55 protein-coding genes, 1 tRNA gene and 1 riboswitch (2 of these 57 cut by a window edge) are annotated in these 57,671 nt (G+C 40.0%); of the genes, 49 read left to right on the top strand and 7 right to left on the bottom strand.

Annotated features, from left to right (window positions below; genetic code table 11):
* On the top strand, positions 1-266 hold the 3' portion of the coding sequence (rplT, locus tag CCK98_RS25760) for a 50S ribosomal protein L20 (protein ID WP_066258061.1). It extends 94 nt beyond the left edge of the window; 266 of the gene's 360 nt are visible here — the last part of the coding sequence; its start codon lies off the left edge, out of view; the stop codon is at positions 264-266.
* Positions 267-364: 98 nt separating this feature from the next.
* On the top strand, positions 365-625 hold the full coding sequence (locus CCK98_RS25755; protein WP_088089207.1) for a DUF1294 domain-containing protein: 261 nt from the start codon (positions 365-367) through the stop codon (positions 623-625).
* 18 nt (positions 626-643) lie between these two features.
* Here CCK98_RS25755 and CCK98_RS25750 read toward each other — a convergent pair whose 3' ends face one another.
* Positions 644-1,021 (bottom strand): sigma-w pathway protein ysdB, encoded by a 378-nt coding sequence (locus CCK98_RS25750; protein WP_088089206.1) that lies wholly within the window; start codon positions 1,019-1,021, stop codon positions 644-646.
* Positions 1,022-1,125: 104 nt separating this feature from the next.
* Here CCK98_RS25750 and CCK98_RS25745 point away from each other — a divergent pair, with 104 nt between their 5' ends.
* Together CCK98_RS25745 and CCK98_RS25740 are read left to right on the top strand one after the other, a co-directional pair.
* Positions 1,126-1,617 (top strand): dUTP diphosphatase, encoded by a 492-nt coding sequence (locus tag CCK98_RS25745; RefSeq protein WP_088089205.1) that lies wholly within the window; start codon positions 1,126-1,128, stop codon positions 1,615-1,617.
* Positions 1,618-1,688: 71 nt separating this feature from the next.
* Positions 1,689-2,774: a M42 family metallopeptidase gene (locus CCK98_RS25740; RefSeq protein WP_088089204.1), complete on the top strand. Its 1,086-nt coding sequence runs from the start codon at positions 1,689-1,691 to the stop codon at positions 2,772-2,774.
* Positions 2,775-3,111: 337 nt separating this feature from the next.
* Here CCK98_RS25740 and sspI read toward each other — a convergent pair whose 3' ends face one another.
* A complete protein-coding gene (sspI, locus tag CCK98_RS25735; protein WP_088089203.1) occupies positions 3,112-3,318 on the bottom strand; it encodes a small acid-soluble spore protein SspI in 207 nt (68 codons plus the stop codon).
* Between the two features lie 119 nt (positions 3,319-3,437).
* On the opposite strand from sspI, the gene CCK98_RS25730 reads away from it, so the two are divergent.
* The 4 genes from CCK98_RS25730 (at position 3,438) to CCK98_RS25715 (ending at position 9,455) form a co-directional block, all read left to right on the top strand.
* Positions 3,438-4,187 (top strand): RNA methyltransferase, encoded by a 750-nt coding sequence (locus CCK98_RS25730; protein WP_088089202.1) that lies wholly within the window; start codon positions 3,438-3,440, stop codon positions 4,185-4,187.
* 522 nt (positions 4,188-4,709) lie between these two features.
* Entirely contained in the window at positions 4,710-5,747 is a 1,038-nt protein-coding gene (pheS, locus tag CCK98_RS25725; RefSeq protein WP_088089201.1) for a phenylalanine--tRNA ligase subunit alpha, read from the top strand.
* 51 nt (positions 5,748-5,798) lie between these two features.
* A complete protein-coding gene (pheT, locus tag CCK98_RS25720; protein WP_088089200.1) occupies positions 5,799-8,213 on the top strand; it encodes a phenylalanine--tRNA ligase subunit beta in 2,415 nt (804 codons plus the stop codon).
* Between the two features lie 267 nt (positions 8,214-8,480).
* Positions 8,481-9,455, top strand: coding sequence for a nuclease-related domain-containing protein (locus CCK98_RS25715; protein WP_179195927.1), 975 nt, complete (start codon positions 8,481-8,483; stop codon positions 9,453-9,455).
* 215 nt (positions 9,456-9,670) lie between these two features.
* Here the strand turns inward: CCK98_RS25715 and CCK98_RS25710 are convergent, their stop codons facing one another.
* Together CCK98_RS25710 and rnhC are read right to left on the bottom strand one after the other, a co-directional pair.
* Positions 9,671-9,961, bottom strand: coding sequence for a 4a-hydroxytetrahydrobiopterin dehydratase (locus CCK98_RS25710; protein WP_088089198.1), 291 nt, complete (start codon positions 9,959-9,961; stop codon positions 9,671-9,673).
* A 107-nt stretch (positions 9,962-10,068) separates the two neighbouring features.
* The gene (gene rnhC / locus CCK98_RS25705; RefSeq protein WP_088089197.1) at positions 10,069-11,016 is read right to left on the bottom strand and encodes a ribonuclease HIII; all 948 of its coding nucleotides are present in this window, start codon (positions 11,014-11,016) and stop codon (positions 10,069-10,071) included.
* Between the two features lie 107 nt (positions 11,017-11,123).
* Here rnhC and zapA point away from each other — a divergent pair, with 107 nt between their 5' ends.
* From zapA to CCK98_RS25640, 13 genes are all read left to right on the top strand, one after another.
* Positions 11,124-11,384 carry a cell division protein ZapA gene (gene zapA / locus CCK98_RS25700; protein WP_088089196.1) on the top strand — a complete coding sequence of 87 codons (261 nt, stop codon included), beginning with the start codon at positions 11,124-11,126 and terminating at the stop codon, positions 11,382-11,384.
* Between the two features lie 5 nt (positions 11,385-11,389).
* Complete coding sequence (locus tag CCK98_RS25695) at positions 11,390-11,944, top strand: CvpA family protein (RefSeq protein WP_088089195.1); 555 nt, start codon at positions 11,390-11,392, stop codon at positions 11,942-11,944.
* A gap of 75 nt (positions 11,945-12,019) precedes the next feature.
* Positions 12,020-13,738: a DNA polymerase/3'-5' exonuclease PolX gene (polX, locus tag CCK98_RS25690; RefSeq protein ID WP_088089194.1), complete on the top strand. Its 1,719-nt coding sequence runs from the start codon at positions 12,020-12,022 to the stop codon at positions 13,736-13,738.
* 13 nt (positions 13,739-13,751) lie between these two features.
* Positions 13,752-16,109 carry an endonuclease MutS2 gene (locus CCK98_RS25685; protein ID WP_088089193.1) on the top strand — a complete coding sequence of 786 codons (2,358 nt, stop codon included), beginning with the start codon at positions 13,752-13,754 and terminating at the stop codon, positions 16,107-16,109.
* Positions 16,110-16,128: 19 nt separating this feature from the next.
* Positions 16,129-16,536, top strand: coding sequence for a DUF350 domain-containing protein (locus tag CCK98_RS25680; protein ID WP_088089192.1), 408 nt, complete (start codon positions 16,129-16,131; stop codon positions 16,534-16,536).
* Positions 16,537-16,801: 265 nt separating this feature from the next.
* Entirely contained in the window at positions 16,802-18,508 is a 1,707-nt protein-coding gene (locus tag CCK98_RS25675; RefSeq protein WP_088089191.1) for an AMP-binding protein, read from the top strand.
* A gap of 196 nt (positions 18,509-18,704) precedes the next feature.
* Complete coding sequence (locus CCK98_RS25670; protein ID WP_088089190.1) at positions 18,705-19,289, top strand: TetR/AcrR family transcriptional regulator; 585 nt, start codon at positions 18,705-18,707, stop codon at positions 19,287-19,289.
* Positions 19,290-19,314: 25 nt separating this feature from the next.
* Positions 19,315-20,088, top strand: coding sequence for an enoyl-CoA hydratase (locus tag CCK98_RS25665; protein ID WP_088089189.1), 774 nt, complete (start codon positions 19,315-19,317; stop codon positions 20,086-20,088).
* A gap of 103 nt (positions 20,089-20,191) precedes the next feature.
* Positions 20,192-20,965: an electron transfer flavoprotein subunit beta/FixA family protein gene (locus tag CCK98_RS25660; RefSeq protein ID WP_088089188.1), complete on the top strand. Its 774-nt coding sequence runs from the start codon at positions 20,192-20,194 to the stop codon at positions 20,963-20,965.
* Between the two features lie 38 nt (positions 20,966-21,003).
* The gene (locus tag CCK98_RS25655; protein WP_088089187.1) at positions 21,004-21,981 is read left to right on the top strand and encodes an electron transfer flavoprotein subunit alpha/FixB family protein; all 978 of its coding nucleotides are present in this window, start codon (positions 21,004-21,006) and stop codon (positions 21,979-21,981) included.
* Between the two features lie 283 nt (positions 21,982-22,264).
* On the top strand, positions 22,265-22,579 hold the full coding sequence (gene trxA / locus CCK98_RS25650) for a thioredoxin (protein ID WP_088089186.1): 315 nt from the start codon (positions 22,265-22,267) through the stop codon (positions 22,577-22,579).
* Between the two features lie 142 nt (positions 22,580-22,721).
* Positions 22,722-24,494 carry an excinuclease ABC subunit UvrC gene (gene uvrC, locus CCK98_RS25645; protein WP_088089185.1) on the top strand — a complete coding sequence of 591 codons (1,773 nt, stop codon included), beginning with the start codon at positions 22,722-22,724 and terminating at the stop codon, positions 24,492-24,494.
* Positions 24,495-24,564: 70 nt separating this feature from the next.
* Positions 24,565-24,742: riboswitch (Lysine riboswitch) on the top strand.
* A 111-nt stretch (positions 24,743-24,853) separates the two neighbouring features.
* Positions 24,854-26,071: an aspartate kinase gene (locus tag CCK98_RS25640; RefSeq protein ID WP_088089184.1), complete on the top strand. Its 1,218-nt coding sequence runs from the start codon at positions 24,854-24,856 to the stop codon at positions 26,069-26,071.
* A 49-nt stretch (positions 26,072-26,120) separates the two neighbouring features.
* Here CCK98_RS25640 and CCK98_RS25635 read toward each other — a convergent pair whose 3' ends face one another.
* Positions 26,121-26,564 (bottom strand): YslB family protein, encoded by a 444-nt coding sequence (locus CCK98_RS25635; protein ID WP_088089183.1) that lies wholly within the window; start codon positions 26,562-26,564, stop codon positions 26,121-26,123.
* 441 nt (positions 26,565-27,005) lie between these two features.
* Between CCK98_RS25635 and CCK98_RS25630 the strand changes: the two genes are divergently transcribed.
* From CCK98_RS25630 to CCK98_RS25600, 7 genes are all read left to right on the top strand, one after another.
* Complete coding sequence (locus CCK98_RS25630; protein ID WP_088089182.1) at positions 27,006-27,614, top strand: succinate dehydrogenase cytochrome b558 subunit; 609 nt, start codon at positions 27,006-27,008, stop codon at positions 27,612-27,614.
* A 57-nt stretch (positions 27,615-27,671) separates the two neighbouring features.
* Positions 27,672-29,420 carry a succinate dehydrogenase flavoprotein subunit gene (gene sdhA, locus CCK98_RS25625; RefSeq protein ID WP_088089181.1) on the top strand — a complete coding sequence of 583 codons (1,749 nt, stop codon included), beginning with the start codon at positions 27,672-27,674 and terminating at the stop codon, positions 29,418-29,420.
* 15 nt (positions 29,421-29,435) lie between these two features.
* On the top strand, positions 29,436-30,197 hold the full coding sequence (gene sdhB, locus CCK98_RS25620; RefSeq protein WP_088089180.1) for a succinate dehydrogenase iron-sulfur subunit: 762 nt from the start codon (positions 29,436-29,438) through the stop codon (positions 30,195-30,197).
* A 175-nt stretch (positions 30,198-30,372) separates the two neighbouring features.
* Positions 30,373-30,954: a class D sortase gene (locus tag CCK98_RS25615; RefSeq protein WP_088089179.1), complete on the top strand. Its 582-nt coding sequence runs from the start codon at positions 30,373-30,375 to the stop codon at positions 30,952-30,954.
* A 142-nt stretch (positions 30,955-31,096) separates the two neighbouring features.
* Complete coding sequence (gene gerE, locus CCK98_RS25610; RefSeq protein ID WP_026563391.1) at positions 31,097-31,321, top strand: spore germination transcription factor GerE; 225 nt, start codon at positions 31,097-31,099, stop codon at positions 31,319-31,321.
* 503 nt (positions 31,322-31,824) lie between these two features.
* Positions 31,825-32,526: a DUF2294 domain-containing protein gene (locus CCK98_RS25605; RefSeq protein ID WP_256942462.1), complete on the top strand. Its 702-nt coding sequence runs from the start codon at positions 31,825-31,827 to the stop codon at positions 32,524-32,526.
* A gap of 105 nt (positions 32,527-32,631) precedes the next feature.
* Positions 32,632-33,810: an ATP-binding protein gene (locus CCK98_RS25600; protein ID WP_088089178.1), complete on the top strand. Its 1,179-nt coding sequence runs from the start codon at positions 32,632-32,634 to the stop codon at positions 33,808-33,810.
* A gap of 46 nt (positions 33,811-33,856) precedes the next feature.
* Here CCK98_RS25600 and CCK98_RS25595 read toward each other — a convergent pair whose 3' ends face one another.
* Positions 33,857-34,159: a HesB/YadR/YfhF family protein gene (locus tag CCK98_RS25595; protein WP_088089177.1), complete on the bottom strand. Its 303-nt coding sequence runs from the start codon at positions 34,157-34,159 to the stop codon at positions 33,857-33,859.
* A gap of 208 nt (positions 34,160-34,367) precedes the next feature.
* Between CCK98_RS25595 and CCK98_RS25590 the strand changes: the two genes are divergently transcribed.
* The 13 genes from CCK98_RS25590 to yihA all read left to right on the top strand — a co-directional run bounded on the left by CCK98_RS25590 (position 34,368) and on the right by yihA (position 48,571).
* A complete protein-coding gene (locus CCK98_RS25590; protein WP_088089176.1) occupies positions 34,368-34,817 on the top strand; it encodes a MarR family winged helix-turn-helix transcriptional regulator in 450 nt (149 codons plus the stop codon).
* A 14-nt stretch (positions 34,818-34,831) separates the two neighbouring features.
* Complete coding sequence (gene racE, locus CCK98_RS25585) at positions 34,832-35,626, top strand: glutamate racemase (protein WP_088089175.1); 795 nt, start codon at positions 34,832-34,834, stop codon at positions 35,624-35,626.
* Between the two features lie 236 nt (positions 35,627-35,862).
* The gene (locus CCK98_RS25580) at positions 35,863-36,915 is read left to right on the top strand and encodes a GerMN domain-containing protein (protein WP_088089174.1); all 1,053 of its coding nucleotides are present in this window, start codon (positions 35,863-35,865) and stop codon (positions 36,913-36,915) included.
* A gap of 133 nt (positions 36,916-37,048) precedes the next feature.
* The gene (gene rph / locus CCK98_RS25575) at positions 37,049-37,804 is read left to right on the top strand and encodes a ribonuclease PH (protein WP_088089173.1); all 756 of its coding nucleotides are present in this window, start codon (positions 37,049-37,051) and stop codon (positions 37,802-37,804) included.
* A 13-nt stretch (positions 37,805-37,817) separates the two neighbouring features.
* The gene (locus CCK98_RS25570; protein WP_088089172.1) at positions 37,818-38,426 is read left to right on the top strand and encodes an XTP/dITP diphosphatase; all 609 of its coding nucleotides are present in this window, start codon (positions 37,818-37,820) and stop codon (positions 38,424-38,426) included.
* The gene (locus tag CCK98_RS25565; protein ID WP_088089171.1) at positions 38,426-38,941 is read left to right on the top strand and encodes a metallophosphoesterase family protein; all 516 of its coding nucleotides are present in this window, start codon (positions 38,426-38,428) and stop codon (positions 38,939-38,941) included. Before CCK98_RS25570 ends, CCK98_RS25565 begins: the two co-directional genes overlap by 1 nt.
* Before the next feature lie 110 nt (positions 38,942-39,051).
* Positions 39,052-39,125: transfer RNA gene (locus CCK98_RS25560), tRNA-Arg, on the top strand.
* A gap of 333 nt (positions 39,126-39,458) precedes the next feature.
* On the top strand, positions 39,459-40,508 hold the full coding sequence (locus CCK98_RS25555) for a tetratricopeptide repeat protein (protein ID WP_088089170.1): 1,050 nt from the start codon (positions 39,459-39,461) through the stop codon (positions 40,506-40,508).
* Between the two features lie 158 nt (positions 40,509-40,666).
* The gene (tig, locus tag CCK98_RS25550) at positions 40,667-41,944 is read left to right on the top strand and encodes a trigger factor (RefSeq protein ID WP_088089169.1); all 1,278 of its coding nucleotides are present in this window, start codon (positions 40,667-40,669) and stop codon (positions 41,942-41,944) included.
* Positions 41,945-42,341: 397 nt separating this feature from the next.
* Positions 42,342-43,601 (top strand): ATP-dependent protease ATP-binding subunit ClpX, encoded by a 1,260-nt coding sequence (gene clpX, locus CCK98_RS25545; RefSeq protein WP_088089168.1) that lies wholly within the window; start codon positions 42,342-42,344, stop codon positions 43,599-43,601.
* Positions 43,602-43,751: 150 nt separating this feature from the next.
* Positions 43,752-45,419 carry an ATP-dependent protease LonB gene (lonB, locus tag CCK98_RS25540; protein ID WP_088089167.1) on the top strand — a complete coding sequence of 556 codons (1,668 nt, stop codon included), beginning with the start codon at positions 43,752-43,754 and terminating at the stop codon, positions 45,417-45,419.
* A gap of 246 nt (positions 45,420-45,665) precedes the next feature.
* Positions 45,666-47,993 carry an endopeptidase La gene (gene lon, locus CCK98_RS25535; RefSeq protein ID WP_088089166.1) on the top strand — a complete coding sequence of 776 codons (2,328 nt, stop codon included), beginning with the start codon at positions 45,666-45,668 and terminating at the stop codon, positions 47,991-47,993.
* On the top strand, positions 47,990-48,571 hold the full coding sequence (yihA, locus tag CCK98_RS25530) for a ribosome biogenesis GTP-binding protein YihA/YsxC (RefSeq protein WP_088089165.1): 582 nt from the start codon (positions 47,990-47,992) through the stop codon (positions 48,569-48,571). Before lon ends, yihA begins: the two co-directional genes overlap by 4 nt.
* Before the next feature lie 31 nt (positions 48,572-48,602).
* Here yihA and CCK98_RS25525 read toward each other — a convergent pair whose 3' ends face one another.
* Positions 48,603-49,091, bottom strand: a complete 489-nt coding sequence (locus CCK98_RS25525) for a LiaI-LiaF-like domain-containing protein (protein WP_088089164.1) — start codon at positions 49,089-49,091, stop codon at positions 48,603-48,605.
* 276 nt (positions 49,092-49,367) lie between these two features.
* Here CCK98_RS25525 and hemA point away from each other — a divergent pair, with 276 nt between their 5' ends.
* The 8 genes from hemA to ysxE all read left to right on the top strand — a co-directional run.
* Positions 49,368-50,711 (top strand): glutamyl-tRNA reductase, encoded by a 1,344-nt coding sequence (gene hemA, locus CCK98_RS25520; RefSeq protein ID WP_088089163.1) that lies wholly within the window; start codon positions 49,368-49,370, stop codon positions 50,709-50,711.
* A 12-nt stretch (positions 50,712-50,723) separates the two neighbouring features.
* Positions 50,724-51,557 (top strand): inner membrane protein YpjD, encoded by an 834-nt coding sequence (locus CCK98_RS25515; protein ID WP_088089162.1) that lies wholly within the window; start codon positions 50,724-50,726, stop codon positions 51,555-51,557.
* Positions 51,558-51,582: 25 nt separating this feature from the next.
* Positions 51,583-52,518, top strand: a complete 936-nt coding sequence (gene hemC / locus CCK98_RS25510) for a hydroxymethylbilane synthase (RefSeq protein ID WP_088089161.1) — start codon at positions 51,583-51,585, stop codon at positions 52,516-52,518.
* Positions 52,515-53,297, top strand: a complete 783-nt coding sequence (locus tag CCK98_RS25505) for a uroporphyrinogen-III synthase (RefSeq protein ID WP_088089160.1) — start codon at positions 52,515-52,517, stop codon at positions 53,295-53,297. The genes hemC and CCK98_RS25505 overlap by 4 nt, the downstream gene beginning before the upstream one ends.
* A gap of 3 nt (positions 53,298-53,300) precedes the next feature.
* Positions 53,301-54,281, top strand: a complete 981-nt coding sequence (gene hemB, locus CCK98_RS25500) for a porphobilinogen synthase (RefSeq protein ID WP_088089159.1) — start codon at positions 53,301-53,303, stop codon at positions 54,279-54,281.
* A gap of 19 nt (positions 54,282-54,300) precedes the next feature.
* The gene (gene hemL, locus CCK98_RS25495) at positions 54,301-55,587 is read left to right on the top strand and encodes a glutamate-1-semialdehyde 2,1-aminomutase (protein WP_088089158.1); all 1,287 of its coding nucleotides are present in this window, start codon (positions 54,301-54,303) and stop codon (positions 55,585-55,587) included.
* A 429-nt stretch (positions 55,588-56,016) separates the two neighbouring features.
* On the top strand, positions 56,017-57,246 hold the full coding sequence (gene spoVID, locus CCK98_RS25485) for a stage VI sporulation protein D (RefSeq protein ID WP_256942461.1): 1,230 nt from the start codon (positions 56,017-56,019) through the stop codon (positions 57,244-57,246).
* A gap of 125 nt (positions 57,247-57,371) precedes the next feature.
* Positions 57,372-57,671, top strand: partial view of a spore coat protein YsxE gene (ysxE, locus tag CCK98_RS25480; RefSeq protein ID WP_088089155.1) — the beginning only. It continues 747 nt past the right edge of the window; 300 of the gene's 1,047 nt are visible here — the first part of the coding sequence; the start codon lies at positions 57,372-57,374; its stop codon lies beyond the right edge, outside the window.

Below are 57,671 nucleotides of genomic sequence, written 5' to 3'. Positions count from 1 at the left end.
ACAAAGTTGCTAACCAACAGGTTATGAAATCATTAATGTATGCTTTCCGCGATCGTCGTCAGAAAAAACGCGACTTCCGCAAATTATGGATTACTCGTATCAATGCAGCAGCTCGTATCAACGGTCTTTCTTACAGCCGTTTAATGCATGGCTTAAAGCTTGCTGGTATCGAAGTAAACCGCAAGATGCTTGCTGAATTAGCAGTAAGCGATGCAAACGCATTTGCTGAATTAGCAAACGTTGCAAAACAAAACATTAACAAGTAATTAGAAAAGCTAAAAGCGCCCTTAGGCGCTGGAGCTAGACATATGTAAAGGCCATTCTCTTTGATGAGGATGGCTTTTTCTATAAGGGGGTATTGGATATGAAAATATGGTTATTGGCCTATCTAATCATGAATATCGCAGGACTCGTGATTATGTGGGAGGATAAGAAGCGGGCAAAAAAACATGAGTACCGAATCCGAGAAAGGACCTTGTGGCTGGTGGCAGTATTTGGAGGCGCTGTCGGTACGACGGCAGGGATGCAACTTTACCGCCATAAAACGAAGCATCCATCGTTTAAAATTGGTTTTCCTGTCCTGGCAGTAATCGAACTCGTTCTTCTCATAAAGTTTCTGCTATAAAAAGAGCATGAAAAACGGCTAATCCTGCAAAAATTCCTTCACCGGACTTTTCCAATGGATTTCAGCATTCGGATAACACTCAAGGATTTTTTTATCCATATAAAAAAAGTCATCCTTAACTAGCCCTTTTAGCGAGCCTGCATTTTCAGGCCAGATGATGATCGAGACGACGTCAAAGGTGTTGTCAGCAGGACCCATGTATTTCTCACCAGCAAACATAGCACCTTTATAGGTAAGTAAGAAATTCTTTCGGACATCCTGATCATCAATTAATAAAAACCGTTTATGTTTACGGGCAGCTTCTAGTTTTCGTTTCGATGTAAAAAGGGATTTTAACACATAGCTAAATAAGAAGAATAGGAAAAACAACAATACGAAGCGCAGCAACCATATCATGGCTAAGCCTCCTGTATCTTTTTCCTAATTATACGAAACAGCCCGAAAAAAGTTTCAATCATTTCTCAGTTTGATATAATTTTTCCATAAGGAGTGATGGAAGTATGCAACTAGAAAAACTGTTTCACATGCAAAAAGCATTAGATACTCATATTGAAGAAAAACACAACTTGCAGGACGAAGATTTATTTGATAGAAAGGTACTGGCCTTACTCGTTGAAATTGGTGAGTTGGCAAATGAAACACGCAGCTTTAAGTTTTGGAGTGTTAAGCCGTCTTCATTGAAAGAAGTCATTTTAGAGGAATTTGTTGATGGGGTTCATTTTATTTTATCGCTCGGGATTGAATGTGGATTTGATGCGGTGAAAATTGATTTGAATGTTCAGGAGTCATCTGTGAATGTGACAGAACAATTTTTAAGTGTCTTTGACAGGATTAGTATTTTTCAAAAAAGCAAAGGTTTGGATGATTACATAAAGTTATTTAAATCTTACTTGCAATTAGCTTTGCTGCTTGGATTTACGAATCAAGATATTGAAAGAGCATATTTCCAAAAAAACGAAGTAAATTATCTAAGACAGCAGAATAACTATTAGCAGAAAAATTGCGGATTTATTGTTATTTTCTGTATAATGAAAGTCGAACAAACATTAAAGGGGGCTAATAAATGGTAAAACTAGATGAAACCTTGACGATGTTAAAAGAGTTAACCGATGCCAAGGGGATTCCCGGCAATGAGCGTGAAGTTCGTGAGGTCATGGAAAAATACATAGCTCCATTCGCTGATGAAATCACAACCGATGGACTTGGCAGTTTGATTGCACAAAAGGTAGGTAAAGAGGGCGGCCCGAAAATCATGGTGGCTGGTCACTTGGATGAAGTTGGGTTTATGATTACTCAAATCGATGACAAAGGTTTCCTTCGTTTTCAAACGGTTGGCGGCTGGTGGGGGCAGGTCATGCTTGCACAACGCGTAACGATTGTTACGCGAAAAGGAGATGTAACCGGAATTATCGGTTCTAAGCCTCCACATATTTTATCAGCGGAAGCTCGCAAAAAACCGGTTGAAATTAAAGACATGTTTATTGATATTGGTGCATCTAGCCGCGAGGAAGCCACTGAATGGGGCGTTCGTCCAGGGGATATGGTTGTACCATATTTTGAATTTACAGTGATGAACAATGAAAAAATGCTATTAGCCAAGGCTTGGGATAATCGGATTGGCTGTGCAATTGCCATTGATGTCCTGAAACAATTAAAGGGTGTAGATCATCCGAACGTTGTTTATGGGGTAGGTAATGTTCAAGAAGAGGTAGGTTTGCGTGGTGCCAAGACAGCCACTGCAAAAATCAAACCGGATATCGGCTTTGCTGTTGATGTCGGTATTGCTGGGGATACACCTGGGATTTCGGAACGAGAAGCAATGAGTAAGATGGGGAAGGGACCACAAGTTGTTATCTATGATGCCTCACTTGTAGCCCATAAAGGTTTACGCGATTTAGTGACCGATACAGCCGATGAATTGAACATCCCCTATCAATTCGAGTCCATTCCTGGCGGTGGTACGGATGCAGGGTCGATCCACTTGACACATCATGGAGTGCCGGCACTTCCGATTACGATTGCGACGCGCTATATTCATTCTCATGCAGCTATGCTCCATCGTGATGATTACGAAAACGCTGTGAAGTTGATTGTCGAAGTTATTAAGCGCTTAGACCGAGAGACTGTTGATAAAATTACGTTTGAATAAGAATGTTTGAAATCCCCGGTAGAACTTTGCCGGGGATTTTTCTGTTCTATTAACTTTTTAAAGGTGTTTTAGGATTCGCTCATTGAATGCCCGAATTCGCTCATAGAACCTCGAAATTCGCTCATTAAATGTCAAAATCCGCTCATTAAACTCAAAAATTCGCTCATTGAATGTCAGAAATCGCTGATAGACTTAATTTTTCTAATTAAAAATGCACAGTCTCACTGTTTGGCTTGGTTTTTCATTTACTATTGCATCTAATTTTGCTAAATATTTTATTTTAACAGAAAAAAAGCTGTCAATCTGCCCGATTGACAACTCTAACCCGTAAAATTTTTTACTTTAACCCACTCTCAAGGGTTGTAAGCATTTCTTTTTTCTCATCTTCGGATGAATTTTTCCAAATGATTTCAAATAAAACACCAAGACCTGGGAGCATTTTTTCTTCCCCATTTTGAATGGCATCAACAATGGTATCTTCTAATTGATCTTGTGTATTTCCCGAAACATTGTGAACAATGGCATTACGTAAATTTAAATTCATGTATATGCACTCCTTTTTATCCTGTATTTCTTAAATAGTTTTTCTACTTTTGGTTTTATTATGTATTTTTGTTAGGCTATAATTAAAAAATCATCGTTATTGTAAAAGGAGAGCGGGTTTTGAAATATATTGAATCGATAAATAACCCTAAAGTAAAACAGTGGAAAAAGCTTTTAACCAAAAAAGAACGGGATAAGTCAGGAACCTTTTTAGTTGAAGGTTTTCATTTAGTGGAGGAAGCGCTAAAACAAGGAGAGCAAATTGTAGAAATCATCGTTTCTGAAAAAGTGGATTTACCTTCCCGCTTCGATACTGGTTCGACACCAGTAATACAAGTCACCGAAGAGATATCGAATGCATTAACAGATACAGAGGCACCACAAGGAGTTTATGGGGTTTGCCGAATAGCAAATGCTGAAGTGCTAGATGCCAAAACCTTTCTATTTATCGATGCCGTTCAGGACCCAGGAAATCTCGGAACAATGATTCGCACAGCAGATGCAGCAGGGATCGACGCCGTTGTGGTAGGACGGGGAAGTGTGGATATTTACAACTCAAAGGTCCTTAGGTCGGCACAAGGAAGCCATTTTCACATTCCGATAATAACAGGCGACCTTCATGAATGGATGGACAAACTTCAGGAAAAAAATATTCCTGTATACGGTACAGCACTTGAAGGGGCATCTGCATATACTGAGATTTCCACAGGAGATTCTTTTGCTTTGATTGTCGGAAACGAAGGGAATGGCGTCGGGAAAGACATACTCTCAAGCACCACAGCCAATCTGTATATCCCGATTTACGGCAAAAGTGAATCGTTAAATGTTGCTGTAGCAACAGGGATTCTGCTTTATTATTTGAAAAAATAGGCGGAAACTAGTTTGACCTTTACAGGGAAATTATTATATAATAATGAACAATATTGAATATTAAAGAACGATGACGGAGAAAAGTACCTTATTTAGTGACCATTTAGGGAGAAAGTGCCGCGACTGAAAGCACTTTTATGGAAAGGATAAGCGAAGTTCACCTCCTGAGTTGGCATCGGGACCACAATAAATAGCAATAGCTTGAGAGTAGATTACTGTCCAGCTACAGCGCCCAGCCCCTCGAGGTCATAAGCCAATCACTACGGAAGGCAAAATGCACGCCTTCCGAAGCGCTTGTCATATGCTTGTCGGGGCTGACCAGGGCGCTTCCGCTTTTCGTGTAAAGATGCACCGGCAGATGCCGTTATCCAAATGAAGCGAACACAATGTTTTTTTACATAACGTGTTTACAAGGGTGGTACCGCGAACTATAAACCTCGTCCCTTTCCAGGGATGGGGTTTTTTTGTTTTTTCATTGGTGCCTGACACCGATTAACCGATTAATATTAAGGAGGAATTGACATGCAAGAACGTTTAAAGGAATTGCAGGAAGAGGCTATTCAAAAAATTGAACAGTCGGTAAGCTTAAAAGAATTAAATGACATTCGTGTTGCCTACCTAGGAAAAAAGGGGCCGATTACGGAAGTACTACGCGGAATGGGAAAGCTTTCTGCTGAGGAACGCCCAGTTATGGGAGCATTAGCGAACGAAGTCCGTGAAGCGATTGCGGTTAAAATTGAAGCTAAACAAACGGGGTTAGAAGAGGCGGCTGTTTTAGAAAAATTAGCTTCTGAAAGCATCGATGTTACCCTCCCGGGACGACCAGTTAAGGTTGGAAACCACCATCCACTGACAAGAATCATCGAAGAAATTGAAGATTTATTCATTGGCATGGGGTATCAGGTAGCGGAAGGTCCTGAAGTAGAGCAGGATTATTATAACTTCGAAGCGCTTAATTTACCGAAGGGGCACCCGGCACGCGACATGCAGGACTCTTTCTATATTACAGAAGATATCCTGCTTCGTACCCATACCTCACCAGTTCAAGCGCGGACGATGGAAAAGCACCATGGTAAGGGCCCAATCAAAATTATCTGCCCAGGAAAGGTGTACCGTCGTGATAATGATGATGCGACACACTCCCATCAATTTATGCAAATCGAAGGCCTTGTGGTCGGTGAGAACATCCGCATGAGTGACCTGAAAGGAACATTAGAAGTTTTTGCGAAAAGAATGTTCGGCGAAGATCGTGAAATCCGCCTGCGTCCAAGCTTTTTCCCATTCACTGAACCTTCAGTAGAAATGGATATTTCTTGTAAAATCTGCGGCGGTCATGGCTGCAGCGTTTGTAAGCGAACAGGCTGGATCGAAATTCTCGGTGCCGGTATGGTCCATCCTAACGTTCTTGAAATGGCTGGATATGACTCTAAAAAATACACTGGCTTTGCTTTCGGTATGGGACCAGAGCGGATTGCGATGTTAAAGTACGGTGTGGATGATATCAGACACTTCTATACAAATGATGTTCGTTTCTTAAAACAATTTTCAAAACACGAGTGAAACTGAATGCTTCAACCCGATGAAGCTGGATAATAAAAGGAGGATGACGACATGTTCGTTTCATATAAATGGCTCCAGGATTATATTGATTTAACTGGAGTAACTGCAGCTGAATTAGCTGAAAAAATTACAAAAAGCGGTATTGAGGTCGAAGGAGTAGAAATCCTTAACGACGGCATCCAAGGCGTAGTCGTTGGTCATGTCCTTGAACGCGAGCAGCACCCAAATGCTGATAAGTTAAGTAAGTGTCTTGTTGATGTCGGCGGGGAACAACCGGTCCAAATTATTTGCGGTGCTCCGAATGTGGCCCAAGGTCAAAAGGTTGCAGTGGCCACAGTTGGCGCAGTTCTTCCAGGTAATTTTAAAATTAAACGGGCGAAACTACGCGGCGAAGAATCGAACGGAATGATTTGTTCGCTTACTGAGTTAGGGATGGAAGGAAAGGTTGTACCGAAAGAATATTCTGAGGGAATCTTTGTTTTTCCAGCGGATGCTGAAGTGGGCGTTGATGCACTTACGATGTTAAATCGAGACGATGAGATCCTTGAGCTGAGCTTGACTCCAAACCGTGCGGATTGCTTAAGCATGCTAGGAGTTGCCTATGAAGTGGCCGCGATCCTTGGGAGAGAGGTTAAACTTCCGGAAACGAACCTTCAGTCTGCAACTGAAAAAGCATCTGATTATGTAAAAGTTGTAGTAGAGGCAAAAGAAGATAACCCATTATATGTGGCAAAAATCATTAAAAATGTAAAAATTGGTCCATCACCGCTATGGATGCAAACGCGCTTAATGTCAGCTGGGATTCGTCCACACAATAATGTGGTTGATATTACTAACTATATTCTTCTTGAATACGGTCAGCCGCTTCATGCGTTTGATTATGACCGCTTAGGTTCCAAAGAAATCCTTGTCCGCCGTGCAGCAGATGGGGAGAAATTTGTCACGCTCGATGATGCAGAACGCACACTTACAGCTGATCATTTAGTCATTACAAATGGAACTGAACCTGTTGCCCTTGCAGGAGTTATGGGGGGAGCCAATTCAGAAGTAACTTCAGACACAACGACTGTTTTACTTGAATCAGCTTACTTTAACGGGGCTACAATCAGAAAAGCTTCGAAAGATCATGGTTTAAGAAGTGAAGCGAGCGCTCGATTTGAGAAAGGTGTCGACCCGAATCGTGTTCGTGCTGCTGGAGAGCGTGCCGCCTATCTAATGGCAAAATACGCGGGCGGTGAAGTATTAGCAGGTGCTGCTGAAGCTGACACAATGACGGTTGAGCCGGCAGTTGTTTCGATAACTTTAGAAAAAATTAATCGTGTTCTTGGCACAGACCTTGTGATGAAGGACGTGAAGGAAATTTTTGATCGTCTTCAATTCGGTGTAAGTATCGAAGAAGATACCATCACCGTAACGGCTCCAACACGCCGCGGCGATATTAAAATAGAAGAAGATTTACTGGAAGAAGTAGCTCGCCTTTTTGGGTATGATAATATTCCAAAAACTCTGCCGATTGGATCAACTACACCAGGTGGTTTGTCTGAGTATCAGAAAAAACGCCGTGTGGTTCGTCAATATCTTGAGGGTGCCGGCTTGTACCAAGCTGTAACGTATTCCCTAACTAGCGAGGAGAAAGCAGCACAATTTGCGCTTGAAAAGCGGGATACGATTCGTCTTTCGATGCCAATGAGTGAAGAGCGCAGCATTCTTCGTTTGAGCATCATGCCACAGCTTTTGGAAGTATTAAAATATAACAGTGCTCGCCAAAACGATAGTTTGGGTGTATATGAAACAGGTGCTGTGTTCTTAGCAAATGGCACAGACACGCTTCCAACAGAAAAAGAACATTTAGCAGCAGCGGTTACTGGGCTTTGGTCCAGCCATTCTTGGCAAGGGGAGAAGAAGGCTGTTGACTTCTTCGTTGTTAAAGGCGTTTTAGAAGGGCTGTTTGCTAAACTTGGTCTACTTGAACAGGTTCAATTTGTTCAAGCACAGATAGATGGTATGCACCCTGGACGTACAGCGGAAATTCACCTAAATGGTGAGAAAATCGGCTTTATCGGCCAAGTCCACCCAACGGTTCAAAAAGACCTGGATTTGAAAGATACCTATGTATTTGAACTTTCACTAAAAGCAGTACTTGAAGCAGAGACTCCGGCATTACAATACGAAGCCATCCCGCGCTTCCCGTCAATAACAAGAGACATTGCCCTTGTGGTAAACAAAGAAACGGTGTCAGGCACCCTAAAGGAAATTATTTTAACAACTGGTGCACCGCTTCTGAAGGAAGTAAATGTGTTTGATTTATATGAGGGAGACAAGATGGAAGAGGGCATGAAATCGATCGCGTTCTCTTTGAAATATGTTGATCCAGTGCGTACGTTGACTGATGAAGAGGTAACAAAGGTTCATGAGAAAGTGCTTATTGCCTTGAAAGAAAAGGCAGGAGCTGTTTTAAGAGGCTAAATCAATAGAAGCCAGCCCGAATGTGTAGATTTTCGGGCTGGCTTTTTTTGTATGTCTGAGGCGGTAATTTCGTTTCGCTGATAAAATAGCATTTATCGCTGATATATGGTGCGTTATCGCTGATATATTGGCTAACTTCGCTGATAAATTAATCATTAGCGCTGATAAAATAAATAGACAAATATTATTAACAAATTTCGCTAAAATTCGGCAGGGATTTCATTCTTTGATCAGAATTATTTTAGTAAAATGAAAGGGGTGTTAAGTTTGATCATAAAAGCAAGGACAATTCCATTAGTAATTCTAATTTTAGAGGCATTATGCCGGCGTCTCCCTTTGAATTACCCAAAGTATCAACAAATTTTAGAGGAGCTTGGGAGGAGGCATGCCGGATACAAAGGTGAGGTGAGTCTTGATTATTATTTACGTCTCCTTTCCATTGATAAATACCTGATCCTCCACGATTTAAATCTTCCTGATGGTGACTACAACTGCCAAATTGATACCCTTCTCCTCACACCAGAATTCGCCCTAATTATTGAAGTGAAAAATATGACTGGTAAATTAATATTTGATACAGATAATGAGCAGTTTACCCAAATAAACAATGACAAGGAAAAAGGTTACCCTGATCCGATTGCACAATCAGAAAGGCATAAAGATTATATAGAAAAACTGATGGCAGAGCATAAATTTCCTAAAGTTCCAGTTGATTATCTAGTAGTTATCAGCAATGGATATGCTTCATATGTCATCAACGGGAAAAACACTCATAAAGTGAAGCCGCGAATATGTAAGTCAGATGCTTTCATAAATAAAATTCAGTTTTTTGAAAAACAATATACTAATCCTCTCCTTCATTCGAAAGATCTCCGAAAACTGAGCCGTCTCCTCATAAAAATGAATAAGGTACCGACAAGCTATATTTTGAATAGGTATGGAATTAAAAAAGCGGATTTATTAACCGGTGTCTGCTGCTCTGACTGCAATTATGTTCCACTTATTCGAGTGAAAAAGAAATGGTACTGCTCTTCATGCGATAAATTTTCAAAAGATGCTCATATTAATGCCCTGAGAGATTACTTTCTCCTCTTTGAATCGAAAATTACAAATCAGCAGTTTCGGGAGTTTGCGCAAATAAAATCACATGATACAGCAAAAAGATTACTGCTTTCTGTAAATCTGAATTTTTCGGGAACAAAAAAGGGACGCATTTACTTTCCGAAGACTTTACCATGGTAAACTTCCATTTCGCTGATAAAAATTATTAATCGCTGATATATCGGATTTATCGCTGATAAAACTCTATTTTGCGCTGATATAATTAAAAATTCCTATTATGGTAGTAAATTTGTGCTTTTTAAAAGGAGTAAATATCATCTTTTTAAGAAAAAATCGCTAAAAATCACAAAAAGAGGTTGCACCAAATGGCAACCTCTTTCAAATTCCGCATTATATTATATTTTCTCATAAATGGAGTCATAGTTTTTCGCTAAGACCATGTCCAAATCGGTTAATCCTCCCGCATTCCATGAGGTTAGTCTTAGTGTCACTAATTTATAATCGATTGCAATAAATGGGTGATGATTTTTTTCTTCTGAGAGTTGGGCAATGACATTCACGAACGCCACGCCTTGTAAAAACTCACGGAAGCGGTACTTTTTCACGATGAATTTCCCGTCCAGTTTCCAGCCTGATAATCCCGCAACAGCGGTAGTAATCTCCGCTTCACTTAGTCGATTTGCCACCACTATCCCTCCAAACACCGTTTCTATTATATCGATTTGCCACCCTAAAACCCTCCAAAAACCGTTTCTATATATTTATTCTATTCGTAGCTACACCAAAAAACATGTCAATTTCGTTTTTTATTAACAAGTGCCATCGCTTTGTCGGAATTAGCGAAGTGGAGCTTAACAAAAGAGGGGAGGATGTCCCGGCCTTTGCTCATTATCAGCTTTGCTGCTGCTACATCCACCTGTGCCCCGGCACCTTTTGGAATCTTAAAGCCGGCCGCCTCGCTAAGTTTATCGATATATTGGATAAAGGCATAGCGGGCGAGAATACTTGCAGCAGCGACAGCCAAATGAATCCCTTCAGCCTTCGTACTAAAATAAACATTCTCTTTGGCAATCGCTTTTTGGCTTTTTAAATGCTGAAAATAGGTACTGCCTTGAACAAATTGGTCGATGAGAATCGCTTCAGGTTTCTCGGGTGAAATTTTGTCTAGCACATTTAAGATCGCTTGATTATGTAAAATCGCCTTCATTTTCCCTTGCGACATGCCTGACTGCTGGACTTGATTATATTTCTCATTTTTTAACGTCATCAAACTAAATGGGATAATATCTTTAATGACCTTTGCAATCGCAATAATTTTTTCATCGTTTAAATCCTTCGAGTCGCGCACACCTAATTCTTTTAATAAAGGGATATTTTCCTTTTTCACGTAGGCTGCCACCACTGTAATCGGCCCGAAGAAGTCTCCTGTACCGACTTCATCGGAACCAATAGCGGACATTTGACCGATGCCGGTTGGAAGGTCACCCTTCGCAACAGATTTCGAATGGGAAGAGCTCGGCTTTTTCGAGGACGCGCTTGTACTGCCCCATCGACCTGCCTCTTTTTCACTATCATTTCCCTGAAATAAAACTTTACCTGATTTATAAGCTGTGATCATGCAGGCAGACGTTTTCGCAGCAAACACACTTCCAGGGATGTTTTTATCTAATAAATTTTTCCCGTAAAAGTTTCTCATTTCCATTATCTTATTCATTTCTAAATTCAATACAACATTACCCATACTACAAACACCACATTTCTAAATAATATAAAATATGCTTTAACTTTTCCACAGATAACGGTTCATGTTATGATATAGAGTAGGATTCTCTGAATGGAGGCAGGACGTTGTCAAATAATCAAAAAAATAGAACAACCGTAGATATACACGGTCAAGCTTACGTTATTATGGGCACGGAAAGTCCAAGCCACATCAGGCATGTGGCTTCATTAGTTGACAATAAAATGCGCGAAATCAGTTCTAAGAATCCAAATTTAGACGCAAGTAAACTCGCCGTTTTAACAGCCGTAAATGCAGTCAATGATTATCTCAAAATGAAAGACCAATTAGATCGGCTTCAATCAGAACTACTAAAAGAAAAGGACTAAAAAATATGTTGGATTTAGCAATTATCATCTTTTTAATTATTGGATTCTTTGTAGGCCTAAAAAGAGGCTTAATTCTGCAGCTTGTTCATTTAATAGGTTTTATTATTGCATATGTAGTAGCAAATTCATACTACGAACAGTTAGCACCCAAGTTAACATTATGGATTCCTTATCCAAACTTTGGAAATATTGCTACATTAAAACTTCTAACTGATAGCAGTAATATGGAGGCAGCTTTTTACCGAGCGATCGCCTTTGTTATTATCTTTTTTGCTGTAAAGGTGTTACTGCAAATTATTGGTTCAATGCTAGACTTTATTGCCCATTTGCCAGTACTTAGGCAGTTAAATGTTTGGGCAGGAGGCCTTTTTGGTTTCATTGAAGTATATTTAGTTATTTTTATTTTATTATATATTTCAGCCCTGGTACCAATTGAATTTTTACAAAATGCTTTGGATCATTCGATTATGGCAAAAGCAATTGTGAATCACACTCCTATCCTTTCACAGCAAATTAAGAGTATGTGGATTGAATATACAGCTGCTTTAACTTCTCTGTAGCAGAGAAGTTTTTCTATTCATGCCTTAAAGTAGGATAAAATGAAAATGCTAAATAGTAGGTAGGTGGATAATTAAATGGAAGTTAATAAAAGAGAAATCATTCGTTTGCTAGAAACGATAGCGGTCTATATGGAGTTAAAGGGGGAAAACCCTTTCAAGGTTTCAGCCTTTCGGAAAGCGGCTAACGCATTGGAAACCGACGAACGCGACGTAACAGAGATTGAAGACTTTACCGCCATATCTGGAATCGGTAAAGGCACGGCTGCTGTCATTGATGAATACATAAAGGATGGTACTTCTTCGGTATTAAAGGAGTTGAAGGAGGAAGTCCCAACAGGATTAATCCCGTTATTGCAGCTTCCGGGGCTTGGCGGAAAGAAAATTGCTAAACTATACAAAGAATTAAAGGTCGTTGATGTTTCCAGTTTAAAAGAAGCCTGTGAAGCAGGGCAAGTACAAGCGCTTGCTGGTTTTGGTAAAAAAACAGAAGAAAAAATCCTAAGTGCGATTGCCAATGTCGGCTCAAGACCGGATCGATTGCCGTTAGCATATATGCTTCCGATTGCGGAGCAAATTGAAGCAACCTTAACCGAATTACCAGATATTCATCGGTTTTCACGTGCCGGAAGTTTGCGCCGGATGAGAGAGACGATCAAAGACCTTGATTTTATTATCGCCACTAATGAACCAGAACGAGTGCGCGGGCATCTATTGGAATTGCCAAATATTAAAGAAGTGATTGGTGCGGGCGATACCAAGATTTCGGTAGTTTTTGGATATGATTATGATATTTCCGTTGATTTCCGTCTGGTTAAACCGGAAGAATTTACAACCACCTTGCACCATTTTACCGGATCAAAAGAACATAATGTCCGGATGCGACAATTGGCGAAAGAACGCGGTGAAAAAATCAGTGAGTATGGCGTGGAAAACGTGGAGACGGGAGAAATTCGTACGTTCTCATCTGAAGAAGAATTTTTCAAACATTTTGATCTTCCGTTCATTCCTCCGGAAATTAGAGAGGACGGTAGGGAAGTAGAAACTTTCTCTGCTACTGAGGAATTAATTGAGCTCGAAGATATTAAGGGTGATCTTCATATGCATTCCACCTGGAGTGACGGTGCCCATTCAATCGAACAAATGGCTGAGGCTTGCCGGGCTAGAGGTTATCAATATATGGCGATTACTGACCATTCACAGTATTTAAAGGTGGCTAATGGTCTAACTCGTGAAAGACTTTTAAAACAAAGAGAAGAAATTAAAAAATTAAATGAAAAGTACGACGATTTTCTTATTCTAGCCGGTGTGGAGATGGATATTCTTCCTGATGGAACGCTCGACTATGACGATGAATTCCTAGCTGAAATGGATTTCGTTATTGCCTCCATACATTCTGCTTTTACCCAATCAAAGGAAAAAATTATGGAGCGGCTTAAAAACGCGTTGACAAATGCTCATGTGGATTTAATTGCCCATCCAACCGGCAGAAAAATTGGCCGCCGCGAAGGGTACGATGTCGATATAGATATACTTATCCAACTCGCCAAAGAAACCAATACGGCGCTTGAATTAAACGCCAATCCCAACCGTCTTGACCTTGCAGCTGAATATTTACGAAGAGCACAGGATGCAGGGGTGAAAATTCTCATCAATACCGATGCACATAAAATGGATACATTAAAGCATATGGAAATCGGTGTATCTGCAGCTAAAAAAGGCTGGATCAAAAAATCATCCGTAATAAATGCACTTGATAAAAATGACCTACTAGAATTTTTGCATAATCGAGGATAAGGAGGTTATCTCCATGCAAGAAAAAGCTTTAAAGGTATTAGAATTTACTAAAGTAAAAGAGCAGCTTTTAGAACATGCTGCTTCGTCACTTGGTAGAAAAAAAATAAAGGACTTAGTCCCCTCCACTGATTTTGATGAAGTGGTCAAACTTCAAGCAGAAACAGATGAGGCGTCAACCGTGTTTCGTGTAAAAGGAAATGTTCCACTCTCAGGTGTCCATGATATTCTTGCACACATCAAGCGTTCCGTAATTGGCGGTGTGTTAAGTCCGCATGAACTGGTCCAAATTGCTAGCACCATCCATGCCAGCCGGCAAATGAAACGATTTATTGAGGATTTCGCTGACGAAAGAACAGAAATCCCGATTTTGTCTGAACAAGCAGAGCGGATTATTCCACTTACAAACCTCGAGCAATCGATCAAACAAGCGATTGATGAAAGCGGTGAGGTGTTAGACAGCGCAAGTGACCTGCTTCGTTCATTAAGGCATCAACTCAGGTCCAATGAGTCACGGGTGCGGGAAAAACTTGAAAGTATGATTCGGTCATCAAATGCCAGCAAAATGCTTTCCGACACCATAGTCACTATTCGTAATGACCGCTTTGTTATTCCTGTTAAACAGGAGTATCGCGGTCACTACGGCGGAATTATTCATGACCAAAGTGCATCCGGACAAACACTTTTTATTGAACCCCAAGTCATTGTCCAGTTAAATAATCAACTGCAGGATATTCGTGTCAAGGAACAGCTTGAAATCGATCGAATTCTAACAGCACTATCTGCTGAAGCAGCCGAGCATGAGACCGAACTCAAAGTGATCGTGGAAGTCTTGGCTAATTTAGACTTTATTTTTGCAAAGGCAAGATATGGGAAACGAATAAAAGCATCGATGCCGATTATGAATAATGAGGGGAGAATTGTTTTATATAAGGCAAGGCACCCGCTCATTCCGATCGATGAAGTGGTTGCTAACGATATTATGCTTGGGAAAGACTTCACAACTATTGTGATTACTGGCCCGAATACGGGTGGTAAAACTGTCACGTTAAAAACACTTGGTTTGTGTACTTTAATGGCTCAGGCGGGATTGCAGGTTCCTGCCTATGACGGTTCAGAGCTTGCCGTCTTTGATGCTGTGTACGCTGATATTGGAGATGAACAGTCGATTGAACAAAGCTTAAGTACATTTTCCTCCCATATGGTTAATATCGTCGAAATCTTAAATAGAGTGGATTTTAATAGCCTTGTGTTATTTGACGAGCTAGGTGCGGGAACGGATCCACAGGAAGGCGCGGCCTTGGCTATTTCGATTTTAGATGAGGTCCACAAACGGGGCGCAAGGGTGATTGCTACGACCCACTATCCGGAGTTAAAGGCATATGGTTATAATCGTGAGGGTGTGTTGAATGCCAGTGTCGAGTTTAATGTTGAGACATTAAGCCCAACATATAAACTACTGCTGGGAGTCCCAGGCCGGAGTAATGCCTTTGAAATCTCGAAACGGCTGGGCTTAAATGAACGGGTCATTCTGGCTGCACGTTCCCATGTGAGTGAAGATACGAACCAAATCGATAAGATGATTGCATCCTTGGAAGATAGTAAACGGCTGGCAGAAAAAGAGCAGGAGGAAGCCCGCGATTATTTAAAATCTGCTGAAAAGCTTCATCAAGACCTGCAAAACCAACTGATGGAGTTTTACGAGAAAAAAGACTCTATGCTCGAAAAGGCAGCAGAAAAAGCTGGGGAAATCGTGGAAGAGGCGAAAAGTGAGGCCGACAAGGTAATCCGCGACCTGCGTAAAATGAGAACAGAAAAGCACGCAGAAATTAAGGAGCATGAATTAATTGATGCAAAGCGGCGTCTAGAAGGAGCAGCACCGGAAGTACCAAAATCAGCCAAGCTCGCAAATAAGAAAGTGAAAAAGCATACCTATATGCCTGGTGACGAGGTGAAAGTGCTTACCTTTGGTCAAAAAGGCACGCTGGTTGACAGAGTTTCTTCAAATGAATGGCAGGTTCAAATCGGAATTCTCAAAATGAAAGTAAAAGAAAAAGACATCGAATATATGAGTACCCCGAAACAAGTAGAAACCAAGCCGATGGCGATTGTAAAAGGTCGGGATTCATTTGTTAAACTGGAGTTAGATCTACGCGGGGAAAGGTATGAAGATGCTCTCCTTAAGGTGGAAAAATATATTGATGATGCTCTGCTATCCAGTTATCCGCGTGTTTCGATTATCCACGGGAAAGGGACTGGTGCATTAAGACAGGGAGTTCAGGAATACTTAAGAAACCATCGTCAAGTTAAAAAAATTCGGTTTGGGGAAGCCGGCGAAGGCGGATCAGGCGTAACCATCGTTGAGTTTAAATAATGTCCGGGGAGTTTTGGCAATGGACCAGTTTTGGGAGAATGAATATATCCAAATAGCTGCTTATTATAGCGTCGTGATATTATGCTTGGTTGTCTTTTTAGCTATTTTTGAAATGGTAACCAAATATAAAAATTGGGAAGAAATCAAAAAAGGTAATGTGGCTGTGGCGATGGCAACCGGAGGGAAAATTTTGGGCGTTGCCAATATCTTTCGCTATACGATTGAGCAGAATAATTCGCTGCTTTCAATGGTTGGTTGGGGGATCTATGGCTTTATACTATTAGTAGTCGGTTATTTTATCTTTGAATTTTTAACGCCAAAATTCAAAATTGACGAAGAAATCCAAAAGGATAACCGCGCAGTTGGTTTTATTTCGATGGTTATTTCAATTGGCTTATCGATTGTAATCGGTGCAGGAATTACATAAGGGGAGAATAAAAAAGTGGAGACCTTAGCTAAAGTACTTCTTGGATTATGCGGCCTGTTTTTGCTAATCGGCTTGATCTATATGTTATTTTTTGCGTAACTCAAAATCATCGCTGAGACATATCAGCGGTGATTTTTTTATTCTTACACCGCTAAACGGAAGCCTCCGCTTTTCTTACAACTTCATTGTTAATTGTATAATACTGTACTATAATAAAAGAGAAGTGTGAATTTTTATAATTATCCATATAGAAAAGGGGGATATTATGTATGAATCAAAACCGTGGCTGGCCCTGTACCCAAAAGAAATTCCCGCCACACTGGAATACACCTCAGAGCCAGTACAGCAATACTTAGTGAATTCTGCTCGAAAATTTCCAGAAAAAGTGGCCATTCATTTTATGGGAAAAGAAATTACCTACATGAAGCTTTATGAAGAAGTAATGAATTTTGCTGGCTATCTGCAGGGTAACCTAGGCATTTCCAAAGGGGACCGGGTTGCTATTATGCTTCCAAACACTCCTCAGGCTGTAATTAGTTATTTTGCGATATTAATGGCAGGCGGAATTGTTGTTCAAACCAACCCATTATATACGGAACGTGAACTTGAATACCAGATGAAAGATTCTGGCGCAAAGGCCATCATCACACTCGACATCCTCTACCCACGCGTATCTAAAGTGATGCCGCAAACAGAATTACAGCATGTAATTGTAACCGCTATCAAGAACTACTTACCATTCCCTAAAAATCTAATTTATCCCTACATCCAGAAAAAACAATATGGAATTGTCGTTAATGTTCAACACAAAGGAAGCACGCATTTACTTTCGGAAATATTAAAAATGAAGCCTCAAAAAGTGAGGAATTATGATTTCAACACTGAGGAAGATGTAGCACTCCTTCAATATACAGGAGGGACGACAGGATTTCCAAAAGGAGTTATGTTAACACATAAAAATTTAATTGCCAATACAAAGATGTGCCAGGCATGGCTTTACAAATCCAAGCCAGGTGAGGAATCAGTTCTCGGGATCATCCCGTTTTTCCACGTCTATGGAATGACAACGGTTCTTATTTTATCAGTGATGCAGGCAAATAAAATGATATTATTACCTAAATTCGATGTAGAGACCACATTAAAAACCATTCAAAAACAGCGCCCGACTCTGTTTCCAGGTGCACCGACGATTTATATTGGAATATTGAATTACCCTGATCTAAAAAAATATGATTTATCATCAATTCATTCTTGTATAAGTGGTTCAGCTGCGTTGCCAATTGAAGTACAAGAGCAGTTTGAGGCCGTAACAGGAGGGAAACTAGTTGAAGGTTATGGTTTAACGGAAGCATCTCCTGTAACACATGCGAACTTTTTATGGGATGTACCAAGGATGAAGGGAAGTATTGGTGTGCCTTGGCCTGATACTGAGGTAAAGATCGTATCGATCGAAACCGGTGAACCCGTCCCAGTAAAGGAAATAGGCGAATTTGCCATAAAAGGTCCGCAAATCATGAAAGGCTATTGGAATCGTCCAGAAGATACTAAGGAAGTCTTGCATGATGGTTGGCTGTATACAGGTGACCTTGGTTATATAGATGAACAAGGATACTTTTATGTGGTGGACCGCAAAAAGGACATGATTATTGCAGGAGGTTACAATATATATCCTAGAGAGATAGAGGAAGTATTATATGAACATCCAGATGTTCTTGAAGCAGTGGTAGCAGGTATTCCTGACCAGTACCGAGGAGAAACGGTAAAAGCATATATTGTCTTAAAAGAAGGTTCATCGGTTACCGCAGATGAAATGAACCAATTTTCAAGAAAATATCTTGCTGCATATAAAGCCCCGAGATTATATGAATTTAGAAAAGAATTGCCTAAAACAGCTGTAGGGAAAATATTAAGAAGGATGCTTGTGGAAGAAGAGAAACAAAAAATAGAAGAAGAAACCCAAAAACACGCATAATTGATTCCTCTTTTTTTTGACAGTTTAAGCCTGTCCCTATGTTGGGAATATTAAAAAGGTATATAGTATATCTTGACAGATATACGAATAATAACTATTATGAAAATATGAATGAATATTCATTCATATTTTCTTTTATTTAGTTAAGATCAACAGTATAAACTTTAACATAATTTTCTTCAAAGGAGGGATATAGTTGAAAAAAAATAAACCAAAATACATGCAGATTATTGATGCTGCGGTGATTGTGATCGCAGAAAATGGCTATCACCAAGCCCAGGTTTCAAAAATTGCCAAACAGGCAAGAGTGGCTGATGGAACCATTTATCTTTATTTTAAAAACAAGGAAGACATCCTTATCTCTCTCTTTGAAGAAAAAATGGGAAGTTTTATTGAAAAAATAGATACAATGATAGCAGGAAAAGGGACGGCGGCAGAGAAATTATTAATGATGATAGAAGCTCACTTTAGTATGCTTTCTGACGACCATCACATGGCGATCGTAACACAGCTGGAGTTACGGCAATCCAATAAGGAATTGCGACTCCGAATTAATGATGTTCTAAAAGGTTACCTAAAGGTAATCGATAAGATTGTTATTGAAGGTAAAGAAACAGGAGAGTTTTCAATCGACCTCGATATTCGTCTCGCCCGGCAAATGATATTCGGTACAATCGATGAAACCGTTACATCGTGGGTGATGAATGAGGAAAAGTATGATTTGCTTGCACTGGCGTCTCCAGTCCATCGCCTCTTGATCAATGGCTGCGGAAGCCGGTAGAATTATAAAAATAGGGGGAGTTAGTTTGGAATACTTAAAATGGTCTTATCAAGACAGTATTGCCACGATCACGATTGCGCGTCCACCGGCAAATGCCCTTTCTTCAGGTCTGTTAAGGGAATTGTCGACAGTGCTAGATGAAATCGAACCAAACCGTGAAATTAGAGTCCTTGTCATTCACGGGGAAGGGCGGTTCTTCTCGGCTGGGGCTGATATTAAAGAATTTACAACGGTTTCTTCATCTGAAGGTTTTTCAAATCTTGGTAAGTTTGGACAGGATTTATTTGACCGGATGGAAAAATTTCCAAAACCGATTATTGCGGCAATCCATGGTGCGGCGCTTGGCGGTGGTCTTGAACTTGCCATGGCTTGTCACATTCGCCTTGTCAGTGAAACCGCAAAACTCGGCCTTCCGGAACTGCAACTCGGCTTAATTCCCGGATTTGCCGGTACACAACGTCTGCCGAAATATGTAGGTGTGGCAAGAGCTGCTGAAATGCTGTTCACATCTGAGCCCATTACAGGTGTTGAGGCCGTACAATATGGCTTAGCGAATCATGCCTATGTAGAGGCGGAAGTATTAGAGCAGGCGTATAAGCTCGCTGGAAAAATCGCTAAGAAAAGTCCAGGCTCTATTAAAGCTGCCATCGAATTATTAAATTATGCAAAAACAGAAGAGTTCTATGAAGGTTCGAAAAGAGAATCTGAGTTATTTGGTCAAGTTTTTGTCTCTAGCGATGGTAAAGAAGGCATTCAAGCTTTTATTGAAAAAAGGGAACCACAATTTAAAGGTGAATAAACTTATCTTTGTAGTATAATTGTAAAGGAAGCCCTTTTTTCTAGAAAATTTTCTTAATCTTTCAAACTGAGCGAATGCTCGAAATCTTATTAGGAGGGAAACCATGAATATCTATGTATTACTGAAAAGAACCTTTGATACTGAAGAAAAAATTACGATTAGCGGCGGGAAAATCAATGAGGACGGTGCTGAATTTATTATCAATCCTTATGACGAATATGCGATTGAAGAAGCCATCCAAGTTCGCGATGCTAAGGGCGGAGAAGTAACTGTCATTACTGTTGGAACGGAAGAGTCTGAAAAGCAATTACGTACAGCACTTGCGATGGGCGCTGACAAAGCGGTCCTTATTAATACAGAAGATGATGTGGAGAATGGGGATCAATTTACCACAGCAAAAATCCTTGCTGAATATTTAAAGGATAAAGATGCTGATTTAATCATTGGCGGAAATGTGGCGATTGATGGTGGCACAGGTCAGGTCGGACCACGTGTCGCGGAACTACTTAACATCCCTTACGTAACAACAATCACAAAGTTAGAAATCGACGGTACAAATGTAACCGTTACCAGAGATGTTGAAGGCGATTCCGAAGTTATTGAAACGAGCCTTCCTCTATTAGTAACTGCACAACAAGGTCTAAATGAGCCGCGCTATCCTTCATTACCTGGGATCATGAAGGCAAAGAAGAAGCCGCTTGAGGAATTAGAATTAGACGACCTTGATCTGGAAGAAGACGATGTGGAAGCAAAAACAAAAACAATCGAAATTTATTTGCCGCCTAAAAAAGAAGCTGGCAGAGTTTTAGCCGGTGATTTGAATGATCAAGTAAAAGAACTTGTTCATCTTCTTCATACCGAAGCAAAAGTAATTTAATCGATTTTTAACAAATATGTTTTCAGGAGGTATATGGAATGTCAAGAAAAGTTTTAGTATTAGGAGAAGTGCGTGACGGTTCATTACGTAATGTATCTTTCGAAGCGATTGCAGCAGCAAAAACGGTTGCTGAGGGCGGAGAAGTGGTTGGTATTTTAGTAGGTACTTCTGTAAGCGCTTTAGGTGTGGAGTTGATCCACAACGGAGCCGACCGCGTAGTAGTTGTTGAAGATGAAAAATTAAATCTATATACTTCAGATGGATACGCTCAGGCGCTTTTAGCAGTGCTTGACCAAGAAAAACCAGAAGGGTTAGTGTTAGGTCATACCTCACTTGGCAAAGACCTATCTCCAAGAATTGCTGGAAAATTAGCATCAGGTTTAATATCAGATGCGACTGCTGTTGAGGTTGCAGGTGGAAATGTCGTGTTCACAAGACCCATCTATTCTGGGAAAGCATTTGAAAAGAAAATTGTAACGGATGGCTTAATTTTTGCAACGGTCCGTCCAAATAATATTGCGCCATTGGAAAAAGATGAAAGCAGAAGCGGCGAGGTTTCTACCCTTTCTGTAGACATCAAAGACTTACGTGCCATTATTAAAGAAGTCGTTAGAAAAGCAAGCGAAGGTGTAGATCTAAGTGAAGCAAAAGTGGTTATCTCAGGAGGACGCGGTGTTAAGAGTGCGGATGGTTTTGAACCGCTTAAAGAACTTGCGAATGTCCTTGGCGGAGCGGTAGGCGCTTCACGTGGTGCCTGTGATGCCGACTATTGCGATTACTCTTTACAAATTGGTCAAACTGGCAAGGTAGTCACACCAGACCTTTACATTGCCTGCGGTATTTCTGGAGCAATTCAGCACTTAGCCGGCATGTCTAACTCAAAAGTAATTGTGGCCATTAACAAAGATCCAGAGGCTAATATCTTCAAAGTAGCTGATTACGGAATCGTAGGCGACTTGTTTGAAGTGGTTCCATTACTAACTGAAGAGTTTAAAAAATTAAAGGTACACTCATAATAAGAAAAGCGGAAGCGCCTTGTCCAGGGGCGACAGGCATAAGACGAGCCGGCGAGAAGGTTGCACTTTAACCTTCTTGACGGATTGGCTTATGACCCCGAGCCCCTAGGCGCTGTAGCTAGACAATATTAAGGCGAGCGGAAGTGGTTCCGCTCGCTTTTTTTAGGGATAATTTGAAGTGAATCAGGGGAAAATGATCGATGAAGCAATTTATTAGCTTGATTTTCCAAACGATGTTATACTTTCGGTAAGTAATTCAGTAATCATTAGGAGGGCAATATAAATGGCAATTTCACACTTAACAGATCAAAACTTTTCTGCTGAAACAGGTTCAGGCCTTGTTCTCGTAGATTTTTGGGCACCATGGTGCGGACCTTGTAAAATGATAGCTCCAGTTCTTGAAGAACTTGACTTAGAAATGGGCGAAAAAGTTAAAATCACTAAACTTGATGTGGATGATAACCCGCAAACTGCAGCAAATTTCGGTGTTATGAGCATTCCAACATTATTAGTAATGAAAAATGGCGAAGTGGTAGACAAAGTAGTCGGCTTCCAACCAAAAGATGCATTAGCAAGTGTTTTAGAAAAACACGTGTAAGTATAGAAAGACAAAACCTTAGTCGGAGCCAATCCAGCTAAGGTTTTTCTTTTTTGCAAATGACTACCACTTTCATTTATGAGCCTTTTCCTTTAAAATTTTAACAGACACTATATATATAGACGAGAGTGGAGTGGCCGGAATGAATGAAATAATCAAGCAAAAACTGACGCTGTTGCCGGATCAACCGGGCTGCTACTTAATGAAAGACCGTCAGGGTACGATTATTTATGTGGGGAAGGCAAAAGTATTAAAGAATCGTGTACGTTCTTATTTCACTGGGTCACACGATGGAAAGACGCTTAGACTAGTCAATGAGATTGAGGACTTTGAATATATTGTAACCTCTTCAAATATTGAAGCACTTCTACTTGAACTCAACCTAATTAAAAAATACGATCCGAAATACAATATCATGCTGAAGGATGATAAAACCTATCCATTCATTAAGCTGACAGCTGAAAAGCATCCGAAACTCATCATTACAAGAAAAGTAAAAAAGGACAAAGGTAAATACTTTGGTCCGTACCCAAATGCGACGGCTGCCAATGAAACCAAAAAGCTTCTTGACCGAATATATCCGCTGCGAAAATGCTCAACCCTGCCTGACCGGGTCTGCTTGTACTACCATTTAGGGCAGTGCCTGGCACCATGTGTCAATGAAATTCAGGAACAACAGTATAAACAAATGACGGATGAAATTACCCGCTTTTTGAATGGTGGTTATAAGGAAATAAAAAAAGAGCTTCAGGAAAAAATGTCAGCTGCTGCTGAAGAGTTAGACTTCGAGCGAGCGAAAGAGTTCCGTGATAAAATCATCCATATCGAAACGATCATGGAAAAACAGAAAATTACCATGAACGATTTTACGGATCGTGATGTATTTGGTTATGCAGTCGATAAAGGCTGGATGTGTGTGCAAGTCTTTTTTGTCCGCCAAGGGAAACTAATTGAGCGGGACGTCTCCATGTTCCCCTTCTATAATGAACCAGAGGAAGAAATACTAACTTTCCTCGGACAATTTTATTCGAAAGCTAATCACTTCAAGCCGAAGGAAATTCTGATTCAAGATGAAGTCGATTTGAGTCTTGCGGAACAACTACTTGAAGTAAAAGTGCTCCAGCCACAACGGGGGCAGAAAAAGGATATTGTCCAATTGGCGATCAAAAATGCAAAAATAGCCTTAAATGAAAAGTTTTCCTTGATCGAGAAGGATGAAGACCGCACCATTAAGGCTGTCGAGAACTTGGGTGAATTACTGGGAATTTATACGCCGCACCGGATTGAAGCATTCGATAACTCCAACATCCAAGGGACAGACCCAGTATCAGCCATGGTCGTTTTCATTGATGGAAAGGCAAATCATCGGGAATACAGGAAATATAAGATTAAAACCGTTCAAGGACCTGATGATTATGAATCCATGCGAGAAGTGACAAGAAGAAGGTATTCACGCGCCTTAAAAGAAGAACTTCCCCTCCCAGATTTAATCATCATCGATGGTGGTAAAGGCCATGTTGAAGCCGTAAGAGATGTTTTGGAAAATGAGTTAGGATTGGATATTCCACTATCGGGACTCGTCAAAGATGATAAACACAAAACTTCCCAATTGCTGTACGGCAATCCTTTGGGAATTGTTCCATTAGGCCGAAACAGCCAGGAGTTTTATTTACTGCAAAGAATTCAAGATGAGGTCCATCGCTTTGCCATTACGTTTCATCGTCAGCTTCGTGGAAAAAGTGCCTTTCAATCCTTGCTCGACGATATTCCTGGAATCGGTGAGAAAAGGAAAAAGCTATTGCTAAAACAATTTGGCTCTGTGAAAAAAATGAAAGAGGCTAGTATGGAGGAATTTACAAATATCGGAATCCCTATGAACGTAGCCGAAGAATTAATTAAAAAACTTCAATCCTAGTGATTGTAAGAAAAAATAGAACATGCTATAATAAGTGAAAATTTAATTTACTATCACTTTTACGTATTAAAGTGAAGGTAGAGGTGCGAGCTTCAAGAGTAATGGTTCTGAGAAGGATGAGCTTCTAAGACGGATCATGAAAGGGAATGTTCGCCGAAGTAAAGAAAATCTCATTTCTTTCTTTGCTGGTCCTGTATTGAATAAATGCCGGATTGTCAGGACGAATGTCTTGGAGAGCTATCTTACATTGTAGGTGCGAGAATATTTTTTCGTGTTCTAAAGCAATGAGAGGCCCTTCTCATTGCTTTTTTATTTGGAAAAATTTACACGTGTTTACTAGAAAGAAGGAGAAAACAATCATGGGGATTATTGTACAAAAATTCGGGGGAACCTCCGTTGCTAATGTAGAAAGAATACTAAATGTAGCATCCTGTGTAAAAGAAGAGACAGACCGTGGCAACAATGTAGTCGTTGTTGTTTCTGCGATGGGAAAATCAACGGATACACTTGTCGGATTAGCAAAAGAAATTTCCGCACAGCCAAATAAGCGGGAAATGGACATGCTGTTATCAACAGGAGAACAGGTAACCATTGCGTTATTGTCAATGGCCTTAAATCAGCAAGGGCTTGATGCCGTTTCTTTTACAGGCTGGCAGGCAGGAATCATCACAGAACCTGTCCATGGAAATGCCCGCATTTCGAATATTAAAACGTCTGCAATTGAAAAGGAGCTCGCAACGGGTAAGGTTGTTATTGTGGCAGGATTCCAAGGAATCACGGAAGAAGGCGCAATTACGACGCTCGGTCGTGGTGGTTCTGATACGACAGCTGTGGCATTAGCGGCAGCCTTAAAGGCAGATAAATGCGATATTTATACCGATGTTACTGGGGTTTACACCACGGATCCAAGATATATCAAGAATGCTCGTAAATTATTATCTGTATCGTACGATGAAATGCTAGAGTTAGCTAATTTAGGTGCTGGCGTGCTCCATCCAAGAGCAGTAGAATTTGCTAAAAACTATCAGGTTCGGCTTGAGGTTCGCTCGAGCATGGAGAGAGTAGAAGGAACAGTTATTGAGGAGGAAGCAGCAATGGAACAAAACTTAGTAGTCCGCGGTGTCGCATTTGAAGACGAAATAACAAAAGTAACAGTATTAGGATTGGCGAATTCATTAACAAGTCTATCTACCATCTTTTCAACACTAGCGGAAAATCACCTGAATGTTGACATTATTATTCAAAGTACTACAGAGGGCGATACGGCTAATTTGTCTTTCTCTATCCATACTAATGATTTATTAGAAACATTAAAGGTATTAGAAGACAATAAAGCAGTGCTTGCTTATGAGCAGATTGATGCGGAAAATAAATTAGCGAAGGTGTCAATTGTTGGCTCAGGAATGATTTCTAATCCTGGCGTAGCAGCAAAAATGTTTGAGGTACTCGCTGCAAACAACATCCAAATTAAAATGGTCAGCACATCCGAAATCAAAGTATCAGCAGTAGTAGAAGAAAAAAATATGTTAAAAGCAGTAGAAGCCTTACACGAAGCCTTCGAACTGGCAAACAAATAAAAAAAGGGTGTCAGGCACCGAAGCGGTGCCTGACACCCCATTCCCACGTTTAGTTCTTTTCCCATTTAACAGTGAAAAGGACTTTATTTGATTTCTTTACAGGATGTTCAAAGGTTTCTGCATTGGCTTCTTTTTGTAGTTCAATTTGTTGGGCAAGGAAGCCGGCTTCGAGTTGGAAAAAGTGCTCAGCTTTTGATTTCACACGCGGGACAATAACTGGACTCATTAGTTCAAATTGGATCTCAGTTTTATTTTCTTTTATTATTTCAAGTTGGCCCCAAGAGGCTTTGGCGAAAAACTCCATAATCTGAGCAATATCAGTTAGTGGAAATTTACGTGCGAGGCTTTTTCCGGCCCAATATAAAATTTCAGGTGTATCTTTTCCTAAAATCTCAGGTAAAAGAATTTCTCTGATTAATTCATACCCGAAAAGAGATATGGATTTTGGTTCATCGGTATCTATAGTCTCAACAACAACTGTACTATCGTTCACAAGCTTCCCCTCTTTCTATCATTCTATTATATACGCTTTTTGTTAGGTGTCAGTACAGTTTTTCTAGATAAAACGAATCAATTTACATTAGTTTTTTTGTTATTTTGCAATATCTTGCCTTTTTTTCTATGATAATTATAATTCCCGATATGGTAAAAATAACAACCGTTATATCCTGGTAATTAATTGTAATTATCTATTTATTTTTAATATTAATCCAAATTATTATTGAGATTAACAAATCTATTATAATTTCAATATATTTTAAAAATTTTAATATCTATGATAGAATTGTGTATCCGTTTTCTTGACGCTCTAAGATGATGGGAGTAAAATGGACATGTCACATTATTGTCACACTGATGCTAGGTTTCATATAAGGGGATTTAAATGCTAGAAACTGAACATCATTTTTTTTAAACATTATAGGAGGGTAAATTTATGGCAGGTAATCGAGAGTTTGTTTATCGGAGATTGCATTCGTTGCTTGGGGTTATTCCAATTGGGATCTTTGTCATCCAGCATCTGATTGTGAACCACTATGCGACAGTTGGGGTAGAATCCTTCAACAAAGCTGCGAATTTTATGGGAAATCTTCCTTTTCGCTATGTGTTAGAAACTGTAATTATTTATTTACCAATTTTATTCCATGCAATCTACGGGCTGTATATTGCTTTTACAGCCAAAAACAATGCAAGCCAATATGGATTCTTTAGAAATTGGATGTTTATGCTTCAACGTGTGTCTGGTGTGATTACACTTATTTTTATCACATGGCATGTATGGGAAACACGGGTAGCAGCGGCGTTTGGAAATGAAGTTAACTTTCAAATGATGCAAGATATTCTTTCATCACCGTTCATGTTTGCGTTTTATGTCATTGGGATTATTTCAGCAATTTTCCACTTTGCAAACGGATTGTGGTCATTCTTTGTTAGCTGGGGCATCACAGTATCTCCACGTTCTCAAGTTATTTCTACATACGTGACAATCGTTATTTTCTTAGCTCTTTCCTATGTTGGAGTAACGACTTTATTAGCTTTTGTATAACAAATTAATGATTGATCGGAATAATATTGGATTTTGGATTAAGGGAGTGAGTCACGAATGAGTAAAGGTAAGGTAATTATTGTCGGCGGCGGTTTAGCTGGCTTAATGGCAACGATTAAGGTTGCAGAAACAGGAACACCTGTAGAGTTGTTTTCTCTTGTTCCAGTTAAACGCTCTCACTCGGTTTGTGCCCAGGGTGGTATTAATGGAGCAGTAAATACCAAAGGTGAAGGCGATTCGACATGGATTCACTTTGATGACACCGTATATGGCGGAGACTTCTTGGCTAACCAGCCGCCAGTAAAGGCGATGTGTGATGCAGCACCAGGTATTATTCACTTAATGGACCGTATGGGCGTTATGTTTAACCGTACACCAGAAGGATTATTAGACTTCCGCCGTTTCGGGGGAACACAATATCACCGGACAGCATTTGCAGGCGCTACGACTGGTCAACAGTTGCTTTATGCTTTAGACGAACAAGTTCGCCGCGAAGAAGTAGCTGGTTTGGTAACGAAATACGAAGGCTGGGAATTCCTGGGTTCTGTCGTTGATGACGATGGTGTGTGCCGTGGAATTGTGGCTCAAAATTTAAAAACAATGGAAATTAAGTCATTCTCAGGGGATGCAGTCATCATGGCAACCGGCGGCCCTGGTATTATCTTTGGAAAATCTACAAACTCAGTTATTAATACAGGTTCAGCAGCATCGATTGTGTATCAGCAAGGTGCTTATTACGCTAACGGTGAAATGATCCAAATCCATCCAACAGCCATTCCAGGTGACGATAAGCTTCGCCTAATGAGTGAATCGGCTCGTGGTGAAGGTGGCCGTATCTGGACATATAAAGATGGGAAACCATGGTATTTCTTAGAGGAGAAATATCCAGCTTACGGAAACCTGGTACCACGTGATATCGCCACTCGCGAAATTTTTGATGTTTGTGTTAATCAAAAGCTCGGTGTCAATGGCGAAAACATGGTATACCTCGATCTTTCTCATAAGGATCCACATGAATTAGATATTAAACTTGGCGGGATTATTGAAATTTATGAAAAATTCATGGGTGATGATCCTCGTAAAGTTCCAATGAAAATCTTCCCTGCTGTTCACTATTCAATGGGTGGACTTTGGGTTGATTATGACCAAATGACAAGCATCCCTGGTCTATTTGCAGCGGGTGAATGTGATTATTCTCAGCATGGTGCGAACCGTTTAGGTGCCAATTCCTTGCTTTCAGCCATTTATGGCGGAATGGTTGTAGGACCAAACGTAGTTAAATATATCAAAGGCTTGGAGAAGAGTTCCGATGCAGTTTCTTCTAGCGTATTTGACCGACATGTTAAAGAACAAGAAGATAAGTGGAATTCAATTATGTCCCTAAATGGAAATGAAAATGCTTATGTTCTTCATAAAGAGCTTGGGGAATGGATGACTGATAATGTAACGGTTGTTCGTCATAACGACAGGCTATTAAAGACAGATGAGAAAATTCAGGAACTTCTAGAACGTTACCAAAACATCAATATTAATGATACATCCAAATGGAGCAACCAAGGGGCAGCATTTACTCGCCAACTACAAAACATGCTGCAATTGGCTCGTGTTATTACGATTGGTGCATACAACCGGAATGAGAGCCGCGGTGCTCATTATAAGCCTGACTTCCCTACACGTAATGATGAGGAATTCTTAAAAACGACAATGGCGAAATTTGTTGACAGTTCAACAGCACCAGCTTTCCATTATGACGATGTTGATGTCTCATTGATCAAGCCACGGGAACGCAATTACGCAAAAAGTTAAGGGGGAGTAGGAAGAATGTCAGAAGCTAAAAAGGTTAAATTTATTATTTCACGTCAAGATAACGAAAATACTGCTCCTTACGAGGAGGAATTTGAGGTTCCTTATCGTCCGAATATGAATGTCATCTCGGCGTTAATGGAAATTCGTAAAAACCCTGTAAACACAAAAGGACAAGATTCGACCCCAGTTACTTGGGATATGAACTGTCTTGAAGAAGTTTGCGGTGCATGTTCAATGGTCATCAACGGCAAGCCTCGTCAATCCTGTTCAGCACTTGTCGACCAATTGGAGCAGCCGATTCGATTAGCTCCGATGAAAACTTTCCCAGTGGTACGTGACTTACAGGTTGACCGGAGCAGAATGTTTGATGCCTTAAAGAAAGTGAAAGCATGGATCCCAATCGATGGTACCTATGATTTGGGCCCAGGACCACGTATGCCTGAGACAAAGCGTCAATGGGCTTATGAGCTTTCAAAATGTATGACATGTGGTGTTTGCCTTGAGGCATGCCCGAACGTAAACAGCAAATCAAACTTTATTGGAGCACAGCCGCTTTCTCAAGTTCGTCTTTTCAATGCCCATCCAACTGGTGCAATGAATAAGGCAGAAAGACTTGAAGCGATTATGGGCGACGGCGGACTTGCAAACTGTGGTAACTCACAGAATTGTGTTCAATCTTGTCCGAAAGGTATTCCGTTGACTACCTCGATTGCTGCATTAAACCGTGATACAACCATTCAAGCCTTCAGAAGCTTCTTTGGAAGTGACAACGCATAGAATTGCGGAAGACTTTTCGTTTAATTTAAATGTAATTGAAAAAACCTTCTTTTCTATCATCGAAAAGAAGGTTTTTTTGTCGTATAGGGGCAATAATTGCAATGGTTCTTTCGGTAGTGATTTGTTATACTCTTATTAATAACGTTAGTTCGTTGAAAAAGGAAGGTACATACAGGTGAAATCTAAATTTCCGCTGTTAATTATTCTTACAGGATTAATTTTAGTAGGTATTGGGCTTTGGCAATTTATAGATGTGAAAACGCAAACACATGCTTCACTCAAGCAGGCTAAGGAACTAATTGCAGACCAGCCTGAGGATGCCCCTAAAAAGAGGGATGTAAACAGCAAGCCGCCAGAAATGGGGGAGACAGTCGGTCTTTTAGCCATTCCAAAAATCAAAGCAGAGTTAGCAATCATCGAAGGAACCGACCCCGATGATCTCGAAAAAGGTGTCGGCCATTATAAAGGCGCCTATTACCCTGGTGATCAAGGACAAATTGTTCTTTCTGGACATCGAGACACCGTGTTTCGTAAATTAGGGGAACTTGAGATTGGCGATTCACTGAAGATGGAAATGCCGTATGGATCCTATACTTATGAAATAATTGATACCAAAATTGTTAAGTCTGATGATACGAGCATTATTACGCTCCAACATAATAAAGAGGAACTAATCTTAACAACCTGTTACCCGTTTAGTTATATAGGAAATGCCCCAAAACGATACATTATTTATGCAAAGCCCAAAAACTCCTAATCGCTAGGAGTTTTTTTTTATAAAAACGAATCATCTGTTTGTAAATATAGTCACTACATTAGAACTGTTCACATAAGATATGTTGACTAAATATATACCCACCCCGTGTTCATACTGGCGAAGGCAAGGAGGGTTACAGTACTTGAAGGAGAATGTTTATAATCACAAGCCGTTACTCACCAAACGAGAAAGAGAAGTATTCGAGTTATTAGTACAAGACAAAACAACGAAAGAAATCGCTGGTGAATTATTTATAAGCGAAAAAACGGTTCGGAATCACATTTCAAATGCCATGCAAAAGCTTGGTGTAAAGGGGCGTTCTCAAGCAGTTGTAGAGCTCCTTCGAATGGGAGAGCTAGAACTTTAATTATGACCGGCATCCTCTTGGGGAGGCCGGTTTAATTTTGAATAGATAGCCATAAAAAAGGTAAGCAAACGAAATGCTTACCCTTTTGTCTGCAATGCAGATCAGCGATACTTGAAAAATACTTTTATGCTTACTTGAAAGCAGGCATTCTAAACCAAAATTTTAGCCGAGAAGTAGTATGACAAAATAAGAATGCTGCTCTAATCCCCATAATAATCAAGGTTGAGAATAAGCTAAAGAGAATATTCAAAGTATATCCCTCCACATTGAAGATTCGTGTTAAAAAGTAACACTAAGATTATTGTTAATCTAGGAAATAATTTTATTCGGATTGTGTGTGATAACAAATCACGAATTCGGTGCGAAATTGTCAATGAAAAGTAAATTTGTTACAAAAATTGCGAATAAATTTTCATAAATAAATTGATAATCTATTTATAGACATTTAAAATAAACCTAGGATAAAAGAAATAATGCTTTTATCTCATAAAAGGATGTTTTTCTTGGAATACAAACAAGTGCAAACAGAACTGGCGGGTTATATTGGGAGAACACTCCGTGAAAACTTCGGGAAAGGTCCCGAATCTGTTTATGTTTCCTATAATCACACGATACTGACTGTTTATTTACGTAACTTTATTTCGCCTTCTGAAACTGTTTTGTTAGGGCAGCAACAAGAAGCAATGATCCAAACAACAAGAGATTTGTTGATGCAAAAATTAATCCCTGAGTTTAAAGCCTATATTAAAATTCTGACAAGTATAGAAGTTAATGAGTTTTATTATGATTGGGGTTTACACAATAAAAGTGGATTATTTGTTTGTATAGGCTCTACCTCGACTGAAATCGAAATTAACAATGAAAAAACCTATAATTATCATGGTCAAGAATCTCTTCACCAAGAAATTAATAGAATAAGCCTTCAAGCGGAAAAAACGCCTGAAGAGGTCGTTTCCTATTTATTAAATGAAAGAACGCTGGTTGTTATTCGAAATGGAATTCTTGTGCCAATTGAGAAGGAGTTAATTCGTTTAGGGAACTTTGAGATATTAAGGATTGCGAAACGGAATCTAGAGAAGCGATTATTACATAGTAGCAGTAATTTTGAATCGATTCTACAAACGAAAGTGAATGATGTATTTGTGGATTGGGATTTTTATCGCGATAAAAGTGTAATCGTACTAATATTATCACCAACTGCATAAAGGCGGAAGTGAACTAGACAATTTCAATTGAGCTAGACATAAGCCAAGATGGGATGACTCCTATCTTGGCTTTTATTTTATGGTGGAAGGAATAGATAAATAGAGATGGGCAGTTCAATAAAAGCAGCTAATAATGGATCAATTAAAACGAATATAGAAGAGGAATTAGAAAAACGTGAAGAATCCTATCGGGATTTAGTTGACAATTCACCTGACGCCGTAATCATTGCCTATGAAGATGACATTCTTTTTATAAATGAAACGGGTGCAAAGTTATTTGGAGCATCAAACAAAGAAGAAATTCAACAAAAGAAAATAGTCGATCTCATTCATCCTGATTATCATGTGCGTATTAAAGAACGGGTGGAAATAGTTACGCGTGGGGATGCAACAGACTTTTTTGAATATAAATTGATCAGGTTAGATGGCACTGTGTTTGAGGCGGAGGTAAAAGGAATTCCCACGATATTTCAAAATAAACCAGCAAGGCATGTTATTATCAGGGATATAACTGATCGAAAAAAAACACTAGAACTATTACTAAATGCTGAGAAATTAAATGTAGCTGGCCAACTGGCAGCAGGGATTGCCCATGAAGTACGAAATCCACTCACTGCGATTAAAGGGTTTCTTCAATTAATAGAAACAAAGCTAAATGACCATAAATCTTACTTTGATATTATCCAATCGGAAATTGATAGAATAGAACTCATTCTCAGTGAGTTATTGATACTCGCAAAACCACAAGATCTAAAGTTTGAGCCTGTGCTTTTACAAACATTGATTGAAGATGTGAAAACGCTGATTGATACCCAGGCAATTATGAATAATGTGCAGATTGAATTTGTTAATGATTGTGGAAAATTAATCATCAACGGCGATAAAAATCAATTAAAACAAGTGCTTATAAATTTTTTAAAAAATGCGATTGAAGCGATGCCGAATGGCGGAGTGATTACTATTGAGCTGAAGAAGCACGGTTTTAATCAAGTAAAAATGCTAATTAAAGATACAGGAAGTGGAATGCCGCAACATGTATTAAAACGAGTCGGGGAACCATTTTTTACAACAAAAGAGAGCGGCACTGGATTAGGAATTATGAATTCCAAACAAATTGTTGAAAATCACCATGGGACCGTTCATTTTTGGAGCGATGAAAAAGGAACGCTAATCGAAGTGATACTGCCGATTAATGGAGATAAGATTGAAAGGACAAAACAGGGGGGGGAGGGGTTTTTCGAAAAAGTGGTAAATAAAATAGGCAGGAGTTTTAATAAAGACTAAAATAGGAGGGCTGAGAACAACCTTCCTATTTTTGTTGAGTATTCTATTATTCCGGTGACTTGGTATAACTATATTCTAATTCATCTGTTTTTTCGTTGTAATTGACCTGTAAATCATGTCCATTAAAAAACCACAAGTCCCTTTCTTCAACATAAAACCACATGCCCTCTGATTCGAATTTAGTTATCATATCGATTGGCTCGTTATCTACTGTGAAACCGAGCGAGAAACCTTCTTGCACAGGACTGTTTCCATAGACCTTTGGATAAAACTTCACCTTATCTCCTGTTTTTAACTCTACTTCGTCTTTAAACCACTTTAGTGCTGTCTTGCTGATTACAATTTCCATTCTTTTCTCACCTTTGGTTGATTATTCTAATATCTATTTTATTATACTCCAAAGAGTCTCAAACTAATATTTCTAATAGTTTCAACTTGAATTTTTAGCGAAAAAAGTAGAAAATAAGGTAAGTATTTAGATATTTAATTTTTGAACAATATGTTTAAATAGATATGGTCTTGAGGAGAAGAGAAGCTTTATATAGGAGTGTTATGAGATGAAACACGAAAATTCACAAGAAGCAAATGGTGACATTGTTGCCAATATTGAGAAGGATTTACGCTACATCTCTGGGATCATCAAGCAAAAAGGAAGAGAAATGCTAAGTAATTATACGATTACTCCACCGCAATTCATTGCATTGCAGTGGCTCTTTGAAGATGGTGATATGACAATCGGGGAGCTCTCTAATAAGATGTATTTGGCATGCAGTACGACGACAGATCTTGTTGATCGAATGGAGAAAAATTTACTTGTAGAGCGGGTAAAAAATCCAAACGATCGTCGTGTTGTCAGAATTCATCTACTTGAAGAGGGCAAGCGAATCATTGATGAAGTGATTAAAAAGCGTAAAGTTTATTTAGAAGAAGTGTTGGTCAATTTCTCATCTGAAGAAATTCAACTTCTTCAAAAAAGCTTAACGAAATTGCATCAGGAAATGCGTTAAAAGAGGCGATAAGTTTGAAACAAGCAATTGGTGTTATTGATTCCGGCGTTGGCGGATTAACTGTTGCCAAAGAGGTAATCAGACAGCTTCCAAATGAGAAAATCATCTATTTGGGGGATACCGCACGTTGCCCATATGGTCCGAGAACAACAAAGGAAGTAAAGAGGTTCACTTGGGAAATGACCTCTTTTTTATTAGAAAAGAAGATTAAGATGCTCGTTATTGCCTGTAATACGGCAACAGCTGCGGCACTAGACGAGATTCGTAAGGAATTGTCCATCCCGGTCTTAGGGGTAATTAATCCTGGAGCACGGGCGGCAATCAAAAAGACAAAAAACTACCGTGTCGGAATTATCGGCACAGAGGGTACAGTAAAAAGTGGTGCTTATGAAAGAGCCTTGAAATCATTAAATAGCCGGCTTTTTGTCAAAGCACATGCTTGTCCAAAATTTGTCCCTCTTGTAGAGAGTGATGAATTTGGTGGGCCGATTGCGGAAAGAATTGTCGACGATGCCTTAAGGCCGATGCAGAATCAGAACCTGGATACCCTTATTTTAGGCTGCACCCATTACCCGTTGCTTGAGCCCGTCATAAAAAATGTCATGGGTGAGTCTGTAAGCGTAATTAGCTCTGGTGATGAAACCGCTCGGGAAATAAGTGCAATCCTCCAATATAATGGGTTACTTGATTCGTGTGAAGAAGAACCAGAGCATGAATTTTACACAACCGGTTCAAGGCGGATATTTTCAAAAATCGCCTCACAATGGCTGGGGAATCCAATTAACAATGTGCAAAAGATCAAGCTATAAGTCGAGCCTTCTTTAAATAGAGGCTCGTTTTTTTTTTTTGCTGAATAAACGATGGTGTCCTCCACTGGTGGACATTTGTGCGCGAGTGGTGCCTGACACCATTTTTACCATTTTTACCATTTTTACCATTTATTTTATTTTTTAAAATATTGTTCTATTTTTCTTGTGTAAGTCGGTCTAATTTCTCTCTAGGCTCGTATACATGTTAGTACAAACTGTCTTAGGGGGAAATAGTTATGTCTAAAAATAAAGCAAAGATCCTTATGTCGACTGTGCTTACTTCAACAGTTCTACTGTCAGGTTGTGGATTATTAGGGTCGGAAACACAAAAGAAAATTGATCCACCAAAGAGTACGACGATTGCAGAAAAAACAACCAGTAAGGAACCGACGGCTAAAGAAACGGCTAAGCAAGAAAACACAGTCAAAACGGAGCTTTATCTGGTTGATAAAGATGGCTATGTTGTACCGCAAACATTGGACCTACCGAAAACAACATCAGTTGCTAAACAGGCCCTTGAATATTTAGTGGCGAATGGACCTGTTACAGATCAACTACCAAATGATTTTCGAGCAGTCCTCCCAGAGGATACGGATCTGTCTGTGAATATTGATAAAGATGGCGTCGCCACGGTTAATTTTTCAAAAGAGTTTAAGAATTACCAAGCTGAAGATGAGATGAAGATCCTCCAATCGGTCACTTGGACGCTGACTCAGTTTGATAATGTTAAAACCGTTAAGCTAAAAATGAACGGTCATGATTTAACGGAAATGCCTGTTAATGGAACACCAATAAGTGAAAACCTCTCAAGAGCCACCGGTATCAACTATGATACAGCGGATGTAACTGATATCACCAATACCAAACCAGTAACTGTCTATTTTATTGGTGGTGAAGAAGGTTCCTACTATTATGTACCTGTGACGCGCCGGGTTAGCAACACTGAGAAAGATCCCTATGTAGCTGTCGTCAATGAATTAATAAAAGGACCTAGTGAGAAATCACCACTGGTATCTGAATTTATGTCAGATGTTAAACTCCTAGAGGCGCCAAAGTACGAGGACGGACAAGTAACCTTGAACTTTGATGAGAATATTTTTGGCAGCTTTGAAGAAAAGGAAATATCACAAAATTTACTAGATGCACTCGTGCTTTCCTTAACGGAACAAGAGGGTGTTGAAAAAGTAGCTGTTCAAGTAAATGGCAAGGCAGACATCAAAAATGACAGTGGCAAAAAATTAACTGAACCAGTAACTCGACCAGAAAAAGTCAATACAGGTAGTTTTTAAAAAAAAATATTTGTTATACTATATAGTGACCAAGAAAGAGGTTGGCTTTAAGCCCGCCTCTTCTTTATTTGGTATAAGTAAAATTCATGTACCAATTTAAAAATGCTTTTCAAAGTTGAAGGAGGTAGTATTTGTGCGTTTTGATGGAAGAGAGCCGCTCCAACTAAGGCCCATACATATTGAACCAAATTATTTAATGCACCCTGAAGGTTCTGTCCTAATTTCTGTTGGTAATACGAAAGTAATTTGTGCTGCAAGTATTGAAGAGAGAGTTCCTCATTTTATGAGAGGGGAAGGCAAAGGCTGGATTACTGCCGAGTATTCGATGCTGCCAAGGGCGACAGAAACAAGAAATATTCGCGAATCATCAAAAGGGAAGGTCTCTGGCCGGACAATGGAAATTCAACGATTAATCGGGCGTGCCCTTAGAGCAGTTGTCGATTTAGGGGCGTTAGGTGAAAAAACCGTTTGGATCGATTGTGACGTGATCCAAGCGGATGGCGGGACACGCACAGCCTCGATCACCGGTGCATTTGTGGCGATGACCCTCGCTTTAAATTCTTTAGCAGAGAAAAAGTCGTTTGCAAGGTTTCCAATTACGAATTATTTAGCGGCAACAAGTGTGGGGATTTTACAAAATAACCAAACTGTTCTTGACTTAAATTATGCCGAAGATTCTAATGCACAGGTCGATATGAATGTGGTCATGACTGGAACTGGCGAATTTGTTGAACTGCAGGGAACGGGCGAGGAATCAACATTCTCCTACGAGCAGCTTCAAGGTCTGCTTAGTGCTGCTCAAACTGGGCTTACGGACCTATTTGAACGACAAAAAGAGGTTCTAGGTGAAGAGATTACCCGAAAAATAGAATCACGAAGACAAAAATAAGGGGCGATTGTGAGTGAAAGAAGTTATTATTGCGACGAAAAATCCTGGAAAGGCGAGGGAATTTGAGCATATCTTTGCATCAAGAGGGATCGAAGTCCGAACCTTGCTTGATTTTCCTGAAATCCCGGACGTAGACGAAACGGGCTCAACCTTTGAAGAAAATGCGATCTTGAAGGCGGAAGCTGTCTCCCAAGCACTTGGTAAAATGGTGATTGGCGACGATTCTGGCTTAATGGTGGACGCGCTTGAAGGAAGACCAGGAATCTATTCAGCACGCTATGCTGGGGAACAAAAAAATGACCAGAACAATACAGATAAAGTCATGTCAGAATTAAAAGGACTTCCTCAGGAAAAGCGTTCCGCACGATTTTACTGTGCTTTAGCTGTCGCAGTTCCAGGTCAAGAAACCATAACGGTGTCAGGCACCTGTGAAGGTCGTATTCTTGAAGAACAAAGAGGTACCAATGGATTTGGCTATGATCCTGTTTTTTATGTGCTTGAGAAAGGTCTAGCCATGGCCGAATTATCATCAGATGAAAAAAATAAAATCAGCCATCGTGCGAATGCGTTGAAGAAGCTCGATGTGGTCTTGGATTCTATTTTAGAAAGAGCGGAGAAGTAATGAGCAAGGTTTTAGTGGTTAGTGATAGCCATGGGTTGACGAAAGAACTCAATGTTTTAAGAGAAAGGCATTCTGAAGATGTTGATTTAATGATTCATTGTGGCGATTCGGAATTGATGCCTGATGATCAAGCGATATCTGGTTATATAACGGTAAGGGGAAATTGTGATTTCGGCAGCGGATATCCTTTAGAGACAATAGTCGAGGCGGCGGGGAAGAAATTCTTCGTTACTCATGGGCATCTTTATTCAGTAAAATCTTCTTTGATGAATATTAAATATAAAGCACAGGAAGTAAACGCCGATATCGTCTGTTTTGGCCACTCGCATGTCCTTGGTGCGGAAGTGATAGATGGTACCTTATTTTTAAATCCAGGTAGCATTCGTTTGCCAAGGGAACGCTTAGAAAAAACCTATGTTATTCTTGATTTGCAGGATGAGAAAGTTAAGATGTCAGTGTTTGAAGCGGATGGACGGGAAATTCCAGAGCTTGCCCGTGAATTTGCCCTTCGATAAATGAGAGGGAGATTTCCTCTCCCTTTTATTTTTTTAAAAAAATAATAGAAAGTCTGTTGACTTTTTGTTATTACGGTAATATAATAAATCTTGTCTTAAACAACTTATATGTCCCAGTAGCTCAGCTGGATAGAGCAACGCCCTTCTAAGGCGTGGGTCGGGAGTTCGAATCTCTCCTGGGACGCTATACTACATAGTAGAAAAAAACTCACTTTTATAAGTGAGTTTTTTTCTGTTTATTAGTTGTTAAAACAAAATTTATAGTTCTATATGACCGTAAAGTGTTGCAGCTATGTTTACGGTCACTTAAAGGAGCTCTATGTGACCGTAAAGGTGATGGGACTTAGATTCCGGTCACATAAAGGGGCTCTATGTAACCGTAAGGGTGATGAGACCAAGTTTAAGGTCACGTATATTCAAATTCAACGAATAGAAATCAGTCACCATTGCTGGTGAGTTTTTTTTGCCCTCTATTTATGCTAAACTATTTTCCAAGACTATCATAAGGACGGATTTTATGAAAAAACGGGAACCTGTGAAAAGAATAGATAATGTGATCTTTTTTCCCGGACTTGAAAAAAGATTAACTGACAAAGGTCTGGAAAACCTTGAAAAGAAAAAATTCAACGAAGCGATAAACCTTTTGGAAGAAGCCAGAGAACATGATCCTGACAATGACGAAATCTTGATTGGTTTGGTTCTGGCTTATTTTGAAGCATCTTCTTTTCAAAAAGCAAAAGCACTTGCCAAAGAAATGCTTCATAAAGGAATTGGGGACTATTTGCAAATGGTCGATCTCTATTTGACGGTCCTGATCCAGCTTCATGAATACCAGGAAATTGTAGCAACAATTGAAGTCTTATTAGAAGAAAAAGAGATTCCGCCTGAAAAATATGACCACTTTTTAACCATCCTGCAATTCAGCCGGAGAATGGCAGAAAACCGTCAACCAGACCCAGATCCAGACACAGAATCAAATACATATGACATCACCCCTGAGAAAACAAACGTTTATGAACTAAACCTTTTTTCGATTGATAATCTAAACGAACAAATGCTCCTCGTTTCGAGCTTAGCTGAGAAAAACATTCGCCCCTACCTCCCTGAGATTGCCGAATATTTAGCAGCAGAAGCAGGTCATCCATTCCTTAAAACAATCCTGTTATCTCTTTTAAAAGAACAGGAAATTGATAGAGAATTATCTGTCGTGAAATTTGAGATGGAGAAAAAAGTTATTCCAACACATCTTCCAGAAGTTAGGGAAGAACCAAGATTGAAAGAGGTAAAGGCCTTATTAGAGGCTCGATTGGAAAGTGAAAATCCCGTTCTTTTTGAAAACAGCTTCAGAATGGCAGAGCGAAATTTTTTTATAAGCTATCCTCTCGAATTGCAGCCGAAAAGCACTGCTGCTTGGGCTGCAGCTTTTCACCACTTGGCCGAATATTACCTTGGCATGGACACAGAGCTACATTACTTGTCCGGAGAATATGAAGTTCAAGTGGAGGAAATAGAAGAAGCTATCGCGATGATTGAGGTAATTGAGAAAATTTCTTATCCTAATATATAGGCTTCGCTGTTGAAAGAAAACAAACCTATGTTATAATGTAGTGGTTGCATTGTGTAAAAAACACATTTAAAAGAAGGATAATAGCTTGATGGACAAGTTATTTCCAAACTCAAATTCGTTACGAATGATATGAGAATAGATTGTTGGAGGGAAAATGTATGTCAACAAAATGGGAAAAATTAGAAGGTAACCGTGGCGTTCTTACGGTTGAAGTAAGTGCGGAAAAAGTAAATGAAGGACTAACTGCGGCTTTTAACAAAGTTGTTAAGCAAGTAAATGTTCCAGGCTTCCGTAAAGGAAAAATGCCTCGTCAAATGTTTGAAAAGCGTTTTGGTGTAGAATCACTTTATCAAGATGCATTAGATATTCTTCTTCCAGAAGCATACGGAAGTGCAATTGACGAAACAGGCATCGAGCCAATCGACCGTCCAGATATCGACATCGAGCAAATGGAAAAAGGCAAAGAACTTATCTTCAAAGCTACTGTTCAAGTAAAGCCTGAAGTAACATTAGGCGAATACAAAGGCTTAGAAGTAGAAGCACTCGATACAAACGTTACTGACGAAGACGTTGCTAACGAACTAAAAACTCTTCAAGAGCGTCAAGCTGAGCTTGTAGTTAAAGAAGAAGGCACAATTGAAAATGGTGATACTGTAGTTCTAGATTTCGAAGGATTCGTTGATGGCGAAGCGTTCGAAGGTGGAAAAGCTGAAAACCATTCACTTGAAATTGGTTCAGGATCTTTCATCCCTGGCTTTGAAGAGCAATTAGTAGGTTTAGCTACTGGCGAATCTAAAGACGTGGAAGTAACATTCCCTGAAGAATATCATGCAGCTGAGCTTGCTGGTAAACCTGCAGTATTCAAAGTAACGATTCATGAGATTAAAGGTAAAGAACTTCCTGCATTAGATGACGAGTTTGCTAAAGATGTGGATGATGAAGTTGAAACATTAGACGCACTTAAAGAGAAAATCAAAACTCGTTTAGAAAACAGCAAAAAGCACGAAGCTGAGCATCATTTACGTGATACAGTTGTTGAAAAAGCTGCTGCAAATGCAGAAGTGGAAATTCCAGATGTAATGGTCAACAGCGAAGTAAATCGTATGCTTCAAGAATTCGAACAACGCTTACAAATGCAAGGTATGAACCTTGAACTTTACTTCCAATTCTCAGGTCAAGACGAAAATGCTTTACGTGAGCAAATGAAAGAAGAAGCTGTAATTCGCGTTCGTACGAACTTAACATTAGAAGCGATTGCTAAGGCTGAAAACCTTGAAGTAACTGACGAAGAAGTTGATGCAGAACTTGAGAATATGGCTGGAATGTACAACATGACCGTTGATAGCATTAAACAAGCATTAGGCGGACTTGAAGGTATCAAATCAGACCTTAAACTTAAAAAAGCAGTTGACTTTATTGTTGAAAACAAGAAGTAATGTTTAAAATATTGCAAGGCACGATTTGAATCGTGCCTTGTTTTATACATTTTTCAATTACATATTATAATAAGAAGTGGGAACATTTTTAACAATGGGCAGGAAAACAAGTTAGACATAGCGAATAAACAATAAATAATTTCCAGACAGGTTTGAGATTTATTTTCCTCATATTGGTTAAGATTAATGAGTACATAAGTTTTTAAAATGAATCACACTTTACAAAATGAGAGTTCTGAAAAACATATTTACCCTAAGCTTTTTATTTCCAGTCCATTGGCTTTATGTGTTACAATGCTTCATACATACTATTCAATTATTAGAAAAAGACTCGAATTTTGGTTGTGTGATTCGCAAGAACCACTAGGATTTTAACACGTTTTAAGGGGTGAAAGGATTGTTTAAATTTAATGATGAAAAAGGACAATTAAAGTGTTCCTTCTGTGGTAAAACGCAGGACCAAGTTCGTAAACTGGTTGCCGGGCCAGGAGTTTACATATGTGACGAATGTATTGAACTTTGCACCGAAATCGTTGAGGAAGAACTTGGAACAGAAGAAGAAGTAGAATTTAAAGATGTACCAAAGCCAAAAGAAATTTGTGAAATTCTTGATGAATATGTTATTGGTCAAGATCAAGCAAAGAAGTCTCTTTCTGTTGCAGTTTACAATCACTATAAGCGCATCAATTCTAATAGCAAAATAGATGATGTTGAGCTTGCAAAGAGTAATATTTGTATGATTGGACCAACAGGAAGCGGTAAAACTTTACTAGCCCAAACACTGGCACGTATTCTGAATGTACCTTTTGCGATTGCGGATGCAACTTCCCTTACCGAAGCTGGATATGTTGGGGAAGATGTTGAAAACATTTTATTAAAATTAATTCAATCTGCTGATTATGATGTTGAAAAAGCAGAAAAAGGAATTATTTATATTGATGAAATTGATAAGATCGCACGTAAATCCGAAAATCCTTCGATTACAAGGGATGTTTCTGGTGAAGGTGTTCAACAAGCATTATTAAAAATTCTTGAAGGTACGGTTGCAAGTGTTCCACCACAAGGGGGAAGAAAACACCCGCATCAAGAATTTATCCAAATCGATACAACGAATATTCTATTTATCTGCGGCGGAGCATTTGACGGGATTGAACCGATTATTAAGCGTCGTTTAGGCCAAAAAGTAATTGGTTTTGGTTCAGATATTAAGCAGCAGGAAGTGGGACAGAAAGAACTTCTTTCAAAAGTATTACCTGAAGACTTATTACGTTTTGGATTAATTCCTGAATTTATTGGGCGTCTTCCTGTAATCGCAAGTCTTGAGCAATTAGACGAAGCAGCATTAATTGAAATTTTAACTAAGCCAAAAAATGCGCTTGTTAAACAATATCAAAAAATGCTTGAAATCGACGAGGTTGAACTTCAATTTGAAGAAGGCGCATTGACTGAAATTGCCAAAAAGGCAATTGAACGCAAAACCGGCGCCCGTGGTTTACGTTCGATTATTGAAGGAATTATGCTCGATGTTATGTTTGACCTTCCTTCACGTGATGACATTACAAAGTGTGTCATTACTAAAGAAACGGTCATTAACAATAGTGTTCCAAAACTTCTTTTGGAAGATGGAACTGTTGTTGCTGAAGAAAAATCTGCATAAAATTATCGAAGACTCGGCTTAGGCCGGGTCTTTTCTAGTTATATCGTCTCTCCGAACAGTTTCTTACAATTTGTGGTTTATTCCACCCGCCTGCAGGAAATACTTATTAATATATATTTAGTAATAAGTTGAAATGCAGGAGGGAAATGTATGAGTTGGACGGGGATTGCCTTATTTATACAGCTATTTTTCGGAATCATCATTGGGCTGTATTTTTGGAATTTGCTGAGGAATCAGCGGACACAAAAAGTATCCATTGATCGGGAATCCCGGAAGGAAATGGAGCAGCTTCGCAAAATGAGATCCATTTCACTTACAGAACCATTAGCTGAAAAAGTTCGGCCTACAAGCTTTCAAGACATTGTCGGCCAAGAAGATGGAATCAAATCATTAAAAGCAGCACTATGTGGACCAAACCCGCAGCATGTGATCATTTATGGACCGCCAGGAATTGGAAAAACAGCAGCTGCACGCCTCGTATTAGAAGAAGCGAAAAAAAATCGTAAATCACCATTTAAACCTGAATCTGTGTTTATCGAACTAGACGCAACAACGGCACGATTTGATGAAAGAGGTATAGCCGACCCCTTAATTGGTTCCGTTCATGACCCAATCTATCAAGGTGCTGGAGCCATGGGACAAGCAGGAATTCCACAGCCGAAGCAAGGGGCAGTTACCAACGCCCATGGCGGTGTCTTGTTTATCGATGAAATCGGAGAATTACATCCGATTCAAATGAATAAGCTGTTAAAAGTATTAGAGGATCGCAAGGTCTTCCTGGAAAGTGCGTATTACCACGAAGAAAATAACCAAATCCCAACGCATATCCATGATATTTTTAAAAATGGACTTCCAGCTGATTTTCGTTTAATCGGCGCGACAACAAGAACGCCGAGTGAAATCCCGCCTGCGATTCGATCGCGCTGTATGGAGGTATTCTTTAGGGACTTAAATCAGGAAGAAATTGTGGAAATTGCCAATAATGCCGCGAAAAAAGTTAACCTTCAAATAAGCGAACTTGGTGTGAATACCATCGCAAACTATGCAAGAAATGGCCGTGAAACGGTGAATTTGATTCAAATCGCGGCAGGATTAGCGATTACGGAAGACCGTAATTTTATCAAGGATGAAGATATTGAGTGGGTCATTCATGCTAGTCAAATGTCACCAAGAATGGAAAGAAGGATTAATGATATTTCTCATGTCGGACTTATCAATGGACTGGCAGTCTATGGTCCGAATTCAGGTGCATTACTAGAAATAGAAGTGACTGTGATCCCAGCAAAAGATAAAGGATCGATCAATATTACTGGAATCGTAGATGAAGAAAGTATTGGCGGACAAGGGAAATCGATTCGTCGGAAGAGTATGGCTCGCGGTTCGATTGAAAACGTTATTACTGTTTTACGATCAATGGGTGTACCAGCAAATGACTATGATATCCATGTGAATTTCCCAGGTGGTGTTCCCATTGATGGACCATCCGCCGGAATCGCAATGGCGACGGGGATTTATTCCGCTATTTATAAAATTCCAATCGATAACACCGTGGCAATGACAGGAGAAATAAGCATTCATGGAAATGTAAAGCCGATTGGCGGTGTCTATCCAAAGGTGAAGGCTGCGAAAAAAGCAGGAGTAAAAACGGTGATCATCCCAGAAGAAAACATGCAGACAATCCTTAAAGAAATTGACGGGATCAATATTATTCCCGTTACCCATCTACACGAAGTATTTGAGATTGCCCTAGTAAATGACTATCAGAAAATGGATGCAATCCCTGCATCGATTGAACTATCAAAAAAAGAAAGTATCTAACGAAAAACTTCGGTTTGTGGTTCAATAGGCAAACCGAAGTTTTTTATTGCATATTATTTCATGTGAGAATTCTAACAGGAACAGAGAAAGAATTCTTTATGTTTGGGGAAAATAAAGTCATGCTGAAAATGAGGTTTCATACACCTTCTCTAAAAATAGACACTTAAAAATAAATAGGATAGAATTGTACAAAGACCATTCTGATTTTACAGTAAAAAAATGATTTGCATGTGGAGGTGCAGTATTTTGACGAAAAGGAACGAATTGATCGTCCCCCTCCTGCCGCTTCGAGGATTGCTCGTCTATCCGACTATGGTCCTTCATTTAGATGTAGGACGTGAACGATCAGTACAAGCACTTGAAAAAGCAATGGTAGATGACCATTTAATATTCTTAACCACTCAAAAGGAAGTTTCGATTGATGACCCTTCTGAGGAGGATTTATACACGATTGGAACGTTAACGAAAGTTAAACAAATGCTTAAACTGCCAAACGGTACGATAAGAGTATTGGTTGAAGGATTAAATCGCGGGGAAATCGTTTCATTTCATGATGAAGAAGACCACTATGCTGTAACGATTATTACCCACGAAGACTCGGATACGAAAGATGTCGAAGACCAAGCCTTAATGAGAACGATGCTTGATTATTTCGAGCAATACATAAAATTATCGAAAAAAATCTCTGCAGAAACTTATGCTTCCGTTGCAGATATTGAAGAACCTGGCAGAATGGCGGATATCATCTCCTCCCATTTACCAATCAAGCTGAAGGAAAAGCAAGAAATCCTTGAAACGACAGATATTAAAGAACGAGTAAACAAAGTAATTGACACCATTCATAACGAAAAAGAAGTCCTGAATTTAGAAAAAAAGATTGGTCAGCGTGTCAAGCGTTCCATGGAAAGGACGCAAAAGGAGTATTATTTGCGTGAGCAAATGAAGGCGATCCAAAAGGAATTAGGCGATAAGGAAGGCAAAACTGGCGAAATTGCCGAACTGACCAAAAAAGTGGAGCAAGCAGGTATGCCCGAACATGTCCTTAAAGCCGCACAAAAGGAACTTGAACGTTATGAAAAGGTGCCGGCCAGTTCAGCAGAAAGTGCCGTTATTCGCAACTATATCGACTGGCTTATTTCCATCCCATGGTCGAATAAAACAGAGGATGACATTGATATTCTCCGGGCTGAAAAGATTTTAAATCAGGACCATTACGGACTTGAAAAAGTGAAGGAACGCGTCCTCGAATATTTAGCTGTTCAGAAGCTGACGAATTCGTTAAAAGGGCCAATCCTTTGTCTTGCAGGACCTCCTGGGGTTGGGAAAACAAGCCTTGCACGTTCGATTGCGACATCGCTCAATCGAAATTTTGTCCGCGTTTCACTTGGCGGCGTGCGCGATGAATCAGAAGTTCGTGGACATCGCAGAACCTATGTTGGGGCAATGCCAGGGCGAATCATCCAAGGAATGAAAAAAGCGGGTACAATTAACCCGGTCTTTTTACTCGATGAAATCGATAAAATGTCAAGTGATTTCCGTGGCGATCCATCAAGCGCCATGCTTGAAGTACTCGATCCTGAACAAAATAGTAACTTTAGCGACCATTATATAGAAGAAACCTATGATCTTTCCAAGGTTATGTTTATTGCGACTGCCAATAACCTATCAACGATTCCTGGTCCGCTTTTGGACCGAATGGAAATTATCACGATTGCGGGCTACACGGAGCTTGAAAAAGTCCATATTTGCCGGGATCATTTACTTCCAAAGCAGATTAAAGAAAATGGTCTTTCCAAAGGTATTCTTAAGGTCCGCGATGATGCGATTCTAAAAGTTGTTCGTTACTACACACGTGAAGCAGGGGTTCGAAGTTTAGAGCGTCAGATGGCAACACTTTGCCGGAAAACGGCAAAAATCATTGTTTCCGGTGAAAAGAAGCGTGTGATCATTACCGAAAAGAATATTGAAGAGTTTTTAGGAAAAACAAGATTCCACTATGGGATGGCCGAGGCCGAAGATCAGGTCGGAGTGGCAACTGGGTTAGCCTATACAACGGTGGGTGGAGACACTCTTCAGATTGAAGTTTCCTTAGCACCAGGTAAAGGGAAACTTGTGTTAACCGGAAAGCTTGGCGACGTAATGAAGGAATCAGCACAAGCGGCGTTTAGCTATATCCGATCCAAAGCCAAGGAACTAGGGATTGATGAGGATTTCCATGAAAAATATGATATCCACATTCACGTTCCAGAAGGTGCTGTTCCTAAGGATGGACCATCGGCCGGTATTACCATGGCAACGGCACTTGTATCAGCCTTGTCGGGCAGAGCCATTCGCCGAGAAGTAGGAATGACCGGAGAGATTACTTTAAGAGGCAGAGTTCTTCCAATTGGCGGCTTAAAAGAAAAAACACTTAGTGCCCATCGAGCGGGCTTAACAAAAATTATTCTTCCAAAGGATAATGAAAAAGATATTGATGATATTCCTGAAAGCGTTAGGAATGAACTGGATTTTGTCCTCGTTTCCCATGTGGACGAAGTCTTGAAGCATGCCCTGTTGGAAGGTGAAGTGAAATGAAGGTAGTCAGCTCAGAGATTGTCATCAGTGCAGTAAAGCCAGAACAATACCCGGAAACAGATTTACCTGAATTTGCGCTTGCAGGTCGTTCCAATGTCGGTAAGTCTTCTTTTATCAATAAAATGCTGAACCGAAAAGGTTTGGCGAGAATATCCTCCAAGCCAGGAAAAACACAAACGCTTAATTTCTATTTAATTAACGAAATGCTGCATTTTGTCGATGTTCCTGGTTATGGATACGCAAAGGTTTCAAAAACTGAACGGGCCGCATGGGGAAGAATGATTGAAACGTATTTTACATCGCGGGAGCAATTAAAAGCGGCGGTTCAAATCGTTGATCTTAGACATCCACCCTCAAAGGATGATGTCATGATGTATGATTTCTTAAAGCATCACGAAATTCCCTGTGTCATCATTGCTACCAAGGCAGATAAAATCCCTAAAGGGAAATGGCAAAAGCATTTAAAAATAGTAAGAGAAACCTTAGACCTTGATAAAAATGACCAAATGGTTCTTTTCTCATCGGAAACTGGTTTAGGAAAAGACGAGGCATGGTCTGTTCTACAGAGTTTCATGTAAAAAATAAACGCCTGGGCATAAGCGCCAGGCGTTATTTTTTCTTCTTTAGGAGAAAATAAAAACCAACCACAATAAGTAGAGCGGGCCAAAATTTCCACACAAAACTCATTCCGTTTTGAAGTAAATCGAAATAGGCAGTAATTTTATCATAAAATAAGAGAAGGATAGCTAAAATAAGAAAGAGAAATGCTTGGAATAATCCAGAATTCGTCTTTTGAAATCGTAGAAAAAATCCGATTGAAATGATTAAAATTAACATACCAATATTGTTGCTAGGCCAAAAGGACACCTTACCGACAAGATGGAAGTGAAGTCCAAATCCAGCCATAATGACCCCAGGAAGAATTGCCTCAAACTCTTTAGCAGAATACCCTTGACCTAAAAAGGCAATTCCAACAATCATAAGTAAGGTCGGCCATGTGAAAAATTGTTGGAAAATAGTGATCCCTGATTGCTGCAATAAGAAGTAAGCTCCAAAGCCTATAAGAATGATCCCAGGAAAAATTCGTTGATTCTTCATTAAAAACACCGCTTCCAGTAAGGTTCACTTGAATATCGTCCATTTTTTTGGTACTGTACATAAGAAAGTATTTTAATTAAATATTTATGGGTATTAAGAAAGTCTAAAGGAAACTTTGCTAATATGGCCCTATCGGGAAGATCTTTACTCGACTTTACTTAAATATATTACCATATAGTTTCGTTTTCTGTTCACATTTTTCGAGCAAAAGTCGAAATTGCTCATGATATAATCATACTAGTTAAGTTGCAATATCTATTGGGGGTGTCCTTACAAATGCATACATTAGTGATCGGTATTAACTATAAAACTGCCCCTGTGGAAATTCGTGAGCGGTTGTCATTTAATGAAGCCGATCTTGCGGAGGCCATAAAAAAATTAAATACAAAAAAAAGCATCCTAGAAAATATTATCTTGTCTACATGTAATCGTACGGAAATTTATGCGGTTGTGGATCAATTACATACAGGCCGCTATTATATTAAAGAATTTCTGTCAGAATGGTTCGGGATAGAACAAAAAGAATTTTCTCCGTTTTTATTTGTGTATGAAGACGATGGCGCAGTGGATCATTTATTTAACGTTACCTGTGGACTTAATTCCATGGTTTTAGGAGAAACACAAATCCTTGGCCAGGTTCGTACGAGCTTTATGCTAGCGCAGGAAGTTGGAACTACGGGGACCGTATTTAACCACTTATTTAAACAAGCAATTACCGTTGCCAAACGCGCACATTCAGAAACGGATATTGGTGCTAATGCTGTATCTGTCAGCTATGCAGCAGTGGAATTGGCGAAGAAGATTTTTGGTTCACTTGCCAATAAACATGTGTTAATTTTTGGCGCAGGAAAAATGGGTGAATTAGCTGCCCAAAACCTGAACGGTAATGGTGTGAAGAAAGTTACAGTTATAAATCGGACCTATGAAAAAGCACAAGACTTAGCTAATCGTTTCAGCGGCAAAGCAAGAACCATAGCTGAATTAGAGAAATCATTGGCGGAAGCTGATATTCTGATCAGTTCAACCGGTGCAAAAGACTTTGTTATTTCAAAAGAAATGATGGTCAAGGTCGAGAAAAAACGCAAGGGTAAGCCGTTATTTATGGTGGACATTGCTGTACCACGCGACTTGGATCCTAGAATATCTGAACTTGAAAATGTCTTTTTATACGATATCGACGATTTAGAGGGGATTGTTGAGGCTAACCTGCAAGAACGTAAGAAGGCGGCTGAAAAAATCATGCTCATGATTGAAAAAGAAATCGTAGAGTTCAAGCAATGGCTAGGAATGCTAGGGGTTATCCCGGTTATCTCGGCGCTTAGAGAAAAAGCACATGTAATCCAATCGGAAACCATGGTTAGTTTGGAGAGAAAGCTGCCAAATTTATCAGAGCGTGATCTAAAAGTGTTAAATAAACATACAAAAAGTATCATCAACCAGCTCTTAAAAGACCCTATATTACAAGCGAAAGAATTGGCTGCGCGACCAGATGCAAATCAAGCAATGGATCTTTTCATGAAGATCTTTAATATTGAAGAGCTTGTTGAGGAACAACATTCGAAAGCAGCCGAAACCAATCAAATACCGGTTACAATACCGCAGGCTTCCTTTCAGTCATAAGGGGTACGTTCTATGTTTAATGTCTTTATGACAAGGCTTCATGAATTAACCGTTGTTCTATATGCCTTCAGTGTGTTGTTATATTTTTTCGATTTTCTACATCATAACCGGAAGGCAAACCGTATTGCTTTCTGGTTACTTGCATTTGTATGGGTTTTGCAAACCGTCTTTCTCGGAATCTATATGTATAAAACAGGCAGATTCCCTGTGTTAACTATTTTCGAGGGACTCTATTTTTATGCCTGGATATTAGTCACATTGTCAATTGGTATAAATCATTTATTACGAGTCGATTTTATCGTCTTTTTCACGAATATACTTGGCTTTACGGTCATGGCGATTCATACATTTGCCCCGATGCAATATAGTTCGCATATCATGGCGAAGCAGCTTGTTTCTGAACTGCTTTTGATTCATATTACGATGGCGATCCTCTCATATGGGGCCTTTTCATTATCATTCGTTTTTTCTGCATTATATCTGCTTCAATATGATTTATTAAAAAGGAAAAAATGGGGAACCAGACTCATACGACTGGCTGACTTAGATAAGCTTGAAAAATCATCCTACATATTGGCCGTAATCGGTGTTCCGATGCTTCTGCTCAGTCTCATATTAGGATTGCAGTGGGCCTTTCTTAAGGTACCCGGAATGCCATGGTATGATATGAAAATCATCGGCTCATTTCTGTTATTAACCGTCTATAGTATTCTTTTATATCTTCGTATTGTGAAAAATCTATCGGGAAGAAAATTAGCGATTTGGAATACAGCTGCCTTTTTAATTGTTTTAATTAACTTTTTCTTATTTGGTCAATTATCATCTTTTCATTTATGGTATGCGTAGCGCATAACCTCAGGAGGTCGCAATCATGAGAAAAATAATTGTAGGTTCTAGACGAAGCAAATTGGCATTAACACAAACCAATTGGGTGATGGACCAGCTAAAAAAGTTGGACCCTCGCTTTGATTTTGAAGTAAAAGAAATCGTCACAAAAGGGGATCAAATCCTTGACGTTACCCTTTCGAAAGTTGGCGGCAAAGGACTTTTTGTAAAAGAAATTGAGCAAGCAATGCTTGATAAAGAGATTGATATGGCCGTTCATAGTATGAAAGACATGCCAGCTGTCTTACCAGAAGGACTTACAATTGGCTGCATTCCTTTTCGTGAGGACCACCGTGATGCGCTCATTTCAAGAGGTCATGTAAAATTAAAAGATTTAAAACCAGGTGCTATTATCGGGACAAGCAGTCTTCGCCGTAGTGCACAGCTATTAGCAGCCCGTCCAGATTTAGAGATTAAATGGATCCGAGGGAATGTGGATACAAGATTAGCAAAATTAGAAACAGAAGAATACGATGCGATTATTTTAGCCGCAGCTGGCCTTTACCGTCTTGGCTGGGCTTCTGACGTAGTCACCGAATTCCTCGATGCCGATCTATGCATTCCTGCTGTCGGTCAAGGGGCATTGTCAATCGAATGCCGTGAAGATGATAAAGAACTTCTCGAACTCTTTGAAAAATTCACTTGCAAGAAAACGGAAAGAGCAGTTCGTGCAGAGCGTGCCTTCCTTCAAAAAATGGAAGGCGGGTGTCAGGTACCAATTGCTGGCTTCGCCTATGTAGCTGAAAATGATGAAATTGTCCTAAATGTTTTAGTTGCTTCACCAGAAGGACATGAAATCATTAAAGAAGAAGTTAGAGGACAAAATCCAGAAGAGCTTGGTGTTCAGGCAGCTGACTTATTAACTCAAAAAGGCGGGAAAGACCTAATTGATAAGGTAAAGCGGGAGCTCGAAGGTCAATGATCGAATCGTTACCTTTGCTTGATAAAACTGTTCTTATTCCAAGAGGAGAAAATCAAGCAAAATCCTTTTCACAACTTGTAGAAAGGTATGGAGGGATTCCAATCGAAATCCCTCTTATTGCCTTTCGTCCGATAGAAAAAAATCAGCGCCTTCACGAAGCTTTGCTGGTTCTTGATACATATGACTGGATTATTTTTACGAGTAACATAACCGTTGAAACCTTCTTTTCTTTTTTAAAAAAGGAAGGGGTTAGCAAAGCGTTTCCGAAAATCGCTGTTATTGGCAAAAAGACAGCAGAGGTTTTGATGGAAAGAGGGCTATCTCCAGAGTTCGTCCCGTCAGCTTATGTTGCGGAAACGTTTGTTGCGGAATTTATCCCATTGATTGATAGGGATTCACGGGTGCTCGTTCCAAAAGGAAACCTTGCCCGAGAATATATCGCCAGATCCTTAACAGGGGCCGGTGCCGTGGTCGATGAGGTTGTGATCTACGAAACCTATATGCCTGATGAAAGCCGCCTGAGGCTGGCTAATATGCTAGCAGATAACCAACTGGATATCCTCACGTTTACGAGCCCTTCAACGGTTGACCATCTAATGGATGTCGTGAAGGAGTATCGATTGGATGAGCAGCTGAAAAATTGCATCATTGGCTGTATCGGTCCGGTTACCGAGAAGAAATTACGTGCTTATGGATTAATGGTCCATGCCTCACCAAAAGAGTACACCGTAAAAGAAATGATTAACAGTACGATTGCCTATTTAGATATGGAGGAATAATAAATGGAACTTCAATTTAAACGTCATCGCCGCTTACGCTCAAGTGCGAGCATGCGCTCACTTGTTAGAGAAAATCACTTAAAAGCGGAGGACTTTATTTATCCGTTATTTATTTATGAAGGTGAGAATATTCGCAATGAGGTCTCATCCATGCCTGGTGTATACCAAGTATCGATGGATTATTTAGAAGCAGAAATGGAAGATATCGTTGCCCATGGCATTAAATCCGTTCTCCTATTTGGTATTCCAAAAACGAAAGATGCATGTGGTGAGCAAGCATTTCATGACCATGGGATTGTCCAGGTTGCGACCCGTTTTATCAAAGAAAAATTCCCAGAAATCATTGTCGTTGCTGATACATGTCTTTGTGAGTATACAAGCCATGGGCACTGCGGAGTAGTTGAAGGGGAGAAGGTTCTAAACGATGAATCACTTGAATTGCTTGTAAAAACTGCCGTGGCTCAAGCGAAAGCAGGTGCAGACATTATTGCGCCATCTAACATGATGGACGGCTTTGTTGCAGCGATCCGTGCGGGACTGGACGAAGCTGGCTTTACAGAGATTCCGATCATGTCTTATGCGGTAAAATATGCATCAGCATTCTACGGACCTTTCCGTGAAGCTGCTGAAGGCGCGCCGCAATTTGGCGATCGCAAGACCTATCAAATGGACCCTGCTAACCGGATGGAAGCCTTTAGAGAAGCAGAATCCGATGTGGAGGAAGGTGCCGACTTCTTAATCGTGAAGCCAGGTATGCCATACCTTGACATTGTTCGTGATATGAAAAATACCTTTAATTTACCGATTGTTATTTACAACGTAAGCGGAGAATATGCAATGGTTAAAGCCGCTGCCCAAAACGGCTGGATTGATGAGAAAAACACGGTTCTTGAAATGTTAATGGGTATGAAACGTGCAGGAGCTGACCTTATTATTACTTATGCTGCCAAAGATGCAGTTCGCTGGTTAAAAGAAGACCAATAATTTGAAAAGAGGGAACAGAATGCGTTCTTATACGAAGTCGATTGAAGCATTTAAAGAAGCCCAAACAATCATGCCTGGCGGAGTGAATAGCCCGGTTCGTGCTTTTAAATCCGTGAATATGGACCCGATTTTTATGGAAAGAGGAAAGGGTTCTAAAATTTATGATATAGATGGCAATGAATACATTGACTACGTTCTTTCATGGGGGCCGCTCATCCTCGGCCATACGAATGACCGTGTGGTAGAAGGCTTAAAAAAGGTTGCTGAACTTGGGACAAGTTTCGGTGCACCTACTTTAATGGAAAATAAACTAGCTAATCTTGTCATTGAACGGGTACCATCGATCGAAGTCATTCGGATGGTATCTTCAGGAACAGAAGCAACGATGAGTGCCCTTCGTTTAGCAAGAGGCTATACGGGCCGTAACAAGATTTTGAAATTTGAAGGCTGTTACCATGGTCATGGGGACTCCCTTTTGATTAAGGCGGGCTCAGGCGTGGCCACACTCGGTTTACCTGACAGCCCTGGAGTTCCAGAAGGCGTAGCGAAAAATACGATCACAGTGCCTTACAATGACCTTGAGAGCGTGAATTTTGCGTTCGAACAATTTGGCGACGATATCGCGTGTATTATCGTTGAACCCGTGGCCGGTAATATGGGACTAGTACCACCACTGCCAGGATTCTTAGAAGGTCTGCGTGAAGTTACTTCAGCTAACGGCGCATTGCTTATTTTTGATGAAGTAATGACTGGCTTCCGTGTAGGCTACAATTGTGCACAAGGCTATTTCAATATCACTCCTGATATTACATGTCTTGGTAAAGTAATCGGCGGCGGTCTTCCTGTTGGTGCTTACGGCGGTAAAGCGGAAATCATGCAGCAAATTGCTCCAAGCGGTCCAATTTATCAAGCAGGTACCCTGTCTGGTAACCCACTGGCAATGACCGCCGGCTATGAAACGTTAAGCCAATTAACACCATCTCATTATGAAGAGTTTATTCGTAAGGGCGACTTACTGGAAAAAGGCTTTAAGGCTGCAGCTGAAAAATATGATATTCCAATAACATTTAACCGTGCAGGTTCGATGATTGGTTTCTTCTTTACCAATGAAGCTGTCATTAATTATGAGGTAGCAAGATCATCCAATTTGGAATTCTTCGCAGCGTATTATCGCGAAATGGCACTTCAAGGAATCTTCTTGCCGCCTTCACAATTTGAAGGGTTGTTCTTATCTACGGAGCATTCCGATGAGGATATTGAAAAGACAATCCGTGCAGCGGAGATTGCATTCTCGAAGCTTAAATAAGATGGTTCCCGGCACCCACTTTTATGGTGGGTGTTTTTTTGTGTGGTTAGAAACTTAATAAGTTGAGCCAGTCCGGGGACTGGCTTTTATAGCATTCGAGGATAGTTCAAAAATGGGGTTTTGCGGAATAAGTCTGAGTTTGGCGGAATAAATGTAAGGGTTCGCGGAATTAGTCCGAGTTTAGCGGAATAAATATGAAATTCGGCGGAAATCCCACGCAACTTGGCGGAATCCACCCTATCCATACTCACCATCTCCAACCCCCAAACCCCAACCCCAACCCCAACCCCCAATCAGCTCCCACCCCTCATAAAAACTCCAATCCACCCCCAATTACCAAATATTACGATTCTTTTCCAGACGAAACTCTCTTTTTTATCATAAATAAAAGCCTTGGTTCATAGAGTGTAAGTGACATAGTGATTTTGAGTGAAGGAAACGAAAGGAGGAGTCGCTTTGTCTCAGGAGAATCAATCGTGCCTACGATTTTCTTTGGAGGAGTCATTGTGGTTTAGAAAAGGACAGGAAGTCGAAGAGCTTGTTTCCATTTCTCTAGACCCAGACATTACCATCCAAGAAAACGATCAGTACGTAACCATAAGAGGTTCGCTAGAACTCACAGGCGAATATAAAAGTTACGAACCTACCAATGAAAACGAAGATGAAGATGTAACATCGCAAAAGTTTGTGGAGAGGGTCGATGCACAAGAGGGAGGAACCTGTGAGTTTTCACATCGATTCCCTGTCGATATCACGATCCCCAATAATCGAATTCAAAGTATCTATGATATCGATGTCCTCGTCGAATCATTTGATTATTCGATCCCTGAGCGCAGCTGCCTCAAGCTAGCAGCTGAACTGACCATTAGCGGCTTATACGGAACTGAGCAAAAACAGAAGCAACAGCAACAACCGCAGGAAGAATTAGTTGAACTTGAGCTTATCCCTCGCTCTGAAATTGAGTTCTTTGAGGAAGATGCCGAGGATATTGAAGTCGAACTTTCATCAGTTCAGAGCAGTTACCAAGATAACTTCTTGTTTGAAGCTGAGGCAAGAAAACCACAAGAAGAAGAAGACGAGAGTGTGGAAATTTTATCGAAGTTTCCGACCTTCAATTATCAACCACAGGAAGACGATGAGGAAGAAGCTAACCAACCATCCTTGGATTTCGTAGAGGCAAGGAGTGAAGCCAGCCAATCAGCCTGGGAATTCGAAGAAACAAGAAGTGAATCCAGCCAACCTTCATGGAATTTCCAAGAAGCAAGAAGTGAAGCTAGCCAGCCAGCTGAGGCCATCCAGCCAGAAGTGGTTGAAGTAAACCCAGCGCCATCTCCAACTGTCCAGTTTGAAGAAGAAGTTCATCCAGCAGAGGAAAGCTCTTCCGCACATGAAGAAGCACCACCAAAGAATATTAAAAAGAAAAAACCGGCAAAAAAGAAAAGCATGACATTAACTGAATTTTTTGCTCGGAAGGATGAAAGTTCGGCCCAGGCGAAAGTAAAAGTTTGTATCGTTCAAAAGGGGGATACCGTTAACAGCGTGGCAGATCGATACGATGTTTCGGTACAAAACCTCATGCGCATCAACAATCTTGAACTCAGCCAAGATATATTTGAAGGTCAAGTATTATATATTCCCGGCAGCCTCACAAAAAAATAATTTTTAAAAGATGAGCGGGTTCCTTTGACCTGCTCACCTTCTTTTCATACACAGTCAAACTGCTCCAGTCCATACGCCGCTAAACGGGCGCTTCCGCTTTTAAAATGAAAGTGAGTTGAGTACTCTTGAGTAACCCGAATCTACTAAACACATTTGCTCCCATCTTAAGAAATTACCTTGTTGAGCCTCATTTTGTAGAGGATTTCGGCAGTGTTCAGAAGATTTATTCAAACAAAGGAACGTTTGCCTTAAAAAAAATAGACCCTGCAACGGGGACCGACTTCATTCGCCATGTTCATCTCCTATACCAAAAAGGGTATAATCGCATCGTTCCCATTTACCCTACGATGGACGGCAGGTATGCGGTCTTACACGAGAACAATCTTTATTACTTAATGCCGTGGATGTCGAATGAACAAAAGGAA

It is taken from the genome of Bacillus sp. OV166 (assembly GCF_900177675.1).
GTDB lineage: Bacteria > Bacillota > Bacilli > Bacillales > Cytobacillaceae > Neobacillus.
Note: the sequence above shows the minus strand (reverse complement) of the source record. Positions and strands in the feature narration are given on the sequence as shown.

What these genes read in the sequence shown, in the direction of transcription:
- yihA (WP_088089165.1), top strand. Translation starts at nt 47,990, where the DNA reads ATGAAGGTAGTCAGCTCAGAGATTGTCATCAGTGCAGTAAAGCCAGAA.
- CCK98_RS25505 (WP_088089160.1), top strand. Translation starts at nt 52,515, where the DNA reads ATGATCGAATCGTTACCTTTGCTTGATAAAACTGTTCTTATTCCAAGA.
- hemC (WP_088089161.1), top strand. Translation starts at nt 51,583, where the DNA reads ATGAGAAAAATAATTGTAGGTTCTAGACGAAGCAAATTGGCATTAACA.
- CCK98_RS25595 (WP_088089177.1), bottom strand. Translation starts at nt 34,159, where the DNA reads ATGGAAATTGTAATCAGCAAGACAGCACTAAAGTGGTTTAAAGACGAA.
- CCK98_RS25565 (WP_088089171.1), top strand. Translation starts at nt 38,426, where the DNA reads ATGAGCAAGGTTTTAGTGGTTAGTGATAGCCATGGGTTGACGAAAGAA.
- CCK98_RS25675 (WP_088089191.1), top strand. Translation starts at nt 16,802, where the DNA reads ATGTATGAATCAAAACCGTGGCTGGCCCTGTACCCAAAAGAAATTCCC.
- hemL (WP_088089158.1), top strand. Translation starts at nt 54,301, where the DNA reads ATGCGTTCTTATACGAAGTCGATTGAAGCATTTAAAGAAGCCCAAACA.
- CCK98_RS25655 (WP_088089187.1), top strand. Translation starts at nt 21,004, where the DNA reads ATGTCAAGAAAAGTTTTAGTATTAGGAGAAGTGCGTGACGGTTCATTA.
- lonB (WP_088089167.1), top strand. Translation starts at nt 43,752, where the DNA reads ATGAGTTGGACGGGGATTGCCTTATTTATACAGCTATTTTTCGGAATC.
- CCK98_RS25525 (WP_088089164.1), bottom strand. Translation starts at nt 49,091, where the DNA reads ATGAAGAATCAACGAATTTTTCCTGGGATCATTCTTATAGGCTTTGGA.
- polX (WP_088089194.1), top strand. Translation starts at nt 12,020, where the DNA reads ATGGAAGTTAATAAAAGAGAAATCATTCGTTTGCTAGAAACGATAGCG.
- CCK98_RS25745 (WP_088089205.1), top strand. Translation starts at nt 1,126, where the DNA reads ATGCAACTAGAAAAACTGTTTCACATGCAAAAAGCATTAGATACTCAT.
- CCK98_RS25555 (WP_088089170.1), top strand. Translation starts at nt 39,459, where the DNA reads ATGAAAAAACGGGAACCTGTGAAAAGAATAGATAATGTGATCTTTTTT.
- CCK98_RS25590 (WP_088089176.1), top strand. Translation starts at nt 34,368, where the DNA reads ATGAAACACGAAAATTCACAAGAAGCAAATGGTGACATTGTTGCCAAT.
- CCK98_RS25755 (WP_088089207.1), top strand. Translation starts at nt 365, where the DNA reads ATGAAAATATGGTTATTGGCCTATCTAATCATGAATATCGCAGGACTC.
- CCK98_RS25630 (WP_088089182.1), top strand. Translation starts at nt 27,006, where the DNA reads ATGGCAGGTAATCGAGAGTTTGTTTATCGGAGATTGCATTCGTTGCTT.
- pheS (WP_088089201.1), top strand. Translation starts at nt 4,710, where the DNA reads ATGCAAGAACGTTTAAAGGAATTGCAGGAAGAGGCTATTCAAAAAATT.
- CCK98_RS25640 (WP_088089184.1), top strand. Translation starts at nt 24,854, where the DNA reads ATGGGGATTATTGTACAAAAATTCGGGGGAACCTCCGTTGCTAATGTA.
- CCK98_RS25660 (WP_088089188.1), top strand. Translation starts at nt 20,192, where the DNA reads ATGAATATCTATGTATTACTGAAAAGAACCTTTGATACTGAAGAAAAA.
- hemA (WP_088089163.1), top strand. Translation starts at nt 49,368, where the DNA reads ATGCATACATTAGTGATCGGTATTAACTATAAAACTGCCCCTGTGGAA.
- sdhA (WP_088089181.1), top strand. Translation starts at nt 27,672, where the DNA reads ATGAGTAAAGGTAAGGTAATTATTGTCGGCGGCGGTTTAGCTGGCTTA.
- uvrC (WP_088089185.1), top strand. Translation starts at nt 22,722, where the DNA reads ATGAATGAAATAATCAAGCAAAAACTGACGCTGTTGCCGGATCAACCG.
- hemB (WP_088089159.1), top strand. Translation starts at nt 53,301, where the DNA reads ATGGAACTTCAATTTAAACGTCATCGCCGCTTACGCTCAAGTGCGAGC.
- CCK98_RS25740 (WP_088089204.1), top strand. Translation starts at nt 1,689, where the DNA reads ATGGTAAAACTAGATGAAACCTTGACGATGTTAAAAGAGTTAACCGAT.
- sspI (WP_088089203.1), bottom strand. Translation starts at nt 3,318, where the DNA reads ATGAATTTAAATTTACGTAATGCCATTGTTCACAATGTTTCGGGAAAT.
- CCK98_RS25680 (WP_088089192.1), top strand. Translation starts at nt 16,129, where the DNA reads ATGGACCAGTTTTGGGAGAATGAATATATCCAAATAGCTGCTTATTAT.
- tig (WP_088089169.1), top strand. Translation starts at nt 40,667, where the DNA reads ATGTCAACAAAATGGGAAAAATTAGAAGGTAACCGTGGCGTTCTTACG.
- CCK98_RS25685 (WP_088089193.1), top strand. Translation starts at nt 13,752, where the DNA reads ATGCAAGAAAAAGCTTTAAAGGTATTAGAATTTACTAAAGTAAAAGAG.
- rnhC (WP_088089197.1), bottom strand. Translation starts at nt 11,016, where the DNA reads ATGGGTAATGTTGTATTGAATTTAGAAATGAATAAGATAATGGAAATG.
- CCK98_RS25695 (WP_088089195.1), top strand. Translation starts at nt 11,390, where the DNA reads ATGTTGGATTTAGCAATTATCATCTTTTTAATTATTGGATTCTTTGTA.
- CCK98_RS25580 (WP_088089174.1), top strand. Translation starts at nt 35,863, where the DNA reads ATGTCTAAAAATAAAGCAAAGATCCTTATGTCGACTGTGCTTACTTCA.
- sdhB (WP_088089180.1), top strand. Translation starts at nt 29,436, where the DNA reads ATGTCAGAAGCTAAAAAGGTTAAATTTATTATTTCACGTCAAGATAAC.
- CCK98_RS25515 (WP_088089162.1), top strand. Translation starts at nt 50,724, where the DNA reads ATGTTTAATGTCTTTATGACAAGGCTTCATGAATTAACCGTTGTTCTA.
- pheT (WP_088089200.1), top strand. Translation starts at nt 5,799, where the DNA reads ATGTTCGTTTCATATAAATGGCTCCAGGATTATATTGATTTAACTGGA.
- trxA (WP_088089186.1), top strand. Translation starts at nt 22,265, where the DNA reads ATGGCAATTTCACACTTAACAGATCAAAACTTTTCTGCTGAAACAGGT.
- CCK98_RS25750 (WP_088089206.1), bottom strand. Translation starts at nt 1,021, where the DNA reads ATGATATGGTTGCTGCGCTTCGTATTGTTGTTTTTCCTATTCTTCTTA.
- CCK98_RS25600 (WP_088089178.1), top strand. Translation starts at nt 32,632, where the DNA reads ATGGGCAGTTCAATAAAAGCAGCTAATAATGGATCAATTAAAACGAAT.